This is a genomic window from Nocardia abscessus NBRC 100374 (genome assembly GCF_000308455.1).
Lineage (GTDB): Bacteria > Actinomycetota > Actinomycetes > Mycobacteriales > Mycobacteriaceae > Nocardia > Nocardia abscessus.
On the sequence record NZ_BAFP01000005.1, the window covers coordinates 1 to 56,582 of the forward strand.

At 67.2% G+C, this 56,582-nt stretch carries 53 protein-coding genes and 4 tRNA genes; 26 read left to right on the top strand and 31 right to left on the bottom strand.

The genetic code is table 11. The features are described 5' to 3' along the window. Window positions 1–27 precede the first annotated feature (27 nt). Window positions 28–585: a dTDP-4-dehydrorhamnose 3,5-epimerase family protein gene (locus tag ON19_RS01180; protein WP_043685112.1), complete on the bottom strand. Its 558-nt coding sequence runs from the start codon at window positions 583–585 to the stop codon at window positions 28–30. 2 nt (window positions 586–587) lie between these two features. After that, window positions 588–1,460, bottom strand: a complete 873-nt coding sequence (gene rfbA, locus ON19_RS01185; protein ID WP_043685115.1) for a glucose-1-phosphate thymidylyltransferase RfbA — start codon at window positions 1,458–1,460, stop codon at window positions 588–590. Between the two features lie 227 nt (window positions 1,461–1,687). Here rfbA and ON19_RS01190 point away from each other — a divergent pair, with 227 nt between their 5' ends. Further along, window positions 1,688–2,677 carry an alpha/beta hydrolase gene (locus ON19_RS01190; protein ID WP_051168424.1) on the top strand — a complete coding sequence of 330 codons (990 nt, stop codon included), beginning with the start codon at window positions 1,688–1,690 and terminating at the stop codon, window positions 2,675–2,677. Between the two features lie 303 nt (window positions 2,678–2,980). Here the strand turns inward: ON19_RS01190 and ON19_RS01195 are convergent, their stop codons facing one another. Continuing rightward, complete coding sequence (locus ON19_RS01195) at window positions 2,981–3,691, bottom strand: DUF8020 domain-containing protein (RefSeq protein WP_043685118.1); 711 nt, start codon at window positions 3,689–3,691, stop codon at window positions 2,981–2,983. A gap of 306 nt (window positions 3,692–3,997) precedes the next feature. On the opposite strand from ON19_RS01195, the gene rfbB reads away from it, so the two are divergent. Continuing rightward, the gene (gene rfbB / locus ON19_RS01200; protein ID WP_043685122.1) at window positions 3,998–5,014 is read left to right on the top strand and encodes a dTDP-glucose 4,6-dehydratase; all 1,017 of its coding nucleotides are present in this window, start codon (window positions 3,998–4,000) and stop codon (window positions 5,012–5,014) included. A gap of 58 nt (window positions 5,015–5,072) precedes the next feature. On the opposite strand, the gene ON19_RS01205 is transcribed toward rfbB, so the two are convergent. Both ON19_RS01205 and ON19_RS01210 read right to left on the bottom strand, forming a co-directional pair. Next, entirely contained in the window at window positions 5,073–6,668 is a 1,596-nt protein-coding gene (locus ON19_RS01205) for a DUF2142 domain-containing protein (protein WP_043685125.1), read from the bottom strand. Further along, the gene (locus ON19_RS01210; RefSeq protein WP_043685128.1) at window positions 6,665–7,654 is read right to left on the bottom strand and encodes a glycosyltransferase; all 990 of its coding nucleotides are present in this window, start codon (window positions 7,652–7,654) and stop codon (window positions 6,665–6,667) included. Before ON19_RS01210 ends, ON19_RS01205 begins: the two co-directional genes overlap by 4 nt. Before the next feature lie 144 nt (window positions 7,655–7,798). Here ON19_RS01210 and ON19_RS01215 point away from each other — a divergent pair, with 144 nt between their 5' ends. After that, entirely contained in the window at window positions 7,799–8,335 is a 537-nt protein-coding gene (locus tag ON19_RS01215) for a GtrA family protein (protein ID WP_086006580.1), read from the top strand. Window positions 8,336–8,469: 134 nt separating this feature from the next. Beyond that, the gene (locus ON19_RS01220; RefSeq protein WP_043685134.1) at window positions 8,470–10,383 is read left to right on the top strand and encodes a glycosyltransferase; all 1,914 of its coding nucleotides are present in this window, start codon (window positions 8,470–8,472) and stop codon (window positions 10,381–10,383) included. A 114-nt stretch (window positions 10,384–10,497) separates the two neighbouring features. Here the strand turns inward: ON19_RS01220 and ON19_RS01225 are convergent, their stop codons facing one another. The 7 genes from ON19_RS01225 to ON19_RS01260 all read right to left on the bottom strand — a co-directional run bounded on the left by ON19_RS01225 (window position 10,498) and on the right by ON19_RS01260 (window position 17,153). Continuing rightward, window positions 10,498–11,349, bottom strand: coding sequence for an SDR family oxidoreductase (locus tag ON19_RS01225; protein WP_043685137.1), 852 nt, complete (start codon window positions 11,347–11,349; stop codon window positions 10,498–10,500). 144 nt (window positions 11,350–11,493) lie between these two features. Next, window positions 11,494–12,204, bottom strand: a complete 711-nt coding sequence (locus ON19_RS44380) for a hypothetical protein (protein ID WP_265336332.1) — start codon at window positions 12,202–12,204, stop codon at window positions 11,494–11,496. Window positions 12,205–12,260: 56 nt separating this feature from the next. After that, on the bottom strand, window positions 12,261–13,307 hold the full coding sequence (gene rsgA / locus ON19_RS01240) for a ribosome small subunit-dependent GTPase A (RefSeq protein WP_043685141.1): 1,047 nt from the start codon (window positions 13,305–13,307) through the stop codon (window positions 12,261–12,263). Window positions 13,308–13,568: 261 nt separating this feature from the next. Beyond that, a complete protein-coding gene (glfT1, locus tag ON19_RS01245) occupies window positions 13,569–14,597 on the bottom strand; it encodes a galactofuranosyltransferase GlfT1 (RefSeq protein ID WP_227954551.1) in 1,029 nt (342 codons plus the stop codon). Next, on the bottom strand, window positions 14,594–15,430 hold the full coding sequence (wzt, locus tag ON19_RS01250) for a galactan export ABC transporter ATP-binding subunit Wzt/RfbE (RefSeq protein WP_043685144.1): 837 nt from the start codon (window positions 15,428–15,430) through the stop codon (window positions 14,594–14,596). Before wzt ends, glfT1 begins: the two co-directional genes overlap by 4 nt. Before the next feature lie 10 nt (window positions 15,431–15,440). After that, window positions 15,441–16,322 (bottom strand): galactan export ABC transporter permease subunit Wzm/RfbD, encoded by an 882-nt coding sequence (gene wzm, locus ON19_RS01255; RefSeq protein ID WP_043685147.1) that lies wholly within the window; start codon window positions 16,320–16,322, stop codon window positions 15,441–15,443. Window positions 16,323–16,547: 225 nt separating this feature from the next. Then, the gene (locus ON19_RS01260) at window positions 16,548–17,153 is read right to left on the bottom strand and encodes a bacterial proteasome activator family protein (protein WP_043685150.1); all 606 of its coding nucleotides are present in this window, start codon (window positions 17,151–17,153) and stop codon (window positions 16,548–16,550) included. A 239-nt stretch (window positions 17,154–17,392) separates the two neighbouring features. Here ON19_RS01260 and ON19_RS01265 point away from each other — a divergent pair, with 239 nt between their 5' ends. After that, on the top strand, window positions 17,393–18,595 hold the full coding sequence (locus ON19_RS01265; RefSeq protein WP_043685154.1) for a cysteine desulfurase-like protein: 1,203 nt from the start codon (window positions 17,393–17,395) through the stop codon (window positions 18,593–18,595). A 15-nt stretch (window positions 18,596–18,610) separates the two neighbouring features. Here ON19_RS01265 and ON19_RS01270 read toward each other — a convergent pair whose 3' ends face one another. Then, window positions 18,611–19,615, bottom strand: coding sequence for an NAD(P)H-quinone oxidoreductase (locus ON19_RS01270; protein WP_043685157.1), 1,005 nt, complete (start codon window positions 19,613–19,615; stop codon window positions 18,611–18,613). A 132-nt stretch (window positions 19,616–19,747) separates the two neighbouring features. Here ON19_RS01270 and ON19_RS01275 point away from each other — a divergent pair, with 132 nt between their 5' ends. From ON19_RS01275 to ON19_RS01290, 4 genes are all read left to right on the top strand, one after another. Beyond that, window positions 19,748–20,926, top strand: coding sequence for an alpha-hydroxy-acid oxidizing protein (locus ON19_RS01275; protein WP_218006360.1), 1,179 nt, complete (start codon window positions 19,748–19,750; stop codon window positions 20,924–20,926). Between the two features lie 41 nt (window positions 20,927–20,967). Next, window positions 20,968–21,468 carry a MarR family winged helix-turn-helix transcriptional regulator gene (locus ON19_RS01280; protein WP_051168426.1) on the top strand — a complete coding sequence of 167 codons (501 nt, stop codon included), beginning with the start codon at window positions 20,968–20,970 and terminating at the stop codon, window positions 21,466–21,468. Between the two features lie 24 nt (window positions 21,469–21,492). Then, window positions 21,493–21,577: transfer RNA gene (locus ON19_RS01285), tRNA-Ser, on the top strand. A 407-nt stretch (window positions 21,578–21,984) separates the two neighbouring features. After that, the gene (locus tag ON19_RS01290; RefSeq protein WP_157229559.1) at window positions 21,985–22,206 is read left to right on the top strand and encodes a hypothetical protein; all 222 of its coding nucleotides are present in this window, start codon (window positions 21,985–21,987) and stop codon (window positions 22,204–22,206) included. 96 nt (window positions 22,207–22,302) lie between these two features. On the opposite strand, the gene ON19_RS01295 is transcribed toward ON19_RS01290, so the two are convergent. Beyond that, window positions 22,303–23,376, bottom strand: a complete 1,074-nt coding sequence (locus tag ON19_RS01295; RefSeq protein ID WP_157229562.1) for a nitric oxide synthase oxygenase — start codon at window positions 23,374–23,376, stop codon at window positions 22,303–22,305. A 469-nt stretch (window positions 23,377–23,845) separates the two neighbouring features. Here ON19_RS01295 and nicT point away from each other — a divergent pair, with 469 nt between their 5' ends. Next, window positions 23,846–24,934, top strand: coding sequence for a Nickel transporter NicT (gene nicT / locus ON19_RS01300; protein WP_498043907.1), 1,089 nt, complete (start codon window positions 23,846–23,848; stop codon window positions 24,932–24,934). Between the two features lie 71 nt (window positions 24,935–25,005). Continuing rightward, on the top strand, window positions 25,006–26,079 hold the full coding sequence (locus ON19_RS01305) for an alpha/beta hydrolase (protein ID WP_043685165.1): 1,074 nt from the start codon (window positions 25,006–25,008) through the stop codon (window positions 26,077–26,079). Here the strand turns inward: ON19_RS01305 and hisC are convergent. Continuing rightward, window positions 26,076–27,149 (bottom strand): histidinol-phosphate transaminase, encoded by a 1,074-nt coding sequence (gene hisC / locus ON19_RS01310; RefSeq protein WP_043685168.1) that lies wholly within the window; start codon window positions 27,147–27,149, stop codon window positions 26,076–26,078. The two genes, ON19_RS01305 and hisC, sit on opposite strands and share 4 nt — an antisense overlap. A 117-nt stretch (window positions 27,150–27,266) precedes the next feature. Between hisC and ON19_RS01315 the strand changes: the two genes are divergently transcribed. From ON19_RS01315 to ON19_RS01325, 3 genes are all read left to right on the top strand, one after another. Continuing rightward, entirely contained in the window at window positions 27,267–27,971 is a 705-nt protein-coding gene (locus ON19_RS01315; RefSeq protein ID WP_043685292.1) for a dienelactone hydrolase family protein, read from the top strand. 88 nt (window positions 27,972–28,059) lie between these two features. Beyond that, window positions 28,060–28,149, top strand: a tRNA-Ser gene (locus ON19_RS01320). 34 nt (window positions 28,150–28,183) lie between these two features. Next, window positions 28,184–28,256, top strand: a tRNA-Arg gene (locus tag ON19_RS01325). Between the two features lie 74 nt (window positions 28,257–28,330). Here the strand turns inward: ON19_RS01325 and ON19_RS43530 are convergent. The 3 genes from ON19_RS43530 to ON19_RS01340 all read right to left on the bottom strand — a co-directional run bounded on the left by ON19_RS43530 (window position 28,331) and on the right by ON19_RS01340 (window position 29,949). Continuing rightward, complete coding sequence (locus tag ON19_RS43530) at window positions 28,331–28,558, bottom strand: tyrosine-type recombinase/integrase (RefSeq protein ID WP_306307015.1); 228 nt, start codon at window positions 28,556–28,558, stop codon at window positions 28,331–28,333. Between the two features lie 294 nt (window positions 28,559–28,852). Continuing rightward, window positions 28,853–29,059, bottom strand: a complete 207-nt coding sequence (locus ON19_RS01335) for a DUF397 domain-containing protein (RefSeq protein WP_043685174.1) — start codon at window positions 29,057–29,059, stop codon at window positions 28,853–28,855. Further along, a complete protein-coding gene (locus tag ON19_RS01340) occupies window positions 29,056–29,949 on the bottom strand; it encodes a helix-turn-helix domain-containing protein (RefSeq protein ID WP_043685177.1) in 894 nt (297 codons plus the stop codon). Before ON19_RS01340 ends, ON19_RS01335 begins: the two co-directional genes overlap by 4 nt. A gap of 975 nt (window positions 29,950–30,924) precedes the next feature. Here ON19_RS01340 and ON19_RS01350 point away from each other — a divergent pair. The 3 genes from ON19_RS01350 (at window position 30,925) to ON19_RS01360 (ending at window position 32,889) form a co-directional block, all read left to right on the top strand. Beyond that, window positions 30,925–31,134, top strand: a complete 210-nt coding sequence (locus ON19_RS01350; protein WP_043685184.1) for a hypothetical protein — start codon at window positions 30,925–30,927, stop codon at window positions 31,132–31,134. Window positions 31,135–31,205: 71 nt separating this feature from the next. Next, window positions 31,206–31,751 carry a hypothetical protein gene (locus tag ON19_RS01355; RefSeq protein WP_157229560.1) on the top strand — a complete coding sequence of 182 codons (546 nt, stop codon included), beginning with the start codon at window positions 31,206–31,208 and terminating at the stop codon, window positions 31,749–31,751. A 49-nt stretch (window positions 31,752–31,800) separates the two neighbouring features. Next, window positions 31,801–32,889 carry a hypothetical protein gene (locus ON19_RS01360; protein WP_043685189.1) on the top strand — a complete coding sequence of 363 codons (1,089 nt, stop codon included), beginning with the start codon at window positions 31,801–31,803 and terminating at the stop codon, window positions 32,887–32,889. Window positions 32,890–33,184: 295 nt separating this feature from the next. On the opposite strand, the gene ON19_RS41575 is transcribed toward ON19_RS01360, so the two are convergent. The 8 genes from ON19_RS41575 to ON19_RS01400 form a co-directional block, all read right to left on the bottom strand. Further along, window positions 33,185–34,663 (bottom strand): ApeA N-terminal domain 1-containing protein, encoded by a 1,479-nt coding sequence (locus ON19_RS41575; RefSeq protein ID WP_157229561.1) that lies wholly within the window; start codon window positions 34,661–34,663, stop codon window positions 33,185–33,187. A gap of 722 nt (window positions 34,664–35,385) precedes the next feature. Then, entirely contained in the window at window positions 35,386–35,847 is a 462-nt protein-coding gene (locus tag ON19_RS01370; protein WP_043685194.1) for a TrmO family methyltransferase domain-containing protein, read from the bottom strand. Window positions 35,848–35,978: 131 nt separating this feature from the next. Next, on the bottom strand, window positions 35,979–37,280 hold the full coding sequence (locus tag ON19_RS01375; protein ID WP_051168429.1) for a cytochrome P450: 1,302 nt from the start codon (window positions 37,278–37,280) through the stop codon (window positions 35,979–35,981). A gap of 574 nt (window positions 37,281–37,854) precedes the next feature. Next, window positions 37,855–38,580, bottom strand: a complete 726-nt coding sequence (locus ON19_RS01380) for a maleylpyruvate isomerase family mycothiol-dependent enzyme (protein ID WP_043685197.1) — start codon at window positions 38,578–38,580, stop codon at window positions 37,855–37,857. Between the two features lie 157 nt (window positions 38,581–38,737). Further along, the gene (locus ON19_RS01385) at window positions 38,738–39,130 is read right to left on the bottom strand and encodes a RidA family protein (protein WP_083899086.1); all 393 of its coding nucleotides are present in this window, start codon (window positions 39,128–39,130) and stop codon (window positions 38,738–38,740) included. Between the two features lie 88 nt (window positions 39,131–39,218). After that, window positions 39,219–39,917: a DUF998 domain-containing protein gene (locus ON19_RS01390; RefSeq protein ID WP_227954553.1), complete on the bottom strand. Its 699-nt coding sequence runs from the start codon at window positions 39,915–39,917 to the stop codon at window positions 39,219–39,221. Window positions 39,918–40,134: 217 nt separating this feature from the next. Further along, a complete protein-coding gene (locus ON19_RS01395; RefSeq protein WP_043685207.1) occupies window positions 40,135–40,563 on the bottom strand; it encodes a very short patch repair endonuclease in 429 nt (142 codons plus the stop codon). Continuing rightward, window positions 40,560–41,693 (bottom strand): DNA cytosine methyltransferase, encoded by a 1,134-nt coding sequence (locus ON19_RS01400; RefSeq protein ID WP_169334150.1) that lies wholly within the window; start codon window positions 41,691–41,693, stop codon window positions 40,560–40,562. The genes ON19_RS01395 and ON19_RS01400 overlap by 4 nt, the downstream gene beginning before the upstream one ends. 337 nt (window positions 41,694–42,030) lie before the next feature. Between ON19_RS01400 and ON19_RS01405 the strand changes: the two genes are divergently transcribed. The 5 genes from ON19_RS01405 to ON19_RS01425 all read left to right on the top strand — a co-directional run bounded on the left by ON19_RS01405 (window position 42,031) and on the right by ON19_RS01425 (window position 50,227). Further along, window positions 42,031–43,281 (top strand): KasA/KasB family beta-ketoacyl-ACP synthase, encoded by a 1,251-nt coding sequence (locus ON19_RS01405; protein WP_043685213.1) that lies wholly within the window; start codon window positions 42,031–42,033, stop codon window positions 43,279–43,281. Window positions 43,282–43,389: 108 nt separating this feature from the next. Continuing rightward, window positions 43,390–45,318, top strand: a complete 1,929-nt coding sequence (fadD32, locus tag ON19_RS01410) for a long-chain-fatty-acid--AMP ligase FadD32 (protein WP_174377655.1) — start codon at window positions 43,390–43,392, stop codon at window positions 45,316–45,318. 484 nt (window positions 45,319–45,802) lie between these two features. Next, on the top strand, window positions 45,803–47,614 hold the full coding sequence (locus tag ON19_RS01415) for an ABC transporter ATP-binding protein (protein ID WP_227954554.1): 1,812 nt from the start codon (window positions 45,803–45,805) through the stop codon (window positions 47,612–47,614). 2 nt (window positions 47,615–47,616) lie between these two features. Continuing rightward, window positions 47,617–49,563 carry an ABC transporter ATP-binding protein gene (locus ON19_RS01420; protein WP_043685216.1) on the top strand — a complete coding sequence of 649 codons (1,947 nt, stop codon included), beginning with the start codon at window positions 47,617–47,619 and terminating at the stop codon, window positions 49,561–49,563. Window positions 49,564–49,612: 49 nt separating this feature from the next. Next, a complete protein-coding gene (locus tag ON19_RS01425) occupies window positions 49,613–50,227 on the top strand; it encodes a putative glycolipid-binding domain-containing protein (protein ID WP_083899087.1) in 615 nt (204 codons plus the stop codon). Between the two features lie 208 nt (window positions 50,228–50,435). Here the strand turns inward: ON19_RS01425 and ON19_RS01430 are convergent, their stop codons facing one another. Continuing rightward, window positions 50,436–51,386 (bottom strand): prephenate dehydrogenase, encoded by a 951-nt coding sequence (locus ON19_RS01430; protein ID WP_043685219.1) that lies wholly within the window; start codon window positions 51,384–51,386, stop codon window positions 50,436–50,438. Between the two features lie 58 nt (window positions 51,387–51,444). Here ON19_RS01430 and ON19_RS01435 point away from each other — a divergent pair, with 58 nt between their 5' ends. The 4 genes from ON19_RS01435 (at window position 51,445) to ON19_RS01450 (ending at window position 53,159) form a co-directional block, all read left to right on the top strand. Next, window positions 51,445–51,984: a tRNA adenosine deaminase-associated protein gene (locus ON19_RS01435; RefSeq protein WP_043685222.1), complete on the top strand. Its 540-nt coding sequence runs from the start codon at window positions 51,445–51,447 to the stop codon at window positions 51,982–51,984. A gap of 43 nt (window positions 51,985–52,027) precedes the next feature. Beyond that, a complete protein-coding gene (locus tag ON19_RS01440; RefSeq protein ID WP_043685225.1) occupies window positions 52,028–52,462 on the top strand; it encodes a nucleoside deaminase in 435 nt (144 codons plus the stop codon). 65 nt (window positions 52,463–52,527) lie between these two features. Further along, window positions 52,528–52,618, top strand: a tRNA-Ser gene (locus ON19_RS01445). 85 nt (window positions 52,619–52,703) lie between these two features. Then, a complete protein-coding gene (locus tag ON19_RS01450) occupies window positions 52,704–53,159 on the top strand; it encodes a deaminase (RefSeq protein WP_043685228.1) in 456 nt (151 codons plus the stop codon). A gap of 4 nt (window positions 53,160–53,163) precedes the next feature. Here the strand turns inward: ON19_RS01450 and ON19_RS01455 are convergent, their stop codons facing one another. The 4 genes from ON19_RS01455 to ON19_RS01470 form a co-directional block, all read right to left on the bottom strand. Then, the gene (locus ON19_RS01455; protein ID WP_227954555.1) at window positions 53,164–54,036 is read right to left on the bottom strand and encodes a putative antibiotic biosynthesis monooxygenase; all 873 of its coding nucleotides are present in this window, start codon (window positions 54,034–54,036) and stop codon (window positions 53,164–53,166) included. 86 nt (window positions 54,037–54,122) lie between these two features. After that, window positions 54,123–55,529 (bottom strand): amidohydrolase family protein, encoded by a 1,407-nt coding sequence (locus ON19_RS01460; protein WP_043685234.1) that lies wholly within the window; start codon window positions 55,527–55,529, stop codon window positions 54,123–54,125. Window positions 55,530–55,581: 52 nt separating this feature from the next. Next, window positions 55,582–56,199 (bottom strand): carboxymuconolactone decarboxylase family protein, encoded by a 618-nt coding sequence (locus tag ON19_RS01465; RefSeq protein ID WP_051168430.1) that lies wholly within the window; start codon window positions 56,197–56,199, stop codon window positions 55,582–55,584. Between the two features lies 1 nt (window position 56,200). Next, entirely contained in the window at window positions 56,201–56,524 is a 324-nt protein-coding gene (locus tag ON19_RS01470) for a hypothetical protein (RefSeq protein WP_043685237.1), read from the bottom strand. Window positions 56,525–56,582 lie beyond the last annotated feature (58 nt).

Here is a 56,582-nt window from a genome sequence, read left to right on the forward strand (position 1 = left end):
GGCTGGAGGGACTCCGTCCGGTGTTGCCTATACGGATCGGGAGAACGGCGGGGCCGCGGTGTCCTTCGCGGAACGGACGAAGGTGAGTTCGCTGCCGTCTCGCCCCACCCGCGGCCATTCGATGCCCAGCGTGGGATCGAACGCATCGACGTCGTGGTCGAATTCGGGCTGGTATTCCAGCGAGCACAGGTAGGTGACCGTCGATCCGTCCTCCAGGGAGAGGATCGCGTGGCCCAGTCCTTCGGACAGGAAGACCGAGCGCCGGTCGACGTCGTCGAGCAGCACGCTGTCCCAGCGCCCGTAGGTCGGCGAGCCGGGGCGCAGGTCCACCACCACGTCGAGGAACGCGCCACGCACGCAGGTCACGTACTTGGCCTGACCGGGCGGGTCCTCGGTGTAGTGGATGCCGCGCAGCACACCGGCCGCCGAGACCGAGCAGTTCACCTGCCGCAGGTCGAACGCCCGCCCGGTCGCCTTCTCGAACTCCGAGGCCTTGAACCCCTCGAGGAACATGCCGCGATCGTCGCCGTGCTGACGCGGGGTGATCACCCAGGCGCCGGGCACGGCGAGTTCCCGGAACTCCATGCTCACCAGTCCCGTCCGCGTTCGAGCAGATCGAGCAGGTAGCGGCCGTAACCGGAGCGGACAAGCGGTTCGGCGAGCGCGCACAGCTGCTCGTCGTCGATGTAGCCCATCCGCCAGGCCACCTCCTCGGGGACGCCGATCTTCAGGCCCTGTCGCTCTTCGATCGTGCGTACGTAATTGGCCGCGTCCAGCAGCGAATCGAAGGTGCCGGTGTCCAGCCAGGCCGTGCCGCGGGCCAGCACGTCCACGCTCAGCCGATCCTGTTGCAGGTAGGCGCGATTGATGTCGGTGATCTCGTATTCGCCGCGCGCCGAGGGTTGCAGCGAGCGGGCGATCTCCACCACGTCGTTGTCGTAGAAGTACAGCCCGGGAATGGCGTAATTGGACCGCGGCGCCTTGGGCTTCTCCTCGATGGACACCGCGCGCCCCTCGGTGAACTCCACGACGCCGTAGGCGGTCGGGTCCGACACCCAGTAGGCGAACACCGCGCCGCCGTCGATCTCGTGGAAGCGGTGCAGACTGGTGCCGAGGCCGGGCCCGTGAAAGATGTTGTCGCCGAGCACCAAGGCGGCGCAATCGGTGCCGATGTGGTCGGCGCCGAGGACGAATGCCCTGGCCAAGCCGTCCGGCTCGGGCTGAACCACGTAGCTGAGCGACAGGCCGAACTGCGCGCCGTCGCCGAGCAGCCGCCGGAACGCCGCCGCGTCCTCGGGCGTGGTGATCACCAGGATGTCCCTGATCCCCGCGAGCATCAGCGTGGAGAGGGGGTAGTAGACCATGGGTTTGTCGTAGACCGGGACCAGCTGCTTGCTCACCCCGCGCGTGATCGGGTGCAACCGGGAGCCGGTGCCGCCCGCCAAGATGATTCCGCGCATGCATGGAGTCTGCCAGTTTCCCGGCGCCGGGATTCGGTGAGGTTCCGACTAGTCCTCGATTCGGTCACGGGCGTTTCGCTACGGCCGGTATCGGGCGATTCTGTTGCATAGGTCACGATGCTCATGGTGTTCTGAAAAGACACTGTGTGAGATGTCAGCGCCGACACCTCGCCTGGGCGATCTCGGTCCGGTCGTGAATCGGCGCGCCAGGTTGAGGTAGGTGCGCGATGGCGACCAGACACGGCGAGCCCGGCGTGGTGATGAATCCGAAGGGCCCCAGCGCGCAATCGCGCCTGCTGCTGGCCACCTGTATGGGCGTGGTGCGGCCGGTGCTGCGCACGTTCCCGGTCACCAGGACGACCATTCCTCTCGGCGCCGCCACAGTGAACGGGCTGGCGCGGTTGCGTCCGCGGCCGCACGGCATCGATCGGGAGCAGGTTTCGCTGCACGGTATCCGCCTGGAGATCCTCCGTCCGGCCGGTGCGGGGCGGGCGCTGCGTCACGGCGCGGTGCTGTACATGCACGGCGGTGGCTTCGCGATCTGCGACACCTGCAGCCACCGTCCGGTCGCGGCGAGCCTGGCCCGCCGTACCGGGCTGCCGGTGATCAACGTCGAGTACCGCCAGCTGCCCGGCTCCCGCATCACGGAGTCGGTGCAGGACTGTCTGTCGGCCTACCGCTGGCTGCTGCGCCACGGCGCGGATCCGGCGCGGATCGTCTTCGCGGGCGACTCCGCGGGCGGATTCCTCGCCTTCGCGACCGCCCTGCTGGCCCTGGAGTCGGGACTGCCCGCGCCGGCCGGGTTGGTCGGTCTGAGCCCGCTGCTGGACCTGGACTACGGAGCGAAGCGGGACTATGTGAACGTCACGCGCGATCCGTACATCCCGCTGTCGGCGTTGGAGGCGGTGGTGCGCATCGGCGCCGAGGTCGACGGGATGCTCGATCCGAGCCTGTCGCCGGTCAACGCGGTCCTCGCCGGGCTGCCTCCGGTGCTGTTGATCGCCGCCGAGGACGAGGTGTTGCGGTTCGACTCCGAGTTGATGGCACAGCGGCTCACCGCGGCGGGCGTCCCGAACGCGCTGGAGCTGTGGCGCGGCCAGGTGCACGCCTTCATGAGCATCGCGCCGGGCCTGCCGGAGAGCAGGGCGGCGCTGGCGCGGGTTTCGCGGTTCGTGCGGGCCCGTATCGAGGACGACCAGCAGGCACGGACGGCTTGACCGTCCGGCCCTTCGAGGCGAGCCTCGTTCCGCATCAGCCGGGACGGGGCTCGCGTCCTGTGTGGGCTCCGCGGTTTCGATGCTGTCGCTGCGGGCGACGGCTCCGGTGCGCGACCGCTATTAATTCCGATCCGAAGTTATCTGGCCTTGATAGTGCAGCTCAGCGGTGGGCAACGCTTATTAGTTCCATATAGTTCAGCATTTGTTCACTATCCGGAGGGGGTAAACAACGGAAGCCCCGCCCACGCAGCAGCGCGGGCGGGGCTTCCGATTTTCGATTCAGTTGTATGCGTTCAGTGCCGACTACTTGGCGGGCGGGTTGAACGGCTGGTTGATGGTGGTGAAGTACTGGATCGCAGCGCCGATCGCGACCGGAGCGGTGACCAGCAGCTGGCCCGCGAGGGTGCCCAGGGCGCCGACGGCGATGATGCCGCCGAGGCAGCCGATGGCCGCGGCCGGGATGAACGCGCCGAACAGGCCGATGATGGCCGCCGAGGCGACGGTGGCGCCGGCGATGCCGCCGAGCACGCAGCCCACTGCGGCGCCGCTGAGGCCGCCGACCAGGGTGCCGATGGAGGCGCCGGTCGAGATGGTGTCCTTCATGCGGTTGAAGGCGGCCGTCTCACGGTCGTACTCGGTCTTCCACGGCGCCTTGTCCTCGAAGGGGAGGGCGACCGGCTTGTAGGTCGCGTGCGCCATGTCGAACTGCGGGGTCAGGGTGGCGGTGCGGTCCGCGATCTCGGCAGCGATCGGGAACTCGAAGTCGTCCACACGGAAGGTCAGCGGCATGCCGGTCAGCACGTCGCCGTTGGCGGCCTTGACCTTGAAGGTGCCATCCTCGACGACCATGGAACCGGCATCGGTCGTGATGATGGACTGGGTGTCGGTCGCGTGGGCGGTGAAGTTCACCGCGCCATCGGCCTCGGGGGCCGGAGCCGCGTTCACGGTGCCGGCGGTGACGCCAAGAGCGGCGATCAGCAGTGCCGACGTCGCGGCGAATTTCCTCATCAGCATTTTGTTTGGAACCTCGATTGGGACGTTCGGAGGGGACTAGATGAGCAAAATCTAGAGCAGCTAACGCGTGGTGAACCCGTTGTGACTATTTATTCAAATTTTGTTCACCGTCGAGACTTGCGGCTTGGTGGGGTCGCGGAAATGTGGGCGATGACCGGGGTTTTCCCCGACAAATCAATCCGGAAGTTCTTCTGGCTGGGAAGTCAATGAGACGAAGGTCACAGATCGAAAATCTGGAGTGGCCCTCGGCCGCATCGGATTTCGAGTCCGTCGCCGGGGCGCACCGGACCCACGTAGAGTCATGGGGTGCGATTGCTCGTCACCGGTGGCGCCGGTTTCATCGGCGCGAACTTCGTCCAGCAGACCGTGTCCGACCATCCGGATACGACCGTCACCGTCCTCGACGCTCTGACCTATGCGGGGAACCGGGCCTCGCTGGCCCCGGTGGCCGACCGCGTCGACTTCGTGCACGGGGACATCGCCGACCTGGACCTGGTCGACGAACTGGTCAGCGGCGTGGACGCGGTGGTGCACTTCGCCGCCGAGTCGCACAACGACAACTCCCTCGCCGAGCCGTGGCCGTTCGTGCAGACCAATATCGTCGGCACCTATTCGCTGCTGCAGGCCGTGCGCAGGCACGACGTGCGCTACCACCACGTCTCGACCGACGAGGTCTACGGCGACCTGACCCCGGACGACCCGGCGTTCACCGAGACCACCCCGTACAACCCGTCCAGCCCCTACTCGGCCACCAAGGCCTCGAGCGATCTGCTGGTGCGTGCCTGGACCCGCTCGTTCGGCGTGCGGGCCACCCTCTCCAATTGCAGCAATAACTACGGTCCCTACCAGCATGTTGAGAAGTTCATCCCGCGTCAGATCACCAACCTGATCGACGGGATGCGCCCCCGGCTCTACGGCGCGGGACACCAGGTGCGCGACTGGATTCACGTCGAGGACCACAATCGCGCCGTGTGGGAGATCCTGCGGCGCGGCCGGATCGGGCAGACCTACCTGATCGGCGCCGACGGTGAACTCGACAACAAGTCCGTGGTGCGGATGATCCTCGCGGAGTTCGGCCGCGACCCCGACGATTTCGACCACGTCACCGACCGGCCCGGTCACGACCAGCGCTACGCGATCGACGCGACCTTGCTGCGCGCCGAACTCGGCTGGCGCCCGCGCTACGCCGACTTCCGCGCCGGACTGGCGGCGACCGTCCAGTGGTACCGGGACAACGAAGACTGGTGGCGCCCGTACAAGGCCGACACCGAGCGGGCCTACCTCGCGGCCGGCGAGCGGACGCTCAGCGCGGCGGGGGACTGAGACGGCGGCGGCGCCCCGGGTACCAGCCCCGCGGCGCCGCGATCGAATTCCTTCTCGCTCAACCCCACACGACGGTGTAGTACTTCGCCGCCGCCGCGACCAGGGCCACACTCGACGCCACCAGCACGGTGACGGCCGGGCCCACCGACGGGGTCTTCCCCGCGGAATCGGTGAGCCGCAAGGGCATCCAGCGCAGCAGCACCGCGAGCGTGACCATCGCCAGCGGCACGAAGTAGCGGCCCTGCACGCCGTCGACGATGTAGTAGCCGACCGGCGTGAACGACATGTAGAGCGTCACGTAGATCATCGCGACGCTCGCGGCCATGGTGAGCGCGACGATCAGCGTGCGACGGAAAGCCGGGGCGGTCATCCGCTCGGCGACGCCGAGGCTCACCGCGAACGCCAGCAGGCAGGCCAGCATCGAGAGGGCGGGCACGTCGACGTAAGCGAAGCCGAGTTCACCGAAGAACTGGCTGAACCAACGCTGGTCGCGCAGCGCGATGCTCTCGCCGAACACGTGCACGAACTCCGGCGGATCACGCAGGATGCCGCTGAGCTGATCGCCGGGACGCACCGAGTGCCACTGGTGCGGCGGCCGCATCAGGCCCATGCCGTCGCCGGTCGGCGACGCGATCTTCATCCACACCGCGAAGGCGAGCGCACCCGTCGCGGCGATGACCCAGGGAATCCCGCGCCGCCAGCCGCTGAACCCGAACCGGTCCGCGGGCACCAGGGCCACCAGCAGTGCGAGCAGCACGTAGGTCGGCTTGCTCACCGGCAGCAGGATCGTCGCGGCCAGCAGCGCGCCGATCTCCAGCCGGCCCAGGCGCTCGCCGAGGAACATGGCTTTCACCAGCAGCGCGGAGACCAGGATGGCCAGTGCGTTGGTCATCGTGTCGGCGGTGACGGTGCCGGCCTGGAACACCGCGATCGGCAGCACGGCGACGGTGAACGCCAGCCACTGCACCCGGTGCGCGCGCAGTGCGTACAGGCCGAACCCGACCACCGTGAGGTAGGCGAGAAGTCCGGCGAGCCGGGTGAGCAGGAGCAGACCGCCCACGTCGAGCCCGAAGAGTTCGCCGAGCCGGATGCCGATGGCCGCCGGGATATAGGGGACCGGCGAGTAGGCGGCGGTGTTGGTGAACCAGACGGGTTCGGTGGCGTCCGAGACCGCGGTGCCGGTCAACTGGTCGTAGCGGGCCGGGTCGCCCACCATCGGGTCCGGCTCGTCCGGGTTGGTGGTGTAGTCCTTCAGCGCGTAGCCCATCAGCGCGGTGATGCTGGACGGGACGTCGCCGCCGTAGGCGATGCCGCGATCGTCGTGGATCCGCTGGGGCAGGAACCCGCCGTGCGCGACCTGGTAGGCGCGGCCGAACTGGGTGATCTCGTCGTGGCCCCAGAACGGTGGGGTGAGGACGGTGAACAGCGCGCCGAAGATCGTCGCCAGCAGGGTGAAGGCGATCGTCGCCCCGCCCAGCCGCGCCACCATGCGGCCCGCGAAGCCTTTCGCGGACCGGTCCGTGCCGGGAGCGGTCGCCGCCTCGGCGTCGACCGCGGGTAGCGGTGCGGTGTCGGTCGCGGGTAGCGGCGCCGTATCAGTGGGCTCGTCCAGATCCTTGTCCGGCGTCGCGGTCGGATCCGCCGATGTCGTCAACGCCCGGCCTCGGCGTCACGGGCGGCGCCGTTGCCGGTGATCCGCGGGTCGTCCGCGCCCACCGCGGTGTAGCGCAGGTAGACCAGGCGCGCGGCCTCGTGGCGGGAGCGCCGGATGCCGTCGAGGATCAGGCCCGCGGTCCAGGCGAGGCTGCCCAGCAGCAGCAGTGTGAAGCCGAGGAACAGCGTCGGGAAGCGGGGCACCTCATGGGTGTTGTAGAACTCGACGACGATCGGGATGGTCAGGATGATCGAGACCAGCCAGCTCAGCGTGCCGAACAGACCGTAGAACGCGACCGGCCGCTCGTGCCGGGCCAGCCCGACGATCAGGGCCAGGATCTTGAACCCGTCGTGGTAGGTGCGCAGCTTGCTCTCGCTGCCCGCGGGGCGATCCCGGAAGCCGACGGGCACCGCCGTCTTCGGCACCCGCAGATGCAGCGAGTGCACAGTGAGCTCGGTCTCGATCTCGAACTCGCGGGACACGGCGGGAAAGCTCTTCACGAAACGGCGGGAGAACACCCGGAAGCCGGAGAGCATGTCCTCGACGTTCTCGCCGAACACTTTCCCGACCACGCCGTTGAGCACCTTGTTGCCGGTTTCGTGTCCCGCGCGATAGGCCGAGCCGCTCTCGTCCTGCTTGCGCACGCCGAGCACGTGATCGTAGGGCCCGTCCAACAGCGTCTTGATCATCAGCGGCGCGGCGGACGCCTCGTAGGTGTCGTCGCCGTCGATCATCAAGTACACGTCGGCCTCGATGTCGGCGAAGGCGCGGCGCACCACATTGCCCTTGCCCTTGGTGTGCTCGTGACGCACGATCGCTCCGGCCTCGCGGGCACGCTCGGCGGTCGTGTCCGTGCTCAGATTGTCGTAGACGTAGACGACGATTCCCGGCACGGCGGCCTGCAGATCGGCCACGACCTTGGCGACCGAAGCCTCTTCGTTGTGACACGGAACCACGGCGGCAATACGGAGCTCGGTGGAGTCCACCCGGGTCAATCCTCGCGATCGGTGAATGTGGGAACACGGGGAGGGTACAGGGAACTCACAGCCTGTGCGTGGCCGACCTCACCGTGCGCGGGAGCGGTTTTTCCCGTCGTGGGCGGTTCCCCGAGCCTGCGGTACCGTCGGGCGGTGCCATCCAGTGAGTCCACCGCATCCGCGGGCGAGTCAGTGACGCCGGAGACCGGAACGGTCGTTCGCAGAGTGCTCACCGCGCTGCGCAGAGGCGGGGCTTTCCTGGTGGTCGGCGCGATCGGGTTCCTGGTGGACGCGGGCACGTACAACCTCCTGGTCTTCTGGGGTGGCGAGGGCGTGCTCTATCACTACCCACTACCGGCCAAGATCATCGCGATCGCGGTGGCGACGGTGGTGACCTATTTCGGCAACAAATGGTGGACCTTCGCGCACAAACAGACCGACAATCCCGGGCGCGAGTACCTCCTCTACGCCGTGTTCAATGTCGTGGCGATCGGCCTGCAACTGGGCTGTCTCGGCTTTTCCCGCTACCTGCTCGACCTGTCCAGCCCACTGTCGGACAACATCTCCGGTACGTTGATCGGGCAGATCGTGGCCGTGGTGTTCCGGTACTGGGCCTACGACAAATTCGTCTTCACCGGGGCGCGCGCGGGCACTGGCAGCACCACCGACAACGAATCGGCGAACGTTTAGCAATGGTTCGACCACACGTCGGCGTGGCCGCACGGCGGGCAAGCGCGCACAGCGGTTGATATCCTCACCCCCGCCGTGAAGGCATCGAGGGGCGTGTCCGTCCCGTCCGGCACAATGAGAATTTCGAGGATTTCATGGATCAGTCGGCTATCGAGGCCGTTACCGAAACAAACGATCGCTCGACGGCCGCTGAGGCGCCTGCCGCGCTGCGCGCCGACCATCGGGCGCCGGACCGGCTCGTCTTACAGCGCGGCATCTTCACCGGCCCGTCGGCGAAGGTGAGCGACGAGCTGTACGCCGTGGTGAAGGGTGGCGCGCACCGGGAGCGCCAGACGCTGCGGTTGGACAAGGGCGCGACCGCGCACACCAACACCTACTTCGGCCGGTTCGCCGCCAGTTACTGGCAGCGCTGGACCACGGTCACCGAAGTTCGGGTCACCATGGTGCTCGACGTGGTCGCCAAGGCGAAGATTCGGCTGGTGGCCTCCGACATCGCGGGTCACCGGCGGATCATCGATACCGCGCGGGTCGACACCGGCGGCTCGGTGACGCTGTCCGCCCCGCTCGACCAGTACGTCGACGGCGGCGCGCTGTGGCTGGAATTCGACGCCATCGGCGGCGCGCTCGGCATCGCGGAGCTGACCTGGACCGCCGTCGCGCCGGAGCGGGTGCGCCCGGTCGCCATCGCCATCTGCACCTTCAACCGCGCCGCGGACTGCGCCGAGACTGTCGCGGCGCTGGCCTCCGATCCGACCGTGCTGGCCGCGATCGACGCGGTGTACGTCGTCGACCAGGGCACCGATCTGGTGGAGAACCGGCCGCGCTACCAGGAGGTCGCCCCGGTCTTCGGCGAGAAGCTGCGCTATCTGCGCCAGCCGAACCTCGGCGGTGCGGGCGGTTTCACCCGCGGGCTCTACGAGGTGTCCGCGGTGAACGAGCACGCCGACGTCATCCTGATGGACGACGACATTCTGTGCGAACCGGAGACCGTGCTGCGGCTCAACGCGTTCGCCAACCTGACGGTGGAACCGACCCTGGTCGGCGCGCAGATGCTGTTCCTGCTCAACCCCGACTACCTGAACGTCGGCGCCGAGGAGGTGCACCTGCACCGGCTGCGGCACGGCCAGAAGGTGTCGAAGGCGCTGCGCAACACGAGCATGTTGAAGAAGAACCAGGAGCGCCGCGTGGACGCGGGCTACAACGCCTGGTGGACCTGCCTGATCCCGGCCGAGGTGGTCGCGAAGATCGGCCTGCCGATCCCGATCTTCTTCCAGTGGGACGACGTGGAGTACGGCATCCGGGCGCGCGAGCACGGTTTCGTCACCGTCACGCTGCCCAACGCCGCGGTGTGGCACGCCGACTTCTACTGGAAGGACTACGACGACTGGGCGCGCTACTTCAGCACGCGTAATTCGCTGATCGTCGGTTCACTGCACGCGGAGCTGGACGGGAAGGAGATCACCCGCAAACTGTTCCGGGAGATGTCCGAACAGCTGGTCGCGATGCAGTACGGCCTGGTGCACACCACTTTGCAGGGCATCGAGGACTTCTTGAAGGGTCCGCAGGTATTGCGGGACGGCGGTATCGAAGCGCTGGCCGCCGCGCGCACCAGCCGGGCCGACTACCCCGAGACGATCAAGCACCCCGCGGCGACGCCGCCGGTCCGCTCGGCGGACATCCAATTGCGCCGCGCCGGTGGGGAGCCCAGCCGCGTGCTACTGGTGCTGATCAAGCGCGCGATCAATCAGTGGCTGGGCCGCACCCAGCACGGCATCATCGGCGTCACCAGGGAAGACGCCTACTGGTGGCACGTCTCGCTGTTCGACCACGTGGTAGTCACCGACGCCTCGCAGTCCGGCGTCCGGGTGCGCAGGCGCGACAAGGCCCGCGCGCGTCAGCTGCTGCGCCGGATGGTGCGGGTGCTGCGCCGACTGCGCCGGGAACTGCCCGCCTTGCAGGCGCAGTACCGCGCCGCCATCCCGGAACTGACCAGCCGCGAGAACTGGGAGCGGTTGTACGGGATCGAGGATTTTAAGCGCGACAGCTGATTTCGTTGGTACATGGGTAACTCATGGGGGACGGGCCAACTGGCCCGTCCCCCACTTCCAGCCGCCAACGCTGCCGTCGCGGCACCGGAGTCCGGCCTGAAGACGCGCAGAGGCCTACAGAAACAGGTCAGTGGTCAGTTCGCCGTCGCCGGGCGTGACGCGGTACTTGTCCAGATCGGTGATGCCGTGGGCGGCCAGCACGTCGTCATCGATGAAGAAATTGCCGCTTGTCTCCTTGGCGGGTGAGGTGAGCACCAAGTAGGCGGCGTCGGCGTAGATGTCGGGGGTGCGCGAGGTGGAGATCATCTCCTCGCCACCGAGCAGGTTCTTCACCGCGGCCGTGGCGATGGTGGTGCGCGGCCACAGCGAGTTGACGCCGATGCCGTCGCCCTTGAGTTCCTCGGCCAGTCCCAGCGTGGTCAGCGACATGCCGTACTTGGCGATGGTGTAGCCCAGCGCCATGCCCGCCCACTTCGGGTCGAGGTTCAACGGCGGGGACAGGGTGAGGATGTGCGGATTGCGCCCGGCCTTCGCCGATTCGCGCAGATGCGGGATGCTCAGCTTGGACAGCAGGAAGCTGCCCCGGCAGTTGATGTCCTGCATCAGGTCGTACTTCTTCATCGGCAGTGCGTCGGTGGGGGACAGGTCGATCGCGGAGGCGTTGTTCACCACGATGTCGATGCCGCCGAAGCGCTCGACCGTCCGGCGCACCGCCTCGGCCACCGACTCGTCGATGCGGACATCGCCCACGAACGGCAATACCTGCCCGCCCGCCGCCTCGAGTTCCGCGGCGGCGGTGTGAATCGTGCCGGGCAGCTTGGGGTGCGGTTGGTCGGTCTTCGCGATCAGGGTGACGTTCGCGCCGTCGGCCGCGGCCCGTTTGGCGATCTCCAGCCCGATGCCGCGACTGCCGCCGGACATGATCATCGTCCGGCCCGCTAGCGGCTTGGATCCCGGTTCCGTCATGTGACCTGCTCCTTCGTTTCCGCCACAGGCGGCAGCCCGCGGCTGTACGCGCTTGCAGACTAAGCGTAAACCTCGTCCCTATGCAACCAGTTGCATAGGGTGTGCGAAGAGAGGGCACCGGCGTGCCGGTGCCCTCCTCCCGACTCAGATCGTGGCGATGAGCAGGATGTTCAGCAGGAACATCAGTCCGACCAGGGCCCAGACGATGTACAGGAACAGCATGCCCGGCGCCTTCTGTGGAACCGGTCCGATCGCGCCGTTGAGGAAGATCACCACGGGGGCCTTGTAGTAGAACCGGGTGGCCTGTCCGTCGGCGATCGGCACGGTCACGTTCGCCGGACCCATGTCGAACAACCACGGAGTGGTGACCCGGACGTGGTACTGCCCGGGGCCGACCGGGATGTGGTTGGCTCCCCAGCGGGTGTTGGGCACCCGCTGGCCGTTGACCAGGATCTTCGGCTTGGTCAGCGCGAGCAGGAACGCCCAGACCGAGTACGAGGCATCGATGGTGATGCCAGGCGGGTCGGTGGGCTGGCCGTAACCCTGCTGCGGAGCGAACTGCTGCGGCTGCCCGTACGGTTGCGGCTGCCCGAACTGCTGCGGCGCACCATATGGCTGCGGCTGGCCGTGTTGCGGTGCGGGCTGGCCGAACTGGGGCTGCCCGTACGGCTGCTGGCCGACCTGGGGTTGGGCGAGATGCGGTTGGCTCGGATGCTGCCCCGCGGGCGGCGCGTACTGCGCGGGCGCCTGCGGAGGCGGGTACTGCCCGACGGGCGGCTGCTGACCGAACGCCGGCTGCCCAGGCCATTGCCCGGGCTGCTGGCCGTGTGGCGGATACCCGCCTGGATGACTCATCTATCCCTCCCAGATAGCGAACGATGCGAGGGGCACCCTACCGTGCCCCCGTTCGGTCAGCGTCGCGAGTTCTTTTCCCGGAACATCTTGCGGTGCTGCTTGGTGATGTCCCGCCAGGCCCGTTCCCGTTCGGCCTGCAGCCGTTTGTCGGTGCGCGCCTGCATCCACTCGTTCTCCCGCGCCAGCTTGTTGTAGCTGTCGAGCCTGCGTTGGGTGAGTTCGCCGTCCTCGATCGCCGCCCGCACCGCGCAGCCCGGTTCGCCGCGGTGCGCGCAGTCGCCGAAACGGCACTGCGCGGCAAGGGATTCGATGTCGCTGAAGGTTTTCTCGATGCCTTCGGTGGCATCCCACAGCCCGATGCCGCGCAGCCCTGGCGTATCGATCAGGGTGCCGCCCCCTGGCAGTGGGCGCAGTTCCCGGTGCACCGTGGTGTGCCTGCCTTTCTTGTCCGCGTCGCGGACCGCATTGGTGGCGAAGATCTCCGCGCCGAGCAGCGCGTTGGCGAGGGTGGACTTCCCAGCACCGGAGGGTCCGAGCAGCGCGACGGTGCCGTCGAGCATCGCGGTGAGCACCTCGAGTCCCAGGCCGGTGTTCGCGCTCACCTCGAGTACGGCAGCGCCCGGCGCGACGGCGCGCACCTCGTCGAGCGGGAGATCGGTCGCCGAGTCGGCCTTGGTGAGCAGCACGATCGGCTGGGCGTTGCTCTCCCAGACCAGCGTGAGCATGCGCTCGATGCGCCCGAGGTCCACATCGCCGTCGGCGGCGGTGCAGATCAGGACGGTGTCGACGTTGGCGGCGAGCACCTGGCCGCGCGAGCGGCCGGAGGCCGACGACCGCACGATCGCCGATCGCCGCGGAAGCAGGCTGCGCACCGCGGAGGCGGCGTCGACGGTCACCCAGTCGCCGGTGCACAAACCGCTGACTTCGGTATCGGGGCGGGGGCAGCGGGCGCGGGCGAGCCCGTTCGGCGTGGCCACGTCGCATTCACTGCGATCCATGCGGATCACTCGCGCGGGCACACAGCCTTCCTCGATCATCGAGGCGTAACGGGCGGAAACGGCTTCGGTCCAGCCGTAAGGGACGAGCAGGTCGTGGTCGACCATGGGGGATGGAATCCTTCGTCGGGCGCCGAACCCGACCAGGGGTTCAGCGAGCGGAGAATGAGGTGGAGTTTCGTGTGGCGGCGCGACTGATGTCAGCTCGCCCGGACACGGCAATCCGCACGTTCCTCGTCACGGTCCACACCTCCTTCCGCTCTCGCAGTCCACCCTCGCACTTGCCCCCGCCGGCGCACAACCGAATTTCCGCCCTCGCAGGTTCGGACGCGCGCGGCGCCCGCCTCTGCGAGGACGAACCAGCTGTGACTAGTCGGGTTTGCCGAACTGTTCGTGGCGGCCCAGGGAGCGTAGGTGGAACCATTCGCGCAGGCCGGCCGGGTCGCGGCGGGTGACCAAGAAGAACCAGGAGAAGCGAATCCATTCCTGGGGAAGCAGTTTCCGCATGCCCGGCTGGGACATCAGGTAGCCACGGTTTCGGTAGGTGAAGTAGCGCTTCACCGGATCGTCGGGGTACTGGGTATGCATCCGGCCGCCGAGGATCGGCTTGAATTCCGCCGCGCCGTTGGGATGCAGGTACGCCGTCTGCAGGCAGGTGCCGAACGGCAGCCCGGAGCGCACCAGCCTGCGATGCACCTCGACCTCGTCGCCGCGCACGAACAGGCGCAGGTCCGGCACGCCGATCACGTCGACCGCCTGCGCGGAGATCAGCGCGCCGTTGAACAGCGAGGCGATGCCGGGCAGGAAGTCCTCGTCGCCCAGTTCCGAGCGCAGCCTGCGCCAGACCACGCCCCGGCGCAGCGGGAAGGCCAGGCGGTCGGGTTCATCGATATCGCAGACCACGGGCGATACCTCGACCAGGCCGTGGCGGTTCGCGCAGTCCAGCAGGATGGACAGCACGTCGGGACCTTCGGGCCTGCCGTCGTCGTCGGCGAGCCACACCCAGTCCGCGCCCATGCTCAGCGCGTGCAGCATGCCGAGCGCGAACCCGCCCGCGCCGCCGAGGTTGTGCGCCGAGCCCAGGTAGGTGGCTTCCACCGGCTGGTCGCGCACCAGGTCGGCGACCTCCTGCTCGTTGCCGTTGTCGACCACGATCAAGTGATCCACCGGCCGCGACTGGGAGGTGACGACTTTCAGCGACTCGGCGAGCAGTTCGCGGCGCTTGTGCGTGACGACGACGGCCACGACGCGCGGCTGCGAATCGGAGTCCGCCGCGGTGGATTTCGCCGCGAGCGAGGCGGCGGGGGCGTCGAGCTCGACGGCCTCCTCCGGCACGGAGCCGATCCGGGCCTTCGCCCCTTCGTCGATCGGGGTGTCCTGCCCGGTCGGCTCACTCATGCCTGATTCCGCTCCAATTCTCGTTCGGTTGCCCCGGCCCGTTCGGCTTCCATTTCGCGCAGCACCGTCGCGACGTGATTCCCCGCATCCGGGCCCTCATAGGCTCGCACCACTTCTTCGATGCCGCCACGCAAGCGGATCTGGCCGTGGTCGATCCACAGCGCCGTGTCGCACAGTTGCGCGAGGAATTCGTTGGAATGGCTGGCGAAAACCAGGATGCCCGAACGCGCCACCAAGGACTGCAACCGCAGCCGGGCCTTCTTCATGAATTCCGCGTCCACCGCGCCGATGCCCTCGTCGAGCAGCAGGATCTCCGGATCGATCGAGGTGACCACGCCCATCGCCAGGCGCACCCGCATACCGGTGGAATAGGTGCGCAACGGCATGGACAGGTATTCGCCGAGTTCGGTGAAATCAGCGATCTCATCGATCTTCGCCAGCATCTGCTTGCGCGTCTGCCCGAGGAACAGGCCGCGGATGATGATGTTCTCGTAGCCGGAGATCTCCGGATCCATGCCGACGCCGAGATCGAACACCGGCGCCACCCGCCCGCGGATGCGGGCACTGCCGCGCGAGGGTTCGTAGATACCGGAGAGCAGGCGCAGCAGCGTCGACTTGCCCGCGCCGTTGTGCCCGACCAGGCCGACCCGGTCGCCTTCTTTCAGCGAGAGATTGATGTCCCGCAGTGCCTCGACCACGACGACGTCGGACTGGTTGCGCCCGATCGCGCCGCCCGCTTTACCGAGGAACGCTTTTTTCAACGACCGGGATTTGGCGTCGAAGATCGGGAATTCGACCCACGCCTCCTGGGTCTCGATACTCACACGACTCATCGGGGCGCTCCTATACCCAGTACGGTACGCGCGAACGGTACTGCTTCATGGCGAAGATCGCCACGATCCAGCCGACCAGGGTGATCGTGCCGACGATCACCCAGTGGCGCAGTTCCTGCGGCTCGCCGAGCAGCGGCGCCCGGACGATTTCGAGATAGTGGAACGTCGGCACGAGTTCGGCCAGTTTCGCGCGGTCGCCGGTGCCGACCTGTGATTCCAGGGTCTTGGTCGTCCACATCACCGGGGTGAGCACGAACAGCATCAGCGTGGTGCTGCCGAGAATCGGCGCGATATCGCGGTAGCGGGTGCTGAAAATGCCGAACACGATCGACACCCACATGGAATTCAGGAAGATCAGCGCGATCGCCGGTATCGCCATCAGGCTGGCCACGCCGAGGTGGCGCCAGACGCCGAACGCGGCGAGCATCACCAGGTAGATGACCATGTTGTGGGCGAAGAACAGCAGTTGCCGCCACACCAGCCGGTAGACGTGCACGCTCAGCGCGGAGGGAAGCTGTTTGATCAGGCCCTCGTTGGCGATGAAGACCTCCGAGCCCTCCAGGATGCTCGCGCTGATCACGTTCCAGATGATCAGCCCGACCGTCACGTAGGGCAGGTACTCGAGCAGCGGCTGGCCGAGCAGGGCCGCGTACAGCACGCCCATCGCGACGGCCTGCAAGCCGGTGGCGATGGTGATCCAGAACGGGCCGAGCACCGAGCGGCGGTACCGCTGCTTGATGTCCTGCCAGCCCAGCGACAGCCACAGCTCGCGCTGGGCGAACCCGACCGCGAAGTCCTGGAACGCGCGCCGGAACGTCTGGGAGTCCGGCACGATCTTCGCCACGGTGGCGCCGGAGTGCAGGGTCTGCGCCTCCGGCGTGGCCGCGCTCACCGGACGCTCCTGCGAGTCGTCGCCGGAAGGCTCCGTGTGCTCGGCCGGTGAGGTCGGTGAGCTGTCATCTGAACGCGCTTGGTCATCGGAACCAACTGAGCTCTCTTCAGGACGCACCGCACTCGGTTCGGAGACCGAGTCGGAGCGAGCGGCAGCGGCGGGCACGGTGCACGAGACTACCCCTGCGGCTTCCCGGCGCCGTGTGGCACACGCGCGTCGACCGTCTCACAGGTACTGGCCGGAACCGCCGGTGACGTGACTCGTCTGGCCGCCGCGCGGGTCGGCGGCGTGGATGCCGGGCGGCAACGCGCCCTGACGCATCTGTTCGAGCTGGGCGCGTGCGGCCATCTGCTGGGCGAACAGCGCGGTCTGGATGCCGTGGAACAGGCCCTCCAGCCAGCCGACCAGCTGTGCCTGCGCGATCCGCAGCTCGGCGTCGGTCGGAACACCGTCGTCGGTGAACGGCAGAGTGAGCCGTTCGAGCTCCTCCCGCAGTTCGGGGGCGAGACCCTGCTCCAGCTCCCGCACCGAGGACTTGTGGATCTCCTTCAGGCGGTTGCGGCTGGCTTCGTCCAGCGGAGCCGCCCGCACCTCCTCGAGCAGCTGCTTGATCATGGTGCCGATCCGCATCACCTTCGCGGGCTGCTCGACCATGTCGGCGAGCGATTCGCCGGAGTCGTCGCGGTCGTCCGACTTGTCCTTATTATCGTCGTCGGTCACCACCTGCGCGGTGAAGGGCGCCTCCGAGCCGGCTGCCGCCGGAATGGCCAACGGCCTGCCGTCGGGTCCGACAACGACGATGTGGTCCGGTGCCTCATCCGAGTGCGTCATGGTCCCTATCATGTCGTGTTCGGTTCGAACGCGCTAAGCCGGTGGTCCGAGGCCGGGTAGGGCGCGCGCCGCCGGTCCCCGCCGCCGGATGGGGTCGGCGTTCTATTCTGTTCGGGTCGTGTGGTTCGGATTTGTCGAAAGTCGGTCACCATGCTGAGTCCCAGGTCGCTGTGCTCCCGCCACAATGTGGAGGGGAACGCGGTTACACAGGCTCGCCCGCTGCCCTTAGAGTGGCCAGCATGACTTACGACGTCGCGAGGGTTCGGGGCCTGATACCGTCCCTGGGCGACGGCTGGATCCATCTCGACCCGCAAGCGGGCATGCTGGTTCCGGACGCGGTATCCCGCGCCGTATCAACGGGTTTTCGAACCTCTTCCTTTTCCCATATCGGCCGCAACGGCGCCGCCGTGCGCAGCGCGGCGATTCTGGACGCGGCCCGCGAGGCGGTGGCCGACCTGGTCGGCGGTGACCCGGCGGGTGTCGTGCTCGGCCCCGACCGCGCGGTCCTGCTGGCCTGGCTCGCCGAATCGCTGAGCTCCCGGCTCGGCCTCGGCACCGGCATCGTGCTGTCCCGGCTGGACGACGAGGCCAACGTCGCGCCCTGGCTGCGCATCGCCAACCGCTACGGCGCGCACGTGCGCTGGGCCGAGGTGGAGATCGAGACCTGCGAGATGCCGTCTTGGCAGTTCGAGGAGCTGATCGGGCCCACCGCGCGCCTGGTCGCGCTCACCGCCGCCTCGCCGATCGTCGGCTCGGCGCCTGCCGTACGGGTGGCCGCGGACCGGGTACACGAGGTGGGCGGCCTCCTGGTGGCCGACGCGTTCGGCGCCGCGCCCTACGCCCTGATCGACATCGATGAACTGAACGCCGACGTCGTCGCGCTCAGTGCACCGGCATGGGGCGGGCCGCAGATCGGCGCGCTCGTCTTCCGTGACCCGGCGTTCCTGGACCGGATCCCGTCCATGTCGTTGAACCCCTATGCGAAGGGCGCCGAGCGACTGGAGGTCGGCGGGCACCAGTACGCGCTGCTGGCGGGCCTGACCACCTCGATCGACTTCCTGGCCGGGCTGGACGAGCGGGCGCACGGTACCCGGCGTGAGCGCCTGGAGATGTCGATCACCTCGCTGCAGGACTACCACGACCAGCTGTTCGAGCACTTGATGAGCGTGCTGGACTCGATCCCCGGCCTCACCGTGATCGGCCGCGCGTCCACCCGCATTCCCACGGTCAGCTTCACGCTCGCGGGCATGCAGGCGGAGAAGGTCGCGGCCAAGCTCGCAGACAACCGGATCGGCACGGTGAGTGGCGTACACGGCGGCAGCAGGCTGCTGGACGCGCTGGGCGTCAACGACGAGGGCGGCGCGGTGACCATCGGCCTCGCGCCCTACACCACGAAGTTCGAGATCGATCAACTCGGCAGGGCCCTGCTGGCGCTGGAGTGACCGGCGCGGTCGTGCTCAGAGTTCCCGCACCCGCAGCACCACCTTGCCGAACACCTCGCCGGAGTCCAGCAACCGGTGCGCCTCGGCGGCCTCCTCGATCGGCAGTTCGGCGGCGATGATCGGCGCCACCGTGCCGTCGCCGAGCAACGGCCACAGCCGTCCGCGCACCTCGGCGACGATCTCGGCCTTGCTGCCCGCGCCGGTCGCGGGCCGCGCACGCACGTTGGTGGCGTGCACCGTGCCCCACTTGCGCAGCAGGGCGCCCAGATTCAGTTCGGCGGTCAGTCCACCCTGCATGCCGATCACCACGAGGCGGCCGTGCTCGGCCAGCGCCTCGACGTTACGTCCCAGGTAGGCCGCGCCCATGTTGTCGAGGATCACGTTCGCGCCGGGGCTGCCCGCCGCCGATCGCTCGGCGCGCACGACGGCGACGAAGTCGTCCTCTTTGTAGTTGATCAGCACGTCCGCCCCGAGCTCCGCGCAGCGCGCCAGCTTCTCGGCCGATCCGGCGGTCACCGCGACGCGCGCGCCGAGGGCTTTGGCGACCTGGATGGCGTGTGTGCCGATCCCGCTGCCGCCGCCGTGGATCAGCAGCAGCTGACCGGCCCGCAGATCGGCGGTCATCACCAGGTTCGACCACACGGTGGCCGCCACTTCGGGCAGCCCGGCCGCCGCGCCCAGGTCGAGGCCGTCCGGGACCGGAAGCACCTGGGTCGCGGGCACCGCGACCCGTTCGGCGTAACCTCCGCCGGACAGCAGCGCGCACACCCGATCGCCGACCGCCCACTCCCGCACTCCGTCGCCGAGTTCGGCGATGACACCCGAGCATTCGAGTCCCAGGAGCGGGCTGGCTCCCTGCGGGGGCGGGTAATAGCCCTGACGCTGCAACAGATCGGCGCGGTTGACGCCCGCCGCGGCCACCTCGATCAGCACTTCGCCGTGTCCGGGCTTCAGATCCGGCACCTCGGCCAAGGACATGACCTCGGGTCCGCCGAAACCGTTCAGATCTATCGCACGCACCGTGCCATAGTGCTCCGCCCGGACGGACGGCTGCGCGCTGCCCCCCCTCGAGTCGGTCTCGGGGCCGCAGGTGCGCCGAGCAATCTGGCCAGCCGCCTGCGGTGACCGGCGGCACGGACTACCGTTCCGGTGGTGAACGGCGGCTTCATCGATTTCCAGAACGAGATCTACCTGGGTGGCCTGGGTGGTGTGCGACCCGAATTGCCCATGACCGCCGAGGGTTTGGAGTCGCTGGCGCGGGAGCGGCTGGATCCGGCCGCCTTCGCCTACGTCGCGGGGAGCGCGTCCGCGGAGCGCACCGCCGCCGCCAACCGGTCCGCCTTCGAGCGCTACCGCCTCCTGCCGCGCGTGCTGCGCGGCTCCACCGGGCCCGGCGCTCGCGATCTGTCGGTGGAGGTGCTCGGCACGAAGCTGGCCGCACCCGTGCTCACCGCGCCGATCGGTGTCCTCGAACTGCTGCACGAGGGCGGCGAGGTGATCGTGGCCGAGGTGACCAAGGGACTCGGCATCGGCACGGTGCTGTCCACCGCGGCCTCTTCGACCATCGAAGACGTCGGCGCGGCGGCCGGGGCGTGGTGGTACCAGCTGTATTGGCCCGCGGACGACGAACTGGCCTGCTCCTTCGTCCAGCGCGCCGAGCGGGCCGGGGCTTCGGCGATCGTGGTCACCGCCGACACCCCGACCCTCGGGTGGCGGCCGCGCGATCTGGAGCAGGCGCACCTGCCGTTCCTGCACGGCAAGGGCCTCGCCAACTACCTGTCCGATCCGGTGTTCCTGGCCAAGCTGCCCGCGGCGCCGGAGGAGAGCGAAGAGGCGATGCGCACGGCCATCCTCACCTGGGCCGGACTGTTCGGCAACCACACGCTGCGGCCCGCCGACCTGGCACGTCTGCGCGAATGGACCGATCTGCCGATCGCGGTGAAAGGCATCCTGCATCCCGACGACGCACGCCAGGTGGTCGATGCCGGCGCCGACGCGGTGGTGGTGAGCAACCACGGCGGCCGCCAGGTGGACGGCTCCATCGCGGCGCTGGACGCGCTACCCACGGTGGTCGCCACCATCGGCGACCGCGCCGACGTGCTGTTCGACTCCGGTGTGCGCACCGGTTCGGACGTGCTCGTCGCGCTGGCCTTGGGCGCGAAGGCGGTGCTCTACGGGCGGCCGTGGGCCTACGGCCTCGGTCTCGCGGGCGCGGCCGGCGCCCGGCACGCACTGCGGGCGCTGCTCGCCGATTTCGACTCCGCGCTGGGCTTGTCCGGGTGCGCGAACCCGGCCGCGGTGAGTCGGGCACTCTTGTCCACGGTGCGCTGACCTGCGATGCCTGCCCATTTCCGCAGTTCGCCGCGCTTAGAATGACCATCGTGCATCCCGAACCGAGCGGTCGCGTCGTGGCCGAGCCCCGCTGGCTCACCCCGGCGCAGCAGCGCGCCTGGCGCGCCTACATGGACGGCCACCAGCGCCTGATGACGGCGCTGAATCGTCAACTGCAGCGCGACAGCGACCTGACCGTCGCCGAATACCGGATCCTGGTCCTGCTCTCCGAGGCACCCGACCACTCGCTGCGGATGAGCGAGCTGGCCGACGGCGTGCTGTCCTCGCGTAGCAAGCTGACCCATCAGATCCGTCGGCTGGAGGCCCAGCAGATGGTCCGGCGCAACACCTGCCTGGAGGACGGCCGCGGCGTGCTCGCCGAACTCACCGAGGAGGGCATCCGCCGCCTGGAAGCCGCGGCCCCCGGCCACGTCGAAGCCGTCCGCCGCCACTTCATCGACCTGCTGGCCCCGGCCCAGCTCGAGGTGATCGGCGAGGTCTTCGAACGCGTCGACGAGGAAATCGGCAAGCACTCCGGCTGAGGCGTCCGCTACGATCAGGTCCCTGGAGACGTGGCAGAGCGGCCGAATGCACTCGCCTTGAAAGCGAGCGTCGCGAGAGCGACCGGGGGTTCAAATCCCTCCGTCTCCGCAACTGAAAACCGCTGGCAGGAACCGAAAATTAGGTGCCTGCCAGCGGTTTCCGCTACTTGTTTCGATCGGCGTCCTTGTCGACTGAATGCCGGCCGCGAGCGGTTCCCTCGATTCCGGGTTGCTTTGGTGCGGGCAGGCTGGTGCCACTGGCTATTTCGATCGTCCATGCATAAGATGGTCGCCGGGGAAAGGGGGATTAAGGCAACTGTATTCACGATCGGTCGGCTGTCACAGAGGGGATTGCTATCGGTCCCCGATGAGAAGTCGGGACTGTTCCAGGCAGTTGCGGTGGGGGCGGATTGCCTCTGGGCAATCGGCGGTCTTTCGCTGGTCAGTCGAACCGGCGGTCACTGTGGCAAGTGCCTGATTCGCATTGATATAACTCGTATGTTCTGGGGAGGAATCATGACCACCCTTCGCAAGAAGGTTTCATTCGTCATTGCCGCTGCGGCGGTCGTCACCGGGTCGTTGGCGCTCGCGGCGCCGAGTGCCAACGCGTATCCCACTCACATCGCCTGCACCAAGGAGACTGCGAACTGGACGGCCTACGATGGCCCCGGAACCAGCGGTCAAGGATGGGTGTGCACCTACAACGACCGAGAAGGCTGGCACTGGCAGCGCACATAGCCCGCTGGCTTGTCCGGAACGGCCGGCGCTGGGCAGGCGGTTCCGGACAAGCCGTGCCGTTTCCTCCGCTCGGCTTTTCGCCAACGGTAGATCGGGTCACAGTGCCCCGTCCGCACCGAACTCCCTTCGGACGAAGTTGGGCCGGATGTCCAGGTCGGGCGGGTCGTAGTAGCGGTGGAAGGTCGGGGTCAGCCCGGAGGAAATGGGCGGGTTGATCCAGGACCAGTCGGTGGGGCAGGCCCGGCCCGCGGCCTCCTCGCGCTTGACGTGATCGCAGAACTGCTTGGCCACGGTGTGGTGGTCGACGATGTACACGCCCGCCTTCCGGAAGCTGTGCAGCACCGCGCGGTTGAGTTCGACCAAGGCTTGATCCCGCCACAGGCTGCGCTCGGACCTGGTGTCCAGGCACATCATCTCGGCGATCAGCGGCAGCATGTTGTAGCGGTTGGCATCGCTGAGGTTGCGCGCGCCGATCTCCGCTCCCAGGTACCAGCCGTTGAACGGCGCGAACGGATACGTCATGCCGCCGATCTCGAGGTTCATATCGGACACCGCGGGCAGCGCGTGCCAGCGCAGGCCCAGTCCGGCGAACCATTCGAACTCGGGGTGCTCGAGTTCCACCTCGCGCGCCAGCTCGGGCGGAATGTCGAACCAGCGAATCGGCTCGTCGGGCGTGCTGATCAACAGCGGAAGAATGTCGAAAGGCGTTCCTGCGCCGCGCCACCCGAGCTCGGTCGCTAATGCGGTGAGCTCGATATTGGCGGCGTCGCCGGTGACCGTGCCGTCCCCGTTGCGATATCCCGCGTAGCGGATGATCTGCGGACTGACGATGCGGAACTCGCGACCGTCCGGCTGCCGCGGCGGGCCGACGGTGATCATCGACTGGATGGCGCCGCCGTTGGTGGCCATGTGCAGGTGCTGCCAGCAGACCTCGGCCAGGTCGCGGGCCGAGCGCACGCGCCGGGCGTCGAGCAATTTCAGGGAGCGCCAATGTTTCCGGCCCACGCATCGGGCGTGATTACGCCAGGCGAGTTTGGCTCCGATGAGGATCTCCTCGGCGGTCTGCAGATACGCGCCGGTCTGTTCGAGCTGCTCCAGCGCGCCGCGCCTGCGCTGGGCGTTCAGGTGCCCCAATTCGGGCAGCCGGAAGAACTCGTCGCACTCCTGCATCCGGCGTTGCAGATCGGGCAGGAAAGGCTTCCTATCCGATTCGTTCTCGATCGAGGCGACTGGTGACACTGGATTCACGGTTTTCTCCGGTCGGGCATAGGTGCTGCGATGAAACAGGCGAGTCGAGCAGAGAATTCGCGCGCGAGCGCAGCTGGCACCGGCTGTGTCGCGGCGGCCCGCGCAGGCGCGAGGGGCAGATGCTAAGAAATAGCCTCCGCCCGATAATTGTCCGAACACCGGACGGGCTGTCGCGACTGCGAACCGAGCGGCCGGTCCGCTCTGCGCGCCGAAGCCCAGTGCGGTGACCTCGACGCCAGTGCGGTGAATACGCGATCATGCCCGTCCTAGTTCGATACCCGGAAAGGACCGACGCTCAGCGTACGGCGGGTGTGCTGACGGTGTGCCATGATTTGCTGGATTTGCTGGATCGCCCGAAGACGCGGAACGGAATCGGCGCTGTCGAGTATCGTTGACCCGATCTGCTTTTCGAGGGTTGAGGGGTTCGCTCGTGCGCAGTGTCATCGGTATGTCGGTCGCCGTCGTCGCGCTGCATATCCTCGGCTGGGGCACGCTCCTGCTGTTCGTCGCGCCGGGGCACTATGTGATCGAGGGCTCCGTCTTCGGTGTCGGTCTCGGCGTGACGGCGTACACGCTCGGCATGCGGCACGCGTTCGACGCCGACCATATCGCCGCGATCGATAACACCACGCGGAAACTGGTGGCGGAGAACGGGAAGCGAAATGTCCAGACCGTCGGTTTCTGGTTCGCGCTCGGCCACTCCACCGTGGTGTTCGTGCTGGTGGCGTTGCTCGCGTTCGGCGTGCGGGCGCTGGCGTCCGACTTGGAAGACGAGGATTCGGCCCTGCAACGCTGGACGGGCCTGTGGGGCACCAGCGTGTCGGGCACGTTCCTCATCCTGATCGGCCTGCTGAATCTGGCGTCGCTGGTGGGCATCTGGCGGGTGTTCCGGCAGATGCGCCGGGGCGAGTACGACGAGGCGCAGCTGGAACGGCAGCTGGACAGCCGGGGCCTGCTCAACCGGGTGCTGCGGCCGGTGATCGGCCTGGTGCGCAGGCCGAGGCACATGTATCCGGTGGGCGTGCTGTTCGGGCTCGGATTCGACACTGTCACCGAGGTCGGGCTGCTGGTCATCGCGGGCGGCGCGGCGGCGACCGGGCTGCCCTGGTACTCGATCCTGGTTCTGCCCGTGCTGTTCTCGGCGGGCATGGCGCTGTTCGACTCGCTGGACGGTTCGTTCATGAGCTTCGCCTACGACTGGGCCTTCGCCGAGCCGGTGCGCAAGATCTACTACAACCTGGTGATCACCGGGCTGTCGGTCGCGGTGGCGCTGCTGATCGGCGGGCAGGAGATCGTCTCGATCTTCGCCGAGAAACTCGAGGTCGAATCGGGCATCGTGGCCTGGATCGGGAACCTCGATCTGGGTGATCTCGGCTACATCATCGTCGGGCTGTTCGTGCTCACCTGGGCGGTCGCCATCGCGGTATGGCGTTTCGCCGGAGTGGAGCGCCGCTGGCAAGACGGTCTGGCCGCACGGTGAGCGCCGCGTACCGACCTGGACACGGTAACGGCCTGCTACCCACCCTCGGGGGCTCTGGCAGGATGGGTCGCATGCTGTCTCGGCGGGGCGTGCGGCGTTGGGTCTCCAGCGCTTTGATAAGCGCCGCACTTGTCTCCGGTGCGGTGGGGTTCGGCGCTCCACAGGTCACGGCCGCGCCCGGCAATCCTCCGCCGGTGAACACCGGGTCCTCGGACGGTCCCGGCCCTGCCGAGCCGACCAGTAAGCAACCCTCGACCCCCCGGATCGAGGGCGTGGAACCGATCAACGATCGGTGGCTGCGGGTCTTCGTCGCCTCACCCGCGATGAGCCGTGTGGTCGAGGTGCAGGTCCTGCTGCCGCGCGACCGGTCGCGCCCGCGTCCGACCGTGTACATGCTCGACGGACGCAGCGCGAGCCCTGACAGCAACAACTGGACCGAACTCGGGCACGCCGACCGCTTCTACGCGGACAAGGACGTCAACGTGGTGCTCACCGTCGGCGGTCCGGCCAGCTTCTACACCGACTGGCAGCACCCCGACCCGGTGCTCGGCACCAACAAGTGGGAGACGTTCCTGGCCAAGGAACTGCCCCCGCTGATCGACGCGAAGTTCGAGGGCAACGGCACCAACGCGGTCATGGGCGTCTCGATGGGCGCGGAGGCCGCGATGATGCTCGCGTTCCGCCAGCCGACCCTCTACCGGGCGATCGCGGCGCACAGCGGCTGCTTCTCGATGGGCACCGACATCGGCCAGGCGCAGGCGCGGGCCGTGGTGGCCACCTACATGGGCGAGCCGGACAACATGTTCGGCAAGCAGGACGATCCGGCCTGGCTGGCGCACGACGTCACCCTGCACGCGGACGCGTTGCGGGGCAAGACGATCTATCTGTCGGTCGGCAGCGGCCTGCCCGGCGTGCACGACGTGCCAGGAACCCCGAACGTCGATCTCCCCAGCGCCATCACCTTCGGCGGCCCGCTGGAGGCCGCGACCAACGCCTGCACCCGGCGGCTCACCGACCGGCTGCGGTCCCTCGGCATCCCGGTCACCGCGCACTTCCGGGCCACCGGCACGCACTCCTGGCCGTACTGGGAGGACGAACTGGCCCTCTCCTGGCCCACCATCGCGCCCGCGATCGGCGTCCGCTAACCGAGGAACCGCGCGAGCACCTCCGGCTCCCTGGCGAAGCTCAGGAACAGATCGTTCTCGTGTGGGTCGCCGATGGTGACGCGCACCCCGTCGGCCCCGTACGGCCGCACCAGCACGCCTGCGGCCGCGCTCGCCTCGCCGAACTCCGCGCTGTGCGCGCCCAAGGGCAGCCAGACGAAGTTGGCTTCGCTCGGCGGCACCGCGTACCCGGCGGCCACCAGCGCGTCGCGCACCCGTTCGCGTTCGGTGACCAGAACGTCGGTGCGATCCAGCAATTCGTGACGGGCCTCCAGCGACGCGATCGCCGCCGCCTGCGCGAGCCGGTTGACGCTGAACGGGATGTGCACCTTCAGCAGTGCCGTGATCACGGCCGGGTCGCCCACCGCGTAGCCCACCCGCAGCCCGGCCAGGCCGTACGCCTTGGAGAAGGTACGCAGCACAACCACATTGGGCCTGGTGCGGCGGATCTCGACGCCGTCGGGGTGGTCGGCCAGCCGCACGTATTCGTAGTACGCCTCGTCCAGCACCACCAGCACGTGCGACGGCACCGCGTCCAGGAACCGGACCAGCTCGGCCTTGCCGACGGCGGTGCCGGTGGGGTTGTTCGGGTTGCAGACGAAGATCAACTTGGTCCGCTCGGTGACAGCGGCGGCCAGCGCGTCCAGATCGTGGACCTGCCCCGCCGTGAGCGGTACCTGCACGGCGGTGGCGTTGCCCACCTTGGTGATGATCGGATACGCCTCGAACGAGCGCCAAGCGAACAGCACCTCGTCGGACGGGGACGCGCAGGTGATCTGCACCAGCTCCTGGCACAGCGCGACGCTGCCGCAACCGACCGCGACATTCTCGAAGCCCACCCCGAGGAACTCGGCCAGCGCCGTGCGCAGCTCGGTGACCTGGTTGTCCGGATACCGGTGGGCCAGCTCGGCCGCCTCGGCGATGGCCTTGGCCGCGGCGGGCAGCGGAGGGACAGTCGTCTCGTTACTGGCCAGCTTGACCGCGCCTGGATTGCTGCGGCCGGGGGTGTACGCCGGGATCGATTCGAGGTCCGGCCGGATCTGCGCTGTCACACTCCAACCCTAATCCGCGCCGTGGCCGGCCCGATCGGCGTACCGGAAATTATCAGGGCGATAGGCCCTCACGTGCAATTTCTACCGAAGATCAGCAACTCGCCCTACGCTGGTTTCATGTCGGGCACCTACGACGATATGGCCCCGCTGCGGGGTAGCGACCAGGAAGACGTGCGGCCGACCAGCGGTGGGCAGGTGCCCATCACGGTGGTGGAGCCAGAAGGAAATGCTCGCGGCGGAATCGTGCTGCTGCACGAGTCCGGCGAGTTCACCGGCGCATTACGCGACCTGATGGACGCGCTGGCAGGCGAGGGTTGGACGGTTGTAGCGCCCAAACTCTTCCATCGCGGGGGCGGCCCAACCGGCGGCGGAGTCTTCGGCGACGAACTGTTCGACGACTTCGACGCCTGCTTCGACTGGCTCACCCGGCGCGGAGTGTTCCCCGACACTATCGGCGTGCTCGGCTTCGATTCCGCGGGCACCGCCGCGTTCCTGGTCGCGACGAATCGTCCGATCGGAGCCGCGGTGAGCGTCGCGTCGCCCGGCATCGTCGAGCCGCTCACCGACCAGGCCGACGCCTTGGTGCGCGCCGCTCCGCACCTACAGGCGCCGTGGCTCGGCCTGTTCGGCGTGGACGACCCGGCCACTCCGCCCGCCCAGGTCGACCAGCTGCGTGACGCCACCGCCCGCGCCGCGGTCGCCAGCCTGGTGGTCACCTACCCCGGCTCGCACCACCGCGCCGACACCTCGGAGTCGGACGACGGCGATACGGTCGATTCGCAGACCAGAATCTTCGATTGGTTCGACAGTAACCTACGCTGACCAGCCGTTTTGTGATCTGGACGGTAGCTCCTGTAACCTTTTGGCTCGGCGGTTCGAAAGGACCGGTGCCCTCGAAGAGAAGGCTCCAGGAGGCGTGCCAGAGCGGCCGAATGGGACTCACTGCTAATGAGTTGTCCCTTCACGGGGACCGGAGGTTCAAATCCTCTCGCCTCCGCCACGCCCGGGTAACCGGGTACAACTGAATAACACATGCGCCCGTAGCTCAACGGATAGAGCATCTGACTACGGATCAGAAGGTTAGGGGTTCGAATCCCTTCGGGCGCACGCAGGTAGAAGGCCCCTCCGGTACCAACGGAGGGGCCTTCTGGCATCTCTGACGACACCATTTGACGACAATGTCACTCGAACAGCGCGTCCATTCCGGTCACGGCGTCGCGCTGCACGGCGTCGATCACGTCCATGTAGGTGCCCGTCGTCACGGTGATCGAGCTGTGCCGCAAGATCCGCTGCACCGTCGCCGCCTCCACACCCATCGTGAACAACAGCGTCGCGCACGAGTGCCGCAGATCGTGCAACCGAATCGGCCGGGCGCCGGCCTTCTTCACCAGCTGAGCGAAGGCCCCGATTCACGTTCCGCGGTTCCAGGGGAGTGCTCCGGGTCGAGGTGAACACCAGCCCGAGCTTGTTCGCCTCCGCGATCCGGCGATCTTGGAGCTGATCCCGGCGATGTTGTATCGGCCCGACGATCAGGACCGGGCACAACCCGGACAAGTCCGAACGCGTACCTGCCCCGCACACACGGCGCGCAGGTGGTCACTGGCTCGGCAGCGGAGAACCCGTCACGCCCGACGGCGCATAGCCCCGACAACGCGAAAGCCCCGCCAACCTCCATATGAGGCGCGGGGCTTTTGCTGCCTGCACTACGGCCGATCGAACTCGCCGTCACGCGCACCCGCAACGAAGGCATCCCACTCGCCGGGGGTAAACACCAGCGCCGGGCCCGTCGGGTTCTTGCTGTCACGGACGCCGACCAGTCCGCCGTCCAGGTGCGCTACCTCCACGCAATCCTTTGTCGAGCCGCTACGGATGGACTTGAACCATTCGGCCCCGGACAGGTCGATGTTCACGCGGCATACTCCTTTGCTGCTACAGCCAAGATCAAGCTCCTGGACTTGTCTTGGTCCAACGCTACTCGGTCTATCTCCCGCAACGCATGGCGATAGCGCTCCACCTCCGCTTCCCGTTCCAGGTACAGATCGCCCGCGTACTCCTCTACGTAGACGATCGGAGGCTCTGCAAGCTTGGACTGTGGCAACTGCGGGAACTCCAGCAGGCTGAATGATCCAACGTAGGACCCGAGAATGCTCCGTGCACCGAACGGCACCACGCGCACGGAAACGTTCGGCAGTTCAGACACTCCAGCCAGATGGTGAAGCTGTCGATCCATGACGGCTGATCCTCCGACCTGATCACGGAGTACTGCCTCCGACAAGATGACATCGAGCGTGAAGTGAGGATCTTCGAGGCGTGTTTGCCTTCGCGTGGCCCACTCGATTCGCTTCTCGATCACATCGGAGGGTGCATCTGGTGACTCTGCCCAGGCAATTTCCCGTCGATACTCCGGAGTCTGAAGCAGTCCTGGAACGATCGTTACCTTCCAGGCAGTCAACCGGCGCGCGGACTCCTCCAGAGCCAGATAGTGATCAAAGTCCGTAGCTATCTGGTCCGCGTACGCCCTCCACCAGCCTCCGCCACGCTCACGGGCTGCGCGAACTTCTTGCACCAGGCCGAGAAGGGTTTTCCGCTCCACGTCGCTTGCACTGAACGCATCACAGAGAGCGTTGACCATCATGTTGGTCACGCGCGTGGACTGGCCCTCCTCGATGCGGCCGATTGATTGCGGGGAAGTCTCGCCGGTCCTCGCGGCTTCGGCCTGGGTCATGCCCTTGGCCGTACGAAGCCTGCGGAGTTCACGGCCAAGAGCCCGTCGCGCCAAGGTGCTTCCGTTAACGCTCATGTCGTTAGCCTCACTATCGAGTGGCCCGGATTTGGAAGCCGTCAACTGGCAGCATCCACCTGGCGGCGTCCGCCGTAAAAGTACGGCATCTGTCAATTGAATTCGTGCGATTGGGGATTCCAGTTCGACGGTCACGGGTGTGTTCTGGATGTGCGCCCGGTAGGGAGTGCGGAACCGCAAGTCCCTCAACGCATCCGCTCCCGTTCTCGGGTACCCATCAGGGGGTTGTCGGGGCCGGGCGCACCCTATGCCCCTTCGACACGAGCAGAGGTCTTCATGGGCCACACAGCGTTTGGGGACACCCCGGTGTCCCGATGTCACTTCTACCGGCGTGTGTGCGATCTGCCTGCGGTGATCGACCCGCCCGAGCTGGGACGCATCATCATGCGCTCGTCGCACGTGGGGGCACTGACCATGCCTGCGCCGTTGGGCCGCGCTGTGAGAGACGTGATGCGGCGGCGTAGAGACGCGTTAGGGCCGATCGTGGCGCATCCTCGATCGAACAGGTGGACGTATCTGATCAGGCCCGATCTTCCTGAGGACACGAAGCTCTTCGCGGAGCTGTTCCGGATCAACGTGTCAATTGTCCGGGAAGGTGGGACGGTCGCGTTGCCGTCGCCCACGGCCGAGTCCGGCGCTGTCCGGCATTGGATCGAGACACCCCGGGATAGGTTCCGTCCGTCTGGAATGGTTGTGGTCGAGTGCATCCGGGCGTGTGGCGGTCCGGGTAGGCGTTGGGCGGTCGCTCATGTCTGACTGCACGGTTCCGCTGTCGCGGTGCCGATGGTGGAAGACAGCAGACGGCGCACCCAACGGGCAGCGTGGTTTCGTGACGCATGTCAGATGCCCGGACAGCCGACATTGCCTGCGCCTGGTCCCGCTTGTCGACGGCACGATCAGCGAGCACGAACGCAACATCGGCGGTGACTGTCCGTGGATCGGGTTCCGGGTGGTTGATGACCGGAGGAATGCGCGATGACTTCTCCGCTCCCGGACGATCCGGATGTGCACCTGTCGGTGTTCCTGCACGGCGCACGGTTCGACTTCGCTGCCTGCCTCACTGCCGCTCTGATGTTCGTTCAAGATCATCGAAAACGGCACTACGTCGACGCCGTGAACGTGCTCCCTGATAGCGCTGAGGGCTGGCCCAGGCTGCCGTGTGAACGGCTGTATGTCGAGCGATGATGGTTCCTTGCCCGGTGACCGTGCACGCGCGACACTGACCTGTTCGGACCATGACGAGAAGCGAGGTAGACGTGGGGAATGACGAGCAGTTGACCATGGATCTCGGCGTACCCGTCGAGCAGACCGAATGGGGGAAATGGGTTGATCCGGCCCGCCGCAAGGCGCAAGCCCAGAAGTTCATGGACTATGCGGGCATACGTGAGATTCCTTCGGAACCATGGCCGGAAGACTCGGCGGAGGTGAAATGGCTCAACCCCATTGTCGCGGAGTTGTTCCCGGATATGGCTACCGCGATGGCTCCCGAGAACGCCGACATGGTCGACGCTTTCGTTTGCTTTATCGGGGAATGCTTCATCAGATTCGCGGGTGCCGATTGGGTAGATTACGAATGGTTCGGCCGAGAGTATTCGCTCTACGATCAGGTGAATCCAGCCCTGCTCTGCGACACCCACGACGAGGATGAAATCGTGGCCTGGCGGCTGGTGAAAGACATTACCAATTACAACACCAGCGACCACGCCGGAATGTTTTCATACTTGGCCGCAGCGTTGCGCGAATACGCGAGCTACCACGAGGAGAAGCGTGAAGATATGGCCGGCCAGTCGGATGGCAATTAGCTGCAGGAGATGGCCGCGTTAATCTTCGCAATTCGGGGGTTGGGTACGAATGTCGGACGGATACGACAACGACCGCGAGAAGTACAAGCCCCACGAACGCGGCAGGATCTTCGAGAACGGCACGTACCTATACTTCCGTGACCGCGAAAACGGTTATGTCCAGCAGTCTCGCATATTCAAGACCATCGAGGGTGGAATCCGGTTCGACAAGATCAAGGAGGACCAGGGGCAAACACTGTCCATCGAAGACAAGTCGGGCAGAATCGATGGAGATAAGGACCTGAACCAACTGAGGGTGCTGCGCGCTCTATTGGAAAAGAACGAAAATCATCGCCATCTCTTACGCTCCGTAGAGGGAGAATACAGGTCACAGGAAGCGCAGAAGCTGATCGATGGTCTGAAACGGGACTTTAAAGATCGGTTTACGCATCTGGAAATTTCGCGAGAGGTTGCCCGAGAGATTTGGGCTCAAGGGCTGCAACGAGAAGCCGGTCAGCAGATCGAATTACCCGGCGTCCGTGATAGGGCGCGGGAGGGAAAAGCGCAGGCGCTACAGAATCGTCGGGAGAAAATTGCTGAGCTAGCAAGAGCGCGCGAGCGAGCCGAAAAGTTCCGGAACATGCTGAGACTCCGCGACGGTGCTACGCGTGGCCGGGCCGAAGCCCCCCAACGAGTCGAGCACGATCGACAAGTGCGGGAAGAAGCCGAGCGATCCAGACAAGCACACCAAACGTCGGAGACGCAGCGTGCGCGGGTCGAGCGTGAGGCCGCCGAACGGGTGGCGCAGCAATTTACGGTGCCCAACCAGTCGCGGGAACGGGAGTCCGCCGATGCTGGGGGACAGGCGGCCCGAGAGGCGGCCGACGCTGCCAGGGCGGAGCGGTCAGCAGCCGACGCCCGCACGGCAGAGGAGAAAGCGCGCAAAGCACGCGAGGCGGCAGAGAAGGAACGCGCCGAAGAACTGGCGCGACTCCAAGCGAGGGGAGTGCCCCCGGAAGTAGTGAAGATTCTCGGGCTCGGGCAGGCGCAACCACCTTCAGCAGCGGTGCGGGAGCCGCCTGGTCATGCGCCGGGCGTTGTGCGTGGCGGCACCGGACAAGGGCAAGAACGCTCACGCGGCATATCGCGCGACCACTAACCGACTCCCGCCGCTGCTCACAGCCCCGGTGTTCCCTGCCCCGGTTAGCCGGAGGTTCCGGTATGGCTGCAACCGATTTTCGCCGCTCAGGAGCCAAGTCTAGAGGCATGTCCTGGCTGGGAAGCTAGCCCCGATATGCGCAGACCACCACCCAGCAGGGCTAACGTGCCGGGTGAATTACAGCGTCAACTCACCAAAGGGCAGCTATCGACCCGGCTGATCTGTGCCCGCAAGTGGTCGACGCTGACACGAGTACCTAGAAGCGAGAGTTACGTCACAAAATCCGGGTTCAATCCTACTTGGACAGATACTCGTGACGTTCCATCGAGCGGACCTGAACCGCAGCAGGCAAACCCAATTCGTGCATGAGGATCAGGTAGAGCAGCTTGCGAGCGCGTTCATAAGTGATAAACATTTCCGTGACATCGCCCCCTGCTTTATCATCGAGGGCATGCGCTATACCATTCCTAATTCGGGTTTGCTTCGAAGCCCATTTTTTGATGTCTGGGATAATGGAGGATACAGCCGCCGTGTCAGGTATTGAAGCGAGTTCTTCGATCCGCTGCTTGTAGGACGGCTCATTCCTCATCGTCTTCTGGAGGCGCTCTCTATCTTCTTCGTCAACAAGCCCCGATAGTGCAGCATTTTGCAATTGCTCGAAATCGTGGGGCAGCATAGTCAATGCCTCGGGATACAGGAACCGATGCATTGCTTCTAGGGCAACTCCCGCTGTCAAGGCTTGAACCTGAATAAATCTGGGCGGCCCGTAAGTGAGGCTGAAAAGAATATCCGTCGCAGGCTTGAGTTTTTGGTAAAGGGGTAGCCAGGAGGGAATCAGCCTCTCAAAGTCCATATCGGCGCAAGTGAAGAGAAATCTCTGTTTTGGGATTATGGGCTTTTCTTCGGGTTGAAGATCTGCGATCTGCGGTGCATGAACTATGGTTGTGATGGTGCGTTCGATCATGCGTGTCCCAACGGTGCCATCCTTCTGCACATCAGGGAATTCATCTATTCGCTTTTTATCCAATTCGAGAGAGTAACTCAGGATCGCGCATGACTCTCCTGATGCCAGCGTCAGAAGGTCCCCCATTGATATTGCAATCTCGTTGAACCCATCGTGGGTCCGCGGCACAGATGAACGTATCTCCAAGGTGGTGGAGGTTTTGGCGATAACATCCATTTCGCCTCGTCGTACGTCAAACCCGAATGTGCTGGAATGCATCGCTACTCGAAATGCGAGGCCGTCGACGTCAACAGATAGTGGTTCGGGCATATTAATCTCCGCGCGGCGAACCTTACCGTCTCGGTCAAATGTATGGTTTATATTTCCGAGACCCAGCCATTGTTGGAGATTTTCGAAACGGAGCGTCGCGGCGATAAATATCGCATCGCTGGCAGCTTGGAGGTGGACTCCTACTATCGTCCGATAGGAAGAAAGCTGCTGTGCACGAGGCCCGTTGGAAGCCCAAGGATAGACAGCATCGCTCTCGCGGCAATCAAGTAGCGTTATTTCGGTACCGGCAGAGTTTCCATGCACAATAGGTAGGCGGAGGCGGTCTCCGCCGTAACCGTATGCACCTTGGCCTATCTTCTCCCATACCATCAATGGGAAACCGCCGAGTAGATCCAGAGTGGCTTCGCCATCCGCTGAGATCGCCAATGTTCCCGGAAACTGAACTTCGGGATCATCCGGTTTCCACCATATTCCCGTGTACGTATGCAGTGGCATGATCTTCAATGTCCTGTCGTCGCGGATCCGCTTCGCCTGCTGCATCGTCGTTTCACTGGCCGCCGTTACCATCAAAAAGCGTGGCGTACTTGGGATTTAAGTGCGCTGGGGAGGACGTGCTCTCGATGCCGCTCTCCAGACGAAGAGTAGATGGGGCGAGCCCATCTAGCTTCTCGGCACGGTAGCCGCGGCCCGAGATGATGTGGGGAAGGAGGTAGCGTCCGGCACGCCGACAGATGACCCGTGCGTGCCTGGCAGTGCGGAGCTGAGGGAGTGTTTTCCCAGCTGGCTAGCGGGACCAGAACGGGACCACACGATAGGAACGCAGGCAAACAAACCCCACGTGATTGACTTACCGCGCACTATCAAAAACCGCCTGCGACTAGGCAATTCGTCGCCCCGGCCCAACCTGGGGTTAAGTTGGTCCGCTGAGCTGTACGACGACACTGCTGACGACAACCGCGTACCTCGGCCACATTCGCAACGTGGAGATCGCGCTGTACTGCGCGGAGTCTCGCTCGTCGCCTGTACCTACGGATCAGAGAGTTAGGGGTTCGAATCCCTTCGGGTGCACCCAGGTAGAAGGCTCCTCCGGTACCAACGGAGGGGCTTCTGGCATTCCCGTCGTCACTGTGACCGACCAGCGCCCGCAGCCCCGCCACCTTGTCTCCACGAAGGGGCGGGCTTCTGTATGAAGCGGACCCGATCCCACGGATCTGCGCCCGCCTGCCCGATGTGGACGGGTGCGGCGCATTTTCGCGGACGGTCTAGGAATAGTTGTCCAGCATCTCGGTGGACCACCGAGCTTGCCGAATCTCTCCCCGTGGACCGCACTGCGCGAACCATGGCTTGATGTCCAACACGGGTGTGCCGTCTACCGCGTCCAGCTCGGCTACGTGCAGGTCCAGCCCGTCCACTCGGAGCAGTCGAGCACGGGAGACCCCGAGCCAGTTGATGCGCGGCATGTCCCGATGCGCGAAGATGCCGACCTCCGGCCATGTGGGATTATCCCGTGCACTGGAACCACCGAAACCCAAATCCGTTGGGTTGGTCAAGCGGAACCGGAACACGATCTCGAGATGGCTGAACTCCTCCAAGCCTTGCACCGACTTCACGGTGAACCGGCGATCATCTATACGGATGATCGCCTCGGTACCCCAGTGATCGTCGGTAGCTTCACGGCGACTGACATGGGCAACGGGCGCTACCTCGAACACTTCGTCTGTCATACGACCTTGTCCTACTTCCCACTGGCGGCTAGGTACTCTGCTGCTGGCTCGTGAATCTCGTGTGAACCAGCCGCGGGGTGGCCGATGTGTGGTGCCACGGCCGAGATGGTTACGTCGCGTCCGGTATCGGCCTATCGGTTCGTGCTTCTTCCGGCGGCCGCTTCCGTGATGGTCAACGGAGAGGACACGGGGAAGACGACCGGCAGCTCTGTCAGAGCCCGGTGGAACGGGCCGGGCCGCCACACCAGCTGCTCGGGTGGCACAGCCAGTCGCAGCTCCGGGAGGGCGTCGAGAAGCTGGTCGATGGCCTCCTGCACGATGAGGTAGGCCACGGACTTGGCCGGGCAGGCATGTGGTCCGGTGCTCCACGCCAGATGCGAGCGATTACCGGTCCGATCCCCGCCACGGATCTCGGGGTCGTTGTTGCACCCGGCCAGGCTGATGAGCACCGGCTGATGCGCAGGCAACCAGGTGTTGTCGATCAGGATCGGCTGCCGTGGGTACGTCGCGCAGAAGTTGGCCAACGGCGGGTCGTTGAACAGCACCTCATCGAGCGCGTCGCGCGTCGACATACTCCCGCCGAGCATGTCGCCGCCGAACCGGTCGTCGGTCAGCATCAGCAACAGGGTATTGGTGATCAGATTCTGCTGCGGCTCGATACCCGCACCGTAGAAGCTGATCAGCTGGGAGAGCATTTCCGTGTCATCGAGGCCGGCCGGATGATGCGCCAGCCGCGAGGTGACGTCGTCCGCCGGCTCCGCGCGTCGCAGCTGAATCAACTCCATCAGCGCCTCGCTGAGCATCTGCATGCCCCGGGCAGCCTCGACAGTGTCGAAGAGCGCGGCCATGCCGGTCGCGACCCGCCGCCCCAGTTCCGCCGAGCAGCCGACCATCTGGTTGAGGGCCTCGAAGACGAGGGGAAACGCGTACTGAGACACCAGGTCGGCGGAACCGGCCGCACAGAAGCTGTCGATCAGCGGGATCGCGATCTTCTCGACCGTGGCATGCAGAGCGTGTAGGTCGATCCCGTCGATGCTCGCGGTATACGTCTGGCGGTAGCGAGCATGTGCTGCTCCGGTGTTGCGCAACGCGTTCGGATGCCACTCCAGCATCGGCTTGATGGGGGAGTCGTGGGGAATACTTTGCTGCCAGGTCCGCGGATCGGCCGGAAAACGGTCGGGGTCGTGGAGGATGCGCAGTGCGGTGCGATATCCGATCACCAAGGTCGCGGGCACATTCGGTGCCAACTCCATCGGAACCAGCGAGCCGTGCTGCTGACGCATCTGGCGGTAGCCGCTGTGCGGATCAGCGGCGAACTTCCGGCTACGCAAACAGACTTGAGGCGTGTCGGTATTGATAGGTGATCCCTGGACCGGGCAGGTTTGGGAAGCGGTAGGGCGGGGCGCGGGTATCGAGGAGTTGGCTGTGGTCATAGAGGTGACTCCAGGCGAGGGAACAGGAATCCGGCGAGGGTGATCGGTGAGCGCAGGTACGTGGTGAGTCACGCGCGCCGACTTCTCCGGGCCTTCGTTGCAAACATCACGCTAGTTGCCCCGGGCGGCCGAACATACTGTCGGAAACGACAGATTTGGTACTGAAACCGACATGAACGGTGACTCGGCTCCGGCTGGCGCTGTTGATCGGCGACCGATCCAGGTTCGCCGAGCGACTGCCGGCCGCGTCTCGCCTTGCGTCGCCCGGCGGGTAGGCCATCATTCGGCGGTGCGGTGTTCAGGACGCCGGCAGGAACTCCTCGTGGTGAGCGTGAAGGCGATGGGGGCCGCATGAACGCCGTAGACAGCCGCCTTGTGACTCTCGCTGCGTAGCACGATCGGCGCGTCACCGACCGGGATGAAGGTGGCGGCGAGCAAGAGTCAGCCGAGCAGGTGGAAGCGAACCTGCGCCCGTAACCGGTGCCGCTGTCGGAGAGCCGGGGTCTGACCTACGCGAGTGGCCACGACGGAGCGGCGTGCCGGCCGATGTCGCGGCGGCGTGCCACTCGCGGGGTTACTTCCAGGCCGGAAGGGGCGGCAGGTCGCCGGTGAGGTCGGAGCCGGTGCCGCGGCCGAGTAGCCAGGCGGCTAGGGAGGAGGCCGGGCCGGAGATGGTGTGGGCGGTGGGGTCGGTGCCGATGGTGGCGGTGAAGTCGGAGTCCGTGGCTCGGAGGGTGAACGGCTCGAGGGGGTTGTCTGCGGTGAGACGGGTGAGGTCGGCGGTGGCTTGGGGGAGGATGCGGGCGACGAAGGGGGTGGGCCAATCGGACGGGTGGTAGCCCGCATTCAGGTCGACGTGGTGGATTTCGACCTCCTGCAAGCGCATCCACAGGACTTCGGTCGCAGGAATCGGGCGGCCCTGGCGGGTGCGGACCTGTGCTCGCCAAGCGTCGTCGGTGAGTGAGCGGGCGAGGGCGAGGAAACGGGTAGTGGCCGCCTCGTTGTCGGCGAGGTGTTCGGGGAATGGGCGGGGCGCGCCGGCTTCGATGTCGTGGTCGCGCAGGAAAGAGCTGGCGTATTGCGGGATTTCGACGCCGGTGTGGGCCCACAGCAGCAGGTTGACCAGGCTGTCGGCGTTGCGGGCGAGGTGGGCCAGGACGTGGCCGCGGGTCCAGCCGGGCAGTGCGGAGGGTTCGGTGACGGCGCGTTCATCGAGGCCGCGGATGGTGTCGAGCAGGCGGGTGGTCGCCTCGGCGACAGTGTCGAGCTGCACGGGGGTCTGCGAGGCGGCGGTGGTCACGGCTTCGACCCTAGCGAGGCAGAACCCGGCTCGCCGCGAACGACGGGCCGGGTGATCAGAAGGTCGCCGGAACAGCCCTGAAGGCCTGCCGCGATGGCCGCGACTCGAATGTCCCGCCCGGGCAGCCCGAAAGGCTTGCGCCGGTCCGTTATCCGCCCTATCCGCCGACGATCGCGTCGGCTTCGATCTCGACCAGCAGGGCCGGGTTGATCAGGGCTTTGATCTCGTACATGGCCGTCGCGGGACGGATTTCGCCGAACACCTCGGCGTGCGCCTCGGCGACCTCGGGCCAGCGCGCGATATCGGTGACGAAGATGCGGGTGCGCACCACGTCGGACAGGCTCGCGCCCGCCTCCTCCAGCGCGGAGCCGATGCGCCGCAGGGTTTCCCTGGTCTGCTCGCCGATGTCGTCGCCGCCGACGGCCGTCCCGCCGGGCGCCGAGGCGGTCGTTCCGCTGACCGCGATGACATTGCCGAGCCGGACCGCCCGCGAGTAGCCGACGATGTCTTCGAACTCCGAACCCGAGGAGATGTTCACGCGATCACTCATGCGCGAAAGCATCGCACGGGCGCCGGCGCGGCCAGGTGGCGGACAGCCGGGTGCCGCCCCGATGGCACTGCCGTTTTCGCCTGGCCGACTAGCTCGGTTCGCCCCGCTCGTGCCCCTCCACGACCACCGCCGCGGCCAGCGCGATCAACCACAGCGACATCGCCCCCACCTGAATCCGCTGGGCGATCCCGAGGGCGTAGTTCCCTGGCAGGTTCTCGGCCACCAGCATCCACACCGTCGCCAGCGCGCCGATCAGCAAAACGACGAGACCGAATTCGCGGAGCACCCGCCGGCGCCCATAGCGGAACGCGGCAACGCTGAAGGCGGAGGCGGCGACCGCGATCGAGGTGACCGCCAGCGTGCTCGTCAGGGCGTGCGGCTGATGCAGCTGCGGGAACAGTTCGCGCGGGCCGCCGCACCCGCTCTCGCCCGGAGTGCAGTCGCGCAGCGGTAGCAGGACGTCGGCGATGGTCGCCGCGCCGAAGCAGAACAGCGCGATCCAGCCGATCGTGGTCAACCTGCGGCGCGGCGACAACACAAGTCCGGCGATCGCGGCGGGCATGAGCAGTGCCCCGACGATCAGGTCCGCGGTCGCGAACACCTCCCGGTACGGCTTGCCCTGCGCGTCCAGTTCGCTGAGGAATGTGTCGACCGGGTCGACGTCGATCGGCAGCACGAATTGGAGCACCCAGGACGAGTAGCAGAGCCCGGCGATCGCGATGGCCGCGGCGACCAGCACCGTTGCCGGTCGCACGCGCCGAACGGCGATCTCCGGGCCACCCGTCACGTCCTCATTGTGCTGGTTGCTAGAGCGTGCCGGGCAGCGGCAGGCCGCACACATCATTACCATCCGGGACACAGGGTCTTGTCAGCTTCGCCCGGCACGCTGGACGACAGCTGCAACTCGAGGAGGTCCCATGCTCGGTTTCGCGACTGCCGCTGCCGGAATCGCGGTCATCACGGTGATGGTGGTGTCCGGCTACCTGGCCGCTCACGCCCCCCGTTCACTCGTGCGGGTTCGACACCGCTGACAGCGTCGCTTGGACGCGGTCGGCCGCGCTGACGGGATCCTCGTGCTCCCAGATGCGGACCACGTGCCATCCCGCCGCGATCAGCGCCGCGTCGGTGGCTCGATCCCTCGCGACGTTGCCGGCCAGCTTGGCGGCCCACCATTCGGCGTTGTTCTTCGGATCGGTGGCGTGCTGCGGGCAACGGTGCCAGAAACAGCCGTCCACGTAGACCGCGACCCGCCGCCGCGGAAACACCAGGTCGGCGCGTCGGCGCTGCCCGCGGATCGGTGCGCGGTCGACGAAATACCGCAGCCCGCGCCGATGCAGTTCCCGGCGCAGAGCGAGCTCGGGATCGGTTCCGCTGCGCCGTTGGCGCGCCATCCGCGCACTGGTGACCGCATCGGTGAGGGGCCGCCGGTTCATGCCGCCCAACCGCCCATCCGGTCCAGATGGCATTCCACGTCGGCGAGGAAGCCGGGCGGGAAACGCAGACTGCCCATGGTGGTGCGGCGCAGGAAGCCGGCTGTCGCGCGGGCGGAGAGCAACTGCGCCTCGGTGAGGAAGTGGGTCAAGTCCTCGTACGGCTCGTGCACCGGCCAGGTGGAGACCGGCACCCGATAGGCCACACCGCCGTGCCCCCACGCGGCGACCGGCCACGGCGTACCCGGCGCCAGCGGTTGATCGCCGGAGATCGGATCGAGCGGGGCGGCCAGTCGCGAGCCGACCCAGGCCGCCATCCGCACGCTCACCGCGTTGCCCACCAGCTTCCAGCGGTGGCCCTTCCGCACGCCCGGCACCTCGGTCGCGGGCGCCGTCCAGCCCGCGTCGAAGCCCTGCAGGCGTTCGGCGTCGGCGATGCCGGGCGTGACGATCTCCCCGGAGGGCAGCCGCACCGCGGGTGGGCTGGCGATGCCGAGCGCGGAGCCGCCTTTCAGCGTCGGTACCGCGTTCACCGCCCAGCCGAGCCCGCGCACCCCCTCGGTCCAGTAGAAGCCGCACGGATCGATGTCGGGATCGCCGGTCGTGCGGGGACCGGCGTCCTCGCCGAACAGCACCGCGCGCGGGTCCTCGGTGCGAGAAGCCAGCATCAGTACCCGCTGCCTGCGCTGAGGCAGACCGAACGCGCGGGCGTCCACCACCCGGTAGGCCCAGGTGTAGCCGAGTTCGTCGAGCGCGCCGGTGATGTGCCGCATGGCCGCGCCGCGGCCCAGTTGCAGCATGAACGGCACGTTCTCGATCAGCAGCCAGCGTGGGCCGCGCTTGCGGCGCACCAGCCGGAACACCTCATCGACCAGACCCGAGCGGGTGCCGGTGATGCCCGCGGTGCGCCCGGCCTGGGATAGGTCCTGGCACGGGAATCCGGCCGCGACCAGCTCCGTCCCCGCCGGGATCGCGCGCAGCCGGGTGATGTCGGCGTGCAGGGGCACATCCGGGAAACGGGCGGCGAGCACGCCTTGGGCGCCGGGCTCGATCTCGCACAGCAGCTCGGTGTGCCAGCCGTGCCTGCCGAGGCCGAGCTCGAGCCCGCCGATCCCGGCGAACAGCCCGACCATCCGCGCGCCCGTCAACGACCTTCCCTTTCTCGCGTCCACACCGGACGCCGCCCGCGCGTCCCGTGCCCGGGGAGCAGGTTACTCGAGTCGTCGGGGTGATCCCCGAAGTACGCGACCATCGTCTTCGGCACCTGGTAGCGTCCGCGTGTCACGCAGTGCGATCGGTGCGAATTTCCAATAATGCACAGGGGTGGTCGCACACGGACGTGATGACCGGCCGTTCCGCCTGCGCTCCAGTGCCATCCGTGCGGGCCGCCCACGATCCTGGTGGCGCGCGTTCGCGCATTGCTTTTGCTCGACGAAGTTCCAGAGCGACGCTAGGGAAAGTGAGCGAAACATGCAGATGCCTTCCACGAAAAACGGACAGTTCCCCTCTGTGGTGGTGACCAGCCTCGCGGCGACCACGTCCATCGCGGGTGACGTGGATTCCACGTGGAAGGGCCTGCTCAACGGCGACAGCGGCATCGACGTCCTGGAGGACGATTTCATCGATGAATTCGAGCTGCCGGTCCGTATCGGCGGGCACCTCGAGGTCGCGCCCGCCACGTATCTGGACGTGGCGGAGGCCCGCAGGCTCTCCTACGTGGAGCAGCTGGCCCTCGTGCTCGGGCGTGAGGTCTGGCGCAACGCGGGCAGCCCCGAAGTGGACAAGCACCGTCTCGGGGTGGCCATCGGCACGGGGCTCGGCGGCGCGGAGGCGATGATCCACGCTCGGGACAAGCTGCGCAACGGGGGCTACCGCAAGGTGTCGCCCTACACCGTCCAGGCCGTGATGCCGAACGGCGCCGCGGCCTGCGTCGCGCTGGAGATCGGTGCGCGAGCCGGTGTGACGACGCCGGTGTCGGCGTGTTCCTCCGGTGCGGAGGCGATCGCGAACGCGTGGCGGACGATCGTCATGGGCGACGCCGACGTGGTGGTCACCGGCGGTGTGGAGGGTTCGATCCAGGCCCTCGCGATCGCGGCGTTCACCATGATGCGCGCCATGAGCACCCGCAACGACGCGCCGAAGAGCGCCTCGCGTCCGTTCGACGCCGACCGGGACGGATTCGTCTTCGGTGAGGCGGGCGCGCTGATGGTGCTGGAGACCGAGGAGCACGCCAAGGCGCGCGGCGCGAGCATCCACGCCCGCCTGATGGGCGCCGGCATCACCTCCGACGGCTTCCACCTGGTCGCGCCGGACCCCGAGGGCGTCGGGGCCGCGCGCGCGATGACGCGGGCGATGCGGACGGCCGGTCTGGCCAAGGACGATGTCACGCACGTCAACGCGCACGCGACCGCCACTCCGATCGGCGACACGGCGGAGGCGCGCGCGATCCGCCAGGCAGTGGGTGACCACGCGTCGGTCTACGCGCCCAAATCGGCCCTCGGTCATTCCATCGGCGCGGTCGGTGCGCTCGAATCGGTGCTCACGGTGCTCAGCGTGCGAGACGAAATCGTTCCACCCACGCTGAATTTGGACACGCTGGACCCCGAGATCGATCTCGACGTGGTGCGCGGTAGCGCCAGGCCCGGCCGTATCGATTACGCCCTGAACAACTCTTTCGGATTCGGCGGGCACAATGTGGCGCTCGCCTTCGGCCGGTACTGACCGGCAGGTGGCCGGGACACCTGCTAGCCTTCCCGACGCTTCGTTATCGACCTGTGTTCGGTGTCATTGCACGGCCTGAGTGTCTGTGCGCTGGAAAAGGATAAGGCGATGATCGACGAAACCTTCGACGACTATCTGGACGATCAGGGCAATATCGAAATCCGCGGGGACAAGACCCTGATCGACTTCGTCGACAAACACAGCGCGGAGAACGGCGACGGCCTCGCCTACCGCTTCATCGACTACTCCCGGGAACGGGACGGCGAATACCACGAACTCACCTGGCAGCAGTTCGGTGTGCGCCTGCGCGCGGTGGCGGCCCGGCTGCAACAGGTCACGGGGCGGGGCGACCGGGTGGCGATTCTCGCTCCGCAAGGGCTCGACTACGTCGTTTCCCTGTTCGCCGCGGTGTACGCGGGCAATATCGCGGTTCCGCTGTTCGATCCGGAGGAGCAGGGCCACACCGACCGCCTGCACGCGGTGCTGGGCGACTGCGCGCCCGCCGCGATCCTCACGGTGGGCTCCGCGGCGAGTGGCGTGCGGAAATTCTTCCGGCACCTGCCGCCGTCGCAGCGTCCGCGGATCATCGCGGTGGAGGCGATCCCGGACAGCGTCGGCGCCTCCTGGGTGCGCCCGGACGTCAACATCGACAGTGTCGCCTACCTGCAATACACCTCGGGATCCACGCGGACGCCCGCGGGCGTGGAGATCACCCATCGCGCGGTGGGCACGAATCTGCTGCAGATGATCGACGCCATCGGAGTCACCGAGCATTCGCGCGGGGTCACCTGGTTGCCGCTGTTCCACGACATGGGCCTGCTCTGCGTGATCCTGCCGACGGTCGGCGGCGGGTTCATCACGATCATGTCGCCGAGCGCCTTCGTACGCCGCCCCTATCGCTGGATCAAGGAACTGGCCGCGGCCTCCGACGGCGCCGGAACCTTCGCCGCCGCGCCGAACTTCGCGTTCGAGCACGCCGCGGCGCGCGGCAAGCCCAAGCCGGGGGAGGAATTGGATCTGTCCAATGTGATCGGGCTGATCAATGGCAGTGAGCCGGTCTCGGTGTCGTCGATGAAGAAGTTCAACGAGGCGTTCGCGCCGTACGGGTTGCCGGAGACGGCGATCAAGCCCTGCTACGGCATGGCCGAGGCCACGGTGTTCGTCTCCGCCACCCGGGCCGAGGACAAGGCGAAGGTCGTGTATGTCGACCGGACCGAGTTGAACGCCGGGCGGATGGTCGAGGTGGACCCGGACGCCGACAACGCCATCGCGCAGGTGTCCTGCGGATACGTCGCGCGGTCGCAGTGGGCGGTGATCGTCGACCCGGAGCACGGCACCGAGCGCGGAGACGGCGAAGTCGGTGAGATCTGGCTGCACGGCGAGAACATGGGCATCGGGTACTGGGGGCGGCCCGAGGAGACCGAGGCCACCTTCCGCGCCCAGCTGACCGCGCGCCTGCCCGAGGGCAGTCACGCGGAGGGCACACCGCAGGACGCCAACTGGATGCGCACCGGCGATTTCGGCGCGTATCTCGACGGCGAGCTGTACATCACCGGACGGGTCAAGGATCTGGTCATCGTCGACGGTCGCAACCACTATCCGCAGGATCTGGAGTTCTCCGCTCAGGAATCCAGCACGGCGCTGCGCCCCGGCTTCGTCGCGGCGTTCTCGGTGCCTGCCAACGAACTGCCCGCGCTGGTCTTCGAGCGGAGCAGCCACTCCGGCCTGACGTTCGACGCCGAGGACACCTCCGAGCAGTTGGTGATCGTCGCCGAGCGCAATACCGGCGCGGGCAAGCTCGAGTCGGAGTCGATCGCCGACACGGTGCGGGCCGCGATCGCGCGGCGCCACGGTGTCATGGTCCGTGACGTGCTGCTGGTGCCCGCGGGTTCGATTCCGCGCACGTCCAGCGGCAAGATCGCCCGCCGCGCGTGCCGGGCGGCCTACTCGGAGGGCACGCTGCGCGGGGGCCACCAGCAGCAGGCGTTCCCGGACGAGGCGCAGGACTGGGATTCCGAAACGGTGGTGGCGGGCTAGCGCAGCGCGCCCACGATCTGGGCGTCGAGGTCGCTCGAGGTGCCCGTGCCGCGGAAGCGTTCCACCGCGGCACGGGTCGTCCCGCGCGCTCGTAGACGTTCGCCCGACCGGGTTCGAGCAGGTCGGCGCCGAGCGTGAAGTCCAGGCAGTCTTCGGTGGCGCGGGCGAGCGCCACCGCCTCCCGGCAATGGTCGAGGTAGCGGTCGCGATCGGTGACGCGCAAATATCCGGCGCCGATCAGCATGTGACGGAGTCCAGATCCGGCGGGCTTGACCTCGAGGTCGCTCGAGGTTGTTCTCTGGGTGCGTGAGTGCCGAAACCCTTTGTCGCGCCGCGCGCGCTGTCCAGCACGGATGCGTCACAGCGGCCGAAAAATCGGTTGGCCGACGCACGCCGCGGTGCGACCCTGGAATGTCGGACCCCGATGCGAACATCACCGGAGGTCTTGCTCTCCGCCGCCAGTCACATACCTCGAGGGGGAGTTTTGTCTGTCGCACTGGACGTTTCGTCGGCCGAACCGGAGGCCGACAGAACGGAGCGGCCCGCCGCCACAGGCCGCCTGCATTCCTTGCGCCGATTCTGGCCGTATCTGCGTCCGCATGTCGGCATCCTGCTCGCCGCCAGCGGCCTCGCGCTGCTCGCCGGGCTGACCGCCGTCGTGATCCCGCTGATGATCGCGCGGATCATCGACGGCCCGGTCGCCCACCGCGATTTCGCGGGCGTGCTCGGGCCGGTGGTCGTGGTCGTGGCGCTCGGCCTGCTGGAAGCCGGTGGGGTGTGGGGCCGCCGCTGGCTGATCGCCGCGCCCGCCACTCGCTTCGAGATTTCGCTGCGCGCCAAAGTTTTTCGCAAGCTCCAAGCGCTGTCGATCGGCAGGCACGACGCGTGGGAATCGGGTCAGCTGCTGTCGCGTGCGATCGACGACCTGGCCACCATGCGCCGGTTCGTCTCCTTCGCGGGACCGTTCCTGCTCATCCACACCGTGATCATCCCGGTCGGCCTGCTCGTGCTGATCGGGCTGAACCCGCCGATCGGCCTGATCTTCGGCGTGATCTCGATCCCGCTGACGATCATCTGCGTTCGCTTCGAGCGCCGGTATTCGGTGGCCTCGCGGCGTTCCCAGGACCAGTCCGGCGACCTGGCCACCACGGCCGAGGAGTCCGCGCAGGGCGTGCGGGTGCTCAAGGCGTTCGGGCGGGGCGTGTTCTTCGGCCGCCGTTTCACCACCCAGGCGCACGAGCTGCGGCAGACCGAGTTGTTGAAAGCACGCCTGGACGCCACCTTGTGGTCGAGCATGGTGAGCCTGCCGCGGCTGGCCATCGCGTTCGCGCTCGGCTACGGCGGTTACGCGGTGGCGCACGGCACGATGACGCTCGGCACCTTGATCGCGAGCATCACGCTGGCGACCTTCCTGCAGTGGCCGATCATCTGGACCGGCTTCCTGCTCGCCGAACTGAACGACGCGCGCACCGCGGCCGATCGGTACTGGGAGATCATCGACACCCCGGTCGACATCACCGACCCGGCCCGCCCGGTGGATCTTCCGGAGCAGGTTCGCGGCGAATTGCGGTTGGAGGGCGTGCGTTTCGCCTTCCCCGACGCCGAAGGCGAGGTACTGCGGGATGTGTCGCTGCGCGTGCGGCCCGGCGAGACGGTGGCGCTGGTCGGGGCGACGGGCAGCGGCAAGACGGCACTGCTGAATCTGATCCCGCGCCTGTACGACGTGACGGGTGGCGCGATCACCATCGACGGCATCGACATCGCGGCGATGCGGGTCGCCGACCTGCGCTCGCTGGTGTCGGCGGCGTTCGAGGACCCGGTGTTGTTCTCCGCCAGCGTGCGGGAGAACGTCGCGCTCGGCGATCCGGCCGCCACGGACGCCGACGTGCGCCGCGCGCTGGAGGTCGCGCAGGCCACCGAATTCGTGGACGACCTGCCCTGGGGGCTGGACACCAGGATCGGCGAGCAGGGCCTGAGCCTGTCGGGCGGTCAGCGGCAGCGCCTCGCGCTGGCCCGCGCGGTGCTCACCGGCGCGGGCGGGGGCAAGCACAGCCGGATCATGGTGCTCGACGACCCGCTGTCCGCGCTGGACGTGGAGACCGAGGAGCGGGTGCAGGCCCGCCTGCGCACCGTGCTGGCCGACGCGACCACGCTGCTCGTCGCGCATCGTCCGTCCACGGCGGCGCTGGCCGACCGGGTGGCGGTGCTCGCCGAGGGCCGGATCGTCGCCGAGGGAACCCACGATCACTTGCTGCGTACCAGCAGAAGCTACCGCGAACTGATGGGAGGTGAGTAGCGATGAGTACGACCACGGTCTCGAAAGATGATGCGCCGGAAGATGTTTCGACACGCGAGGAAGCGGCGGCCGACTGGCGCGGCATCGCGGGTGAGGACAAGGAGGTCACCGAGACCGGAAACCTGGTGCTGGCCGGCCGCTCCCGGCGGCTGCTGCTCGACCTGGTGAAGCCCTACCGCAAGCTCGCCGTCCTCGCGCTGGTGCTCATCGTGCTGGACAACATCGCGATGGTGTCGGCGCCGCTGTTCATCGCGCACGCACTCGACACCGGCATCGCGCGCGGTGTCGAGGGAAACTGGGCGCCGCTGGCCTGGACCGTGGCCGGTTACCTCGGCTCGGTCCTGCTCGGCGTGGTCTGCACGTTCTCCTTCCTGCGGGTGTCCGGCAGGCTCAGCCAGAGCGTGCTGTTCGACCTGCGTGTGCGCGCGTTCACGCATGTGCAGCGGCTCAGCGTCGCCTTCCACGAGAAGTACACCTCCGGCAAGGTGGTGGCCCGGCTCACCGGCGACATCGAGACCCTGCAGGAACTGCTGGAAAGCGCGCTCAACCAGGCGCTGAGCGCGATCCTGTCGGTGCTCACCATCGCGGCGCTGCTGATCTACCTGGACCAGACCCTCGCCGCGATCGTGCTGGCCGGATTCGTCCCGCTGGTGGTGGTCACCCGCTGGGCGCAGCGCAGGCAGCGGGCGGGCTACCGCCGCACTCGCGCCGCGATCGCCAAGGTGGTGGTGCAGTTCGTCGAGTCGATGGGCGGCATGCGGGCGGTGCAGGCGTTCCGCCGTGAGCAGCGCAACGAGTCGGTGCTCGCGGTCGAGGACGCCGAATATCGGCACGCGACCACCGCGGCCATGCGCGGCATGGGTGACTACGCGGGACTGACCAAACTGCTCGGCAACCTGACCACGGTGATCATCATCGTGGTCGGCGCCTGGCGGGTGATCGAGGGCGATCTCGCGGTCGGCGTGCTCGCGGCCTACCTGCTGTACCTCAACGAGTTCTACGGGCCGCTGGACGAGCTGGCGCAGGTGTTCAACGCCTACCAGTCCGCGGCGGCGGCGCTGGAGAAGATCTCGGGCGTGCTCGAGGAGGAGCCGTCGGTGCCCGAGCCCGCCCACCCGGTGGCGCTGGAGAAGGCCTCCGGCGCGGTGCGGATGGCGAAGGTGTGGTTCGGCTACGGGGCTGGTTCGCCGGCCGACGCTCCGGCAGGCGCGTCCTCCGGAGACTTCGCCGGCTCCCCCTCCGGCCGTTCCGATCGCCGGGCACGGCCGGTGCTGCCGGAATTCACCCTGGACATCCCGGCCGGGCAGGTGATCGCGCTGGTGGGTGCGACCGGCGCGGGCAAGTCGACGCTGGCGAAGCTGCTGACGCGGTTCTACGACCCCTCCGGCGGCGTGGTCACCCTGGACGGCGTCGACCTGCGCGACCTGTCCGACGCCGACCTGCGTCGCAACGTGGTCATGGTCACCCAGGAGTCCTACCTGTTCTCCGGTTCGGTGGCCGACAACATCCGGCTCGGCAGGCCGGAGGCCACCGACGCCGAGGTGTTCGCCGCGGCGCGCGCCGTCGGTCTGTACGACTTCGTGCAAGCGCTGCCCGAGGGCTTCGCCACCGATGTGCGCAAGCGCGGCGGCAGGCTCTCGGCGGGCCAGCGGCAGCTGGTCGCGTTCGCGCGGGTGTTCCTCGCCGATCCCGCCGTGATCGTGCTGGACGAGGCCACCTCGAGCCTGGACATCCCCAGCGAGCGGCTCGTGCAGCATGCCCTGGAGACCGTGCTGCGCGGCCGCACGGCGGTGATCATCGCGCACCGCTTGTCCACGGTGGCGATCGCGGACCGGGTGCTGGTGCTGGAGTCCGGCCGGATCGTCGAGGACGGCAGTCCCGAAGCCCTGATCGCGGAGACCGGCCGGTTCGCCGACCTGCACGCGGCATGGCGAGAGTCGCTCGTGTGATGAGCGGCGGTTGTGCGGGCGGGGGCTGGGTGTCGCTTACGGTAGATACGTGACAACCCCAGCCCCCGACCCCGAGAGCCCCGCCGCGAGCACGCAGGAATCCCGGTGGCCGGCGATCCTCACCTGGCGCGCCCACGACGCGACCCGGATGGAGTCGGTGCGGGTGCAGCTCAACGGCAACCGCATCCGCGCCGCCGGGCGCATGATCGGCGGCGCGAGCGGGGAGCACCCGGCGTTCAGCGCGTCCTACGACCTGGTCACCGACGAGAACGGCGTGACGAAGCGGCTGTCGCTGCGGACCACGACGGCCGCCGGTGAGCGGCACGCCTCGATCGCCCGCGACGAGGAGAACTACTGGCTCGTCGACGCGGGCGGCAACCACGTGCGCTCCACCTTCGCCGGCGCCCTCGACGTGGATGTGGTGCTCAGCCCGTTCTTCAACACCCTGCCCATCCGCCGCTACGACCTGCAGCACGCGGTCGAGGACGTGCAGGTGCCGGTGGTCTACGTGCGCCTGCCCGATCTGCTGGTCCAGGAGGCCACGCTGATCTACAGCAGCGCCGCCGACGGCATCAGCGTGCTCTCGCCGGTCTCCAGCGCCACGGTCACGGTGGACGCCGACGGCTTCCTGCTGGACTACCCGGGCCTGGCCGAACGGATCTGACACGGCGCCACTCGCAACGGCGTCATACGAGGCGTGACGCTGTTGCGCCGAGCTGTCGCGCGGAGGGCCGGATCGTCGCGTCCACGCCGGGGGTGGTTTTCGGGTCTCAGTGGGGACCCGTGTGGCGCGCACTGCCGGACCGGCTGGGGCCACGGCTGCCATTGAAGGCGGACCTGCGATGACGTCGAGTTCGGCGGGCGCCGCGAGTTCAGCTCAGCCGGGTGATGACGCCGCCGCGCGCACCCGCGGCGCGCAAGTTTTCCAGCCAATCGCGGTCGCCCGGGCGGACATCCGTGATCTCCCAGCGCCGCGCGGATTCGTAGCGTCGGCGCGCATCGTGCCCGGCCTCGGCCAGATCCGCGAGGGACCGCTCGGCGTGCAGACTGTCGCGAGCCGAGCCGAGGACGGTGAGCGTTTCGTCGAGGACTTCCAGTAGCGCGGCGGAATTCGGTTCGCAGATCGCGCGAACCAGATCGGGGGCTGTGCCCGCCACCCGGGTGCCGTCCCGGAACGACCCCGCCGCCAGTCCCAGCGCGAGGTCACCCCCTGCGGCGCCCGCCAGGGCCAGTGCCTCGGCCAGCACGTGCGGGAGATGGGAGATGCGCGCGACGGCACGATCGTGCTCCTCGGCCACCACCGGTACCACCACCGAGCCGCAGTCCAGCGCGAGCCGCACCACGCGGGTCCACGGGTCGACCCGAGTGCCCTCGTCCACGCCCACCGCCCACACCGCGCCGCGGAACAACTCCGGATCGGTCGGTGCCCAGCCGGATTCGGACGTACCCGTCATCGGATGACCGCCGACGTACCGGTCGGCGAGACCGTGCCCACGCACGGCCGCCGCGACCGGCGCCTTCACGCTCACCACATCGGTGAGCGCGCACTCCGGTGCGTAGGTCGCGATCGCGGAGAGCATATGGTCCACCGCGGGCATCGGCACCGCCACGACGATCAGCGCGCCGGTTCGCGCGGCGCGGCGCAGCCCGGCGGGCAGGTCTTCGGTGACGTCGAATCCGTCGGTGCGAGCGGCCTGCGCCCCGGCCGCGGACCGGTTGTATCCCCAGCCGTCGTAGCCCGCGGCAACGGCCGCGCGCAATAGCGACCCGCCGATCAACCCGGTCCCAAGGACGCATACGGGCGCTTTCTCCGTCGAAGTCACCGGAACAGATTGGCATACGACTTCAACATTTCAGCTCGAGCAGACTACCGTTGCGGCCATGGCAGCACAGCGCTCGGGCACGAACAGGGCGGCGTCGGACGATTACGACGACGTGGAAGGGTTCGCAGTGGCGGTTGTCCGCGAAGAAGGCAAATGGCGGTGCAGTCCGCTGAGCCGGGACGCGCTCACCGATTTGTCCGCCGCGGAAACCGAACTGAAGGCTTTGCGCAGTTCCGGGGCGGTGTTCGGATTGCTCGACATCGACGACGAGTTCTTCATCGTGCTACGGCCCGCGCCGAGCGGGACCCGGATGCTGGTGTCGGACGCCACGGCCGCGATTGATTACGACATCGCCGCCGATGTCCTGGAAGCCCTGAACGTGGAAATCCCCGATATCGATCCGGACGAATTGGACGACGTCGAGCCGTGGGAGGAGGGCGACCTCGGTGTACTCGCCGACCTCGGGTTGCCCGAACCGGTGCTGAGCGTCATCCTCGCCGAGACCGATCTCTATCCGGACGAGCAGCTCGGCATGATCGCCCAGCGTCTCGGCTTCGCCAACGAACTCTCCGCGGTGCTGGACAAGCTGCCGCGCTGACGTGGCTGCCCTACCGAACGTCCCGATCCGCTCGGACGCCGACATGGTGCGGGCTGCCCTCGACGCCGCGGCAGCCGCCGGGGATCGTGACGTGCCGGTCGGCGCGGTCGTATTCGACTCCGCAGGCAGGGAACTCGCCCGCGCCGCGAACGCGCGCGAAGCGCTCGGCGATCCCACCGCGCATGCGGAGATCCTGGCGTTGCGCGGTGCCGCCGCGGTGCACGGCGACGGGTGGCGGCTGGAGGGCGCGACCTTGGCCGTCACGCTGGAGCCGTGCACGATGTGCGCGGGCGCGCTGGTGCTCGCGCGGGTCGGCCGCCTGGTCTTCGGTGCGTGGGAGCCGAAGACCGGCGCCGTCGGGTCACTGTGGGACGTGGTCCGTGACCGTCGTCTCAACCACCGGCCCCAGGTCCGCGGCGGAGTGCTCGAGGACGAATGCGCGGCCATGCTCGACGAGTTCTTCCGCACCCAGCGCTGAAGTCGCGTTTCCGCGGGTCTCTTGGCGATTTAGTGATCCGGCGAGGGTCCGGTATGGTTGTCGGCGGTGGCGTGTCCGAGCGGCCTAAGGAGCACGCCTCGAAAGCGTGTGAGGGGTAACCCCCCTCCGAGGGTTCAAATCCCTCCGCCACCGCCACAGCCCCTTACCTGTCAGCGCAGGTGAGGGGCTTTTCTCTTCTCGTGCAGGGCGAGTTCGCCGCCAGTGGAAGGAGGTCGACCCGATGACCGGTCCCGACCATCACTATTGGATGAACCGGGCCATCGAGCTCGCGCGGTTGTGCCCGGTGGCCGAGGGCGCGTTCTCGGTGGGCGCGGTGATCGTCGCCGACGGTGCGGAGATCGCGACGGGATATTCCCGCGAGTCCGATCCCAAGGAGCATGCCGAGGAGGCCGCGCTCGGCAAGCTCGAACCGTCGGATCCGCGGCTGGCACAGGCAACGCTCTACAGCACGTTGGAGCCCTGTTCGGAGCGTGGGACGAAGGATCGGGTGCCGTGCACCGATCGGATCCTGCGGGCCGGTATCCCGGTCGTGGTGATCGCGTGGCGGGAGCCGTCGACCTTCGTGGTGAACTGCGTCGGAGTGGAGAAACTCCGGCAGGCGGGGGTCACGGTGGTGGAGCTTCCCGAATTGGCCGAGGCGGCGATGTCGATGAATCGGCATCTCGATCTGTCCTAGCCGCTCAGTCGTTGTAGTCCCAGTACTGCAGCCATCGCACGGACGCGAAAAGCAGCAGCGTCACCGCGTAGAGCACGACGACGACCGCTGCCCCCACGATGCTGATCCGCCGCCCCGCGCCGTCGATCGGGTCGAGCCACCGCCGGAAGTAGCTCGCGACCGCGGGCGACAGGAAGTAGCTCATCAAGCCCACGCTCACGATCTGGCTCAGCCACATCGCCAGCCACGGTTGCGCTCCCAGCCGGTCCAGTACCGGGCCGAGGAAGCGCGACAGCACCATCACCGTCGGATACAGCACCAGCAGCACCAACATGGCGATCTTCCACGTCGGCGTCATCCGGGTCTCGCCGCCGACCGTTCGCACCGTGGAGCCGAACGGCGTGGTGTGCGCGTCCACGGTGAAATCCTCGGTCAGCTTCGAGCGCAGTTCCGGCAGAGCGGCCGCGCGTTCGTCCGAGCGCATCCATTCCGACAATTGCCGTGCCGTGCGGAAGCGGAGCACCGAGAACCAGCGCCCGCCCTGGGACGGAAAAAGCGCGGCGCCCTCGAATCCCGGGAACCGGGAACTCGCCGCGATCAGGCGCGCCTCCGTCGCCGTGAACTCGGCCTCCTTTTCGTGTGCGACATGATGCCGGAATACGCCGATACCCGGCGGTGGAAGCTCGCCTTCGATGACGACCAGATCGGAACTCTTGCAATGGAAGCCGAGCGTTTCGCCCTCGGACAACGCTTCCGCGCGTTCGGTCGAGTCCAGGAACTCGTGCAGCAACGGCTCGGATCGGAAAGTAACGCTCAATCCCGGTTCGAGGAGCGGGTCTTCGGTTACCGCTACCGATGAGTGCGCGAATCCTCGTTTGTCGCCGGCAATTTCGGTCATTCGCGCCAACCAGGTGCGAAAAGCCGACTCGTCCGCAGGCCGGTGAAAGACCGTGACTGCGGTGGCGGTCGCGTCCATCGACGGCGTCAGCTTACGTCGATGCGGCGGCCCTGCACGTATACCTCGGCAATCGCGGATTCGCGAATACCCATCAGCAGCGCGAACAGCGTCTGCGCCCGGGCCAAGGCGGGGTCTTCGGAGCGAATGCCGTGTGCCAGTGTGCCGTTCAGCGCCGGATCGCGCGCCGGTTCGACCACGAGGAAATCGGCTTCCTTGCCGACGTCGAAATTTCCGAACCGGTTTTCCATGTCCAAGGCACGCGCACCGGCCAGCGTGCCGGTGAACAGCATTTCCGCCGGGTGCATCGAGACGCCGTGCTCACCGGGCTCGGAAATATGCACCTTGAACGCGGCCGACAGCACTTGCGGAATCAGCCATTCGTCGCCGCCGCCGTAATCGGTGCCCGCGGCCACCGTGACGCCCGAAGCGAGCGTTCGCTGCCACGGCATGGTGCCGGAGCCCAGGAACTGCTGCGAGACCGGGCAGTGTGCGACCGACGTGCCGGTTTCGGCCATCCGCCGCAGTTCGGCGTCCTGGCAGTGCACGCAGTGCGCGAGGATGCTGCGCCTGCCGAGCAGGCTCTTGCCGCCCACCGCCGAGCCCGGCAGGAACTTGCCGTCGTAGGTGTCGAGATAGGTGGCTACGCCGTATGCCTGTTTGGTGGCGTCGACTTCGCCGGTTCCCGGGCGATTGTTCTCGTTCAGGTGACTGTGGAAATATACTCCGCGGTCGCGCACCGAATCGTACAGGTCGCCAAGGTTTTTCAAGGTCCGCCGAGTCACCGCCAGGGAAAAGCGCGGAACTATCGCCACGTGCAGTAACGCCGTATCCACATCACCGGTGTCAGTGGCATGCCATTTGTCGATCTCTTCGCTAGTCAGGCGTATGGCGTCGTCCTCGCTGGTGATCAGTGGCGTCGCCGAAGGCTCGCCCGTCGTCTGGATACCGCGCCCGCTGACCATCCGAAGACCACGCCGCCGGGTCTCGGTGAACAGTGCGTCCTGCGCGTGCGGAAAGGCCGATCCGAAGACCATCGCCGCCGTTGTACCCGCCGCGATGCGTCGCGCGCAGAATTCGGTGGCCGCCAGCCGCGCGAATTCCGGCTCGGCGTAGCGGGATTCGGCGGGATAGATACATAATTCCAGCCACTCCAGCAGCTGACCGCCGCCGTAGGCGTCCCCGGCGAAAGTCTGCGGAAAATGGATATGTGTGTCGACGAACCCGGGCAGCAGGAATCCGGGCCGGTGATCGAACACTTCTTCGTCGCGATACGCGGCCGGGATATCGGATCCGGCGCCGCAGTATGCGACGCGGCCGCCGGCATCGATTATCAGAGCACCGTCCGGTACCTCGACCAATGCGTCGGCCGCATCGCCGGTAGCAGGACTTCCGGCGATGTGGAAAATGTGCCCCAAGTGGACTTGGCTCACCATTCGAGGAGAACACAAATCCACCCGTTAAGCGAGCGGATCGATCGAAATGGAATCAGACGCCGCGGGAGAACAACGTCACCGGCGGCGGCATGCGGTACCCGGCGAGTTTGATGAACCGCGCGCCCACGCTGCGCTGTCTGTCCTCCAGCGGGCCCGCTCCGACGGTGTTCATCATCCGGTTGATCACGTTGAAGCAGGTGCCCACCCAGACCGCCTCGTCGAACGCTTCCCGGGAGACACCCGCCAGGCGGACCACCGCGGCGTCCTCCGGCGTCAAGCCGTCCGGGTCGCGGGCCATCTTCACGAGGAATCCGAGCATGACGCGCGCTTCGGGACGCAGCGGGGAGTCCGCGCCGTCGGCCAGCGCGCGAGTCACCACGTCGGAGTCGACGTACGCGCCCGCGATCGCCTCGTGCGAGGTGGCGCAGAACGGGCACTCGTTGGCCTGGGACGTCCGCGTCGCGAAGATCTCGCGTTCGGCCACGGTCCAGTACGACGGTCCGCGCATGGCGTCCTGGATCAGTTCCGACAGCGGCGAGCCGAAGAATCTGTGCCGGTAGAACAGCACTTTGAGCACGGAGGGAACTTCGACGCCGCTGAAGCGCCGCATGGTCCACAACACGAGCTTGGTCGGCCGGTCGTGCCCGGATCGGACTGCCTCGAGCCACATTTCAGTACGCCTCCCAAGCCAGTCGCGCGGCGCGCAGACGCCGGTCGGCCGCGCCGTAGGCGGCGAGCGCGGTCGCCTCGAAGATCTCGTCGTCGGTGTGCCCGGCCGCCCGCAGCGCCGCGATCCGGTCCTCGGTGACCCGGTAGGACCGGTCGGCCACCAGGTCGGCGAAGGCGGCGAGCTCGGGCGGGACGTCGCCGTCCGAGCCGGCCGTGCCGTCGGATCTGGCTCGCAGGCTCCGGCGGACCCCGCTCGCCAGCCGTCCCGGCGCGGATTCGAGGTGCTCGCCGAACCGCTGCCACTTCTCACTCATCGAGCCGCCCATGGGCCCATTCTGGCCGAGCCGCGCCGCCTTCGCCGAGTATCGCGAGCGCGCAGCGGAA

Coding starts and splice junctions, on each gene's coding strand:
- ON19_RS01195 (WP_043685118.1), bottom strand. CDS start 3,691: ATGCTGATGAGGAAATTCGCCGCGACGTCGGCACTGCTGATCGCCGCT.
- ON19_RS01180 (WP_043685112.1), bottom strand. CDS start 585: ATGGAGTTCCGGGAACTCGCCGTGCCCGGCGCCTGGGTGATCACCCCG.
- ON19_RS01450 (WP_043685228.1), top strand. CDS start 52,704: ATGACCGGTCCCGACCATCACTATTGGATGAACCGGGCCATCGAGCTC.
- ON19_RS01305 (WP_043685165.1), top strand. CDS start 25,006: ATGCTGTCTCGGCGGGGCGTGCGGCGTTGGGTCTCCAGCGCTTTGATA.
- ON19_RS01465 (WP_051168430.1), bottom strand. CDS start 56,199: ATGTGGCTCGAGGCAGTCCGATCCGGGCACGACCGGCCGACCAAGCTC.
- rsgA (WP_043685141.1), bottom strand. CDS start 13,307: ATGGTCGACCACGACCTGCTCGTCCCTTACGGCTGGACCGAAGCCGTT.
- glfT1 (WP_227954551.1), bottom strand. CDS start 14,597: ATGAGTGAGCCGACCGGGCAGGACACCCCGATCGACGAAGGGGCGAAG.
- ON19_RS01455 (WP_227954555.1), bottom strand. CDS start 54,036: ATGACCGAAATTGCCGGCGACAAACGAGGATTCGCGCACTCATCGGTA.
- ON19_RS01470 (WP_043685237.1), bottom strand. CDS start 56,524: ATGGGCGGCTCGATGAGTGAGAAGTGGCAGCGGTTCGGCGAGCACCTC.
- ON19_RS01280 (WP_051168426.1), top strand. CDS start 20,968: ATGACCATCGTGCATCCCGAACCGAGCGGTCGCGTCGTGGCCGAGCCC.
- ON19_RS01290 (WP_157229559.1), top strand. CDS start 21,985: ATGACCACCCTTCGCAAGAAGGTTTCATTCGTCATTGCCGCTGCGGCG.
- ON19_RS44380 (WP_265336332.1), bottom strand. CDS start 12,204: ATGAGTCATCCAGGCGGGTATCCGCCACACGGCCAGCAGCCCGGGCAA.
- ON19_RS01295 (WP_157229562.1), bottom strand. CDS start 23,376: ATGCAGGAGTGCGACGAGTTCTTCCGGCTGCCCGAATTGGGGCACCTG.
- ON19_RS01370 (WP_043685194.1), bottom strand. CDS start 35,847: ATGACAGACGAAGTGTTCGAGGTAGCGCCCGTTGCCCATGTCAGTCGC.
- ON19_RS01265 (WP_043685154.1), top strand. CDS start 17,393: ATGACTTACGACGTCGCGAGGGTTCGGGGCCTGATACCGTCCCTGGGC.
- ON19_RS01460 (WP_043685234.1), bottom strand. CDS start 55,529: ATGGTGAGCCAAGTCCACTTGGGGCACATTTTCCACATCGCCGGAAGT.
- ON19_RS41575 (WP_157229561.1), bottom strand. CDS start 34,663: ATGCAGCAGGCGAAGCGGATCCGCGACGACAGGACATTGAAGATCATG.
- ON19_RS01190 (WP_051168424.1), top strand. CDS start 1,688: ATGGCGACCAGACACGGCGAGCCCGGCGTGGTGATGAATCCGAAGGGC.
- ON19_RS01385 (WP_083899086.1), bottom strand. CDS start 39,130: ATGAGTGATCGCGTGAACATCTCCTCGGGTTCGGAGTTCGAAGACATC.
- ON19_RS01260 (WP_043685150.1), bottom strand. CDS start 17,153: ATGACGCACTCGGATGAGGCACCGGACCACATCGTCGTTGTCGGACCC.
- fadD32 (WP_174377655.1), top strand. CDS start 43,390: ATGATCGACGAAACCTTCGACGACTATCTGGACGATCAGGGCAATATC.
- ON19_RS01360 (WP_043685189.1), top strand. CDS start 31,801: ATGTCGGACGGATACGACAACGACCGCGAGAAGTACAAGCCCCACGAA.
- wzt (WP_043685144.1), bottom strand. CDS start 15,430: ATGAGTCGTGTGAGTATCGAGACCCAGGAGGCGTGGGTCGAATTCCCG.
- ON19_RS01435 (WP_043685222.1), top strand. CDS start 51,445: ATGGCAGCACAGCGCTCGGGCACGAACAGGGCGGCGTCGGACGATTAC.
- ON19_RS01400 (WP_169334150.1), bottom strand. CDS start 41,693: ATGGTCGGGCTGTTCGCCGGGATCGGCGGGCTCGAGCTCGGCCTCGGC.
- ON19_RS01395 (WP_043685207.1), bottom strand. CDS start 40,563: ATGAACCGGCGGCCCCTCACCGATGCGGTCACCAGTGCGCGGATGGCG.
- ON19_RS01315 (WP_043685292.1), top strand. CDS start 27,267: ATGTCGGGCACCTACGACGATATGGCCCCGCTGCGGGGTAGCGACCAG.
- ON19_RS01440 (WP_043685225.1), top strand. CDS start 52,028: ATGGTGCGGGCTGCCCTCGACGCCGCGGCAGCCGCCGGGGATCGTGAC.
- ON19_RS01405 (WP_043685213.1), top strand. CDS start 42,031: ATGCAGATGCCTTCCACGAAAAACGGACAGTTCCCCTCTGTGGTGGTG.
- ON19_RS01220 (WP_043685134.1), top strand. CDS start 8,470: ATGGATCAGTCGGCTATCGAGGCCGTTACCGAAACAAACGATCGCTCG.
- ON19_RS01375 (WP_051168429.1), bottom strand. CDS start 37,280: ATGACCACAGCCAACTCCTCGATACCCGCGCCCCGCCCTACCGCTTCC.
- ON19_RS01340 (WP_043685177.1), bottom strand. CDS start 29,949: ATGAGCGTTAACGGAAGCACCTTGGCGCGACGGGCTCTTGGCCGTGAA.
- ON19_RS01350 (WP_043685184.1), top strand. CDS start 30,925: ATGACTTCTCCGCTCCCGGACGATCCGGATGTGCACCTGTCGGTGTTC.
- ON19_RS01420 (WP_043685216.1), top strand. CDS start 47,617: ATGAGTACGACCACGGTCTCGAAAGATGATGCGCCGGAAGATGTTTCG.
- ON19_RS01225 (WP_043685137.1), bottom strand. CDS start 11,349: ATGACGGAACCGGGATCCAAGCCGCTAGCGGGCCGGACGATGATCATG.
- rfbA (WP_043685115.1), bottom strand. CDS start 1,460: ATGCGCGGAATCATCTTGGCGGGCGGCACCGGCTCCCGGTTGCACCCG.